The sequence below is a fragment of the Arthrobacter pascens genome, from assembly GCF_017052465.1.
Taxonomy (GTDB): domain Bacteria; phylum Actinomycetota; class Actinomycetes; order Actinomycetales; family Micrococcaceae; genus Arthrobacter; species Arthrobacter pascens.
This window is the reverse complement of sequence record NZ_JAFHKT010000152.1, coordinates 230687-287561: the sequence shown is the minus strand read 5'-3', so window position 1 is coordinate 287561 and position 56875 is coordinate 230687. Positions and strand designations below refer to the sequence as shown.

The 56875-nt window shown below is 67.2% G+C and carries 53 protein-coding genes and 1 tRNA gene (2 of these 54 cut by a window edge); 38 read left to right on the top strand and 16 right to left on the bottom strand.

Features of this window, described 5'->3' with window-relative positions; genetic code table 11:
* Positions 1 to 200, top strand: partial view of a VOC family protein gene (locus JYA52_RS22120; protein ID WP_205655521.1) — the 3' end only. Its footprint begins 481 nt before the window's first position; only the last 200 of its 681 coding nucleotides appear in the window; its start codon lies beyond the left edge, outside the window; the stop codon is at positions 198 to 200.
* A 41-nt stretch (positions 201 to 241) separates the two neighbouring features.
* On the opposite strand, the gene JYA52_RS22115 is transcribed toward JYA52_RS22120, so the two are convergent.
* Positions 242 to 1393, bottom strand: a complete 1152-nt coding sequence (locus JYA52_RS22115) for a glutamate--cysteine ligase (RefSeq protein WP_205655520.1) — start codon at positions 1391 to 1393, stop codon at positions 242 to 244.
* A gap of 190 nt (positions 1394 to 1583) precedes the next feature.
* Between JYA52_RS22115 and JYA52_RS22110 the strand changes: the two genes are divergently transcribed.
* Together JYA52_RS22110 and JYA52_RS22105 are read left to right on the top strand one after the other, a co-directional pair.
* On the top strand, positions 1584 to 3269 hold the full coding sequence (locus JYA52_RS22110; protein ID WP_240460660.1) for a glycoside hydrolase family 3 N-terminal domain-containing protein: 1686 nt from the start codon (positions 1584 to 1586) through the stop codon (positions 3267 to 3269).
* A gap of 76 nt (positions 3270 to 3345) precedes the next feature.
* Positions 3346 to 4164, top strand: a complete 819-nt coding sequence (locus JYA52_RS22105; protein ID WP_307869509.1) for a shikimate 5-dehydrogenase — start codon at positions 3346 to 3348, stop codon at positions 4162 to 4164.
* Positions 4165 to 4186: 22 nt separating this feature from the next.
* Here JYA52_RS22105 and JYA52_RS22100 read toward each other — a convergent pair whose 3' ends face one another.
* Complete coding sequence (locus tag JYA52_RS22100) at positions 4187 to 5416, bottom strand: THUMP-like domain-containing protein (RefSeq protein WP_205655518.1); 1230 nt, start codon at positions 5414 to 5416, stop codon at positions 4187 to 4189.
* A 53-nt stretch (positions 5417 to 5469) separates the two neighbouring features.
* On the opposite strand from JYA52_RS22100, the gene JYA52_RS22095 reads away from it, so the two are divergent.
* From JYA52_RS22095 to JYA52_RS22025, 15 genes are all read left to right on the top strand, one after another.
* Positions 5470 to 5871 carry a hypothetical protein gene (locus JYA52_RS22095; RefSeq protein ID WP_240460659.1) on the top strand — a complete coding sequence of 134 codons (402 nt, stop codon included), beginning with the start codon at positions 5470 to 5472 and terminating at the stop codon, positions 5869 to 5871.
* Positions 5872 to 6102: 231 nt separating this feature from the next.
* Positions 6103 to 6399 carry a co-chaperone GroES gene (gene groES / locus JYA52_RS22090; RefSeq protein WP_205655517.1) on the top strand — a complete coding sequence of 99 codons (297 nt, stop codon included), beginning with the start codon at positions 6103 to 6105 and terminating at the stop codon, positions 6397 to 6399.
* 88 nt (positions 6400 to 6487) lie between these two features.
* Positions 6488 to 8098, top strand: a complete 1611-nt coding sequence (gene groL, locus JYA52_RS22085) for a chaperonin GroEL (RefSeq protein WP_205655516.1) — start codon at positions 6488 to 6490, stop codon at positions 8096 to 8098.
* A gap of 168 nt (positions 8099 to 8266) precedes the next feature.
* The gene (locus tag JYA52_RS22080; RefSeq protein ID WP_205655553.1) at positions 8267 to 10342 is read left to right on the top strand and encodes an acyltransferase family protein; all 2076 of its coding nucleotides are present in this window, start codon (positions 8267 to 8269) and stop codon (positions 10340 to 10342) included.
* Positions 10343 to 10571: 229 nt separating this feature from the next.
* Positions 10572 to 12083, top strand: coding sequence for an IMP dehydrogenase (gene guaB / locus JYA52_RS22075; RefSeq protein WP_205655515.1), 1512 nt, complete (start codon positions 10572 to 10574; stop codon positions 12081 to 12083).
* A gap of 11 nt (positions 12084 to 12094) precedes the next feature.
* Complete coding sequence (locus JYA52_RS22070) at positions 12095 to 12415, top strand: hypothetical protein (RefSeq protein WP_205655514.1); 321 nt, start codon at positions 12095 to 12097, stop codon at positions 12413 to 12415.
* A gap of 506 nt (positions 12416 to 12921) precedes the next feature.
* Positions 12922 to 14796, top strand: a complete 1875-nt coding sequence (locus tag JYA52_RS22065; protein WP_205655513.1) for an ABC transporter ATP-binding protein — start codon at positions 12922 to 12924, stop codon at positions 14794 to 14796.
* Positions 14793 to 15929 carry a GuaB3 family IMP dehydrogenase-related protein gene (locus JYA52_RS22060; RefSeq protein ID WP_205655512.1) on the top strand — a complete coding sequence of 379 codons (1137 nt, stop codon included), beginning with the start codon at positions 14793 to 14795 and terminating at the stop codon, positions 15927 to 15929. The genes JYA52_RS22065 and JYA52_RS22060 overlap by 4 nt, the downstream gene beginning before the upstream one ends.
* Positions 15930 to 16019: 90 nt before the next feature.
* Entirely contained in the window at positions 16020 to 17771 is a 1752-nt protein-coding gene (locus tag JYA52_RS22055) for a glycerol-3-phosphate dehydrogenase/oxidase (RefSeq protein ID WP_205655511.1), read from the top strand.
* A 50-nt stretch (positions 17772 to 17821) separates the two neighbouring features.
* Positions 17822 to 18310, top strand: a complete 489-nt coding sequence (locus tag JYA52_RS22050) for a PTS sugar transporter subunit IIA (RefSeq protein ID WP_205655510.1) — start codon at positions 17822 to 17824, stop codon at positions 18308 to 18310.
* A 116-nt stretch (positions 18311 to 18426) separates the two neighbouring features.
* Positions 18427 to 19269: an SURF1 family protein gene (locus JYA52_RS22045; protein ID WP_205655509.1), complete on the top strand. Its 843-nt coding sequence runs from the start codon at positions 18427 to 18429 to the stop codon at positions 19267 to 19269.
* On the top strand, positions 19266 to 19769 hold the full coding sequence (locus JYA52_RS22040) for a DUF3817 domain-containing protein (protein WP_205655508.1): 504 nt from the start codon (positions 19266 to 19268) through the stop codon (positions 19767 to 19769). The genes JYA52_RS22045 and JYA52_RS22040 overlap by 4 nt, the downstream gene beginning before the upstream one ends.
* Positions 19770 to 19844: 75 nt before the next feature.
* The gene (gene guaA / locus JYA52_RS22035; RefSeq protein ID WP_205655507.1) at positions 19845 to 21434 is read left to right on the top strand and encodes a glutamine-hydrolyzing GMP synthase; all 1590 of its coding nucleotides are present in this window, start codon (positions 19845 to 19847) and stop codon (positions 21432 to 21434) included.
* A 158-nt stretch (positions 21435 to 21592) separates the two neighbouring features.
* Positions 21593 to 25666 (top strand): AAA family ATPase, encoded by a 4074-nt coding sequence (locus tag JYA52_RS22030; RefSeq protein WP_240460658.1) that lies wholly within the window; start codon positions 21593 to 21595, stop codon positions 25664 to 25666.
* Positions 25663 to 25884, top strand: a complete 222-nt coding sequence (locus tag JYA52_RS22025; protein WP_205655506.1) for a hypothetical protein — start codon at positions 25663 to 25665, stop codon at positions 25882 to 25884. The genes JYA52_RS22030 and JYA52_RS22025 overlap by 4 nt, the downstream gene beginning before the upstream one ends.
* A 35-nt stretch (positions 25885 to 25919) precedes the next feature.
* On the opposite strand, the gene cpaB is transcribed toward JYA52_RS22025, so the two are convergent.
* From cpaB to JYA52_RS22010, 3 genes are all read right to left on the bottom strand, one after another.
* Positions 25920 to 26660, bottom strand: coding sequence for a Flp pilus assembly protein CpaB (gene cpaB, locus JYA52_RS22020; RefSeq protein ID WP_205655505.1), 741 nt, complete (start codon positions 26658 to 26660; stop codon positions 25920 to 25922).
* Positions 26661 to 26790: 130 nt separating this feature from the next.
* Entirely contained in the window at positions 26791 to 27057 is a 267-nt protein-coding gene (locus tag JYA52_RS22015) for an FmdB family zinc ribbon protein (protein WP_205655504.1), read from the bottom strand.
* 148 nt (positions 27058 to 27205) lie between these two features.
* Entirely contained in the window at positions 27206 to 27817 is a 612-nt protein-coding gene (locus JYA52_RS22010; RefSeq protein ID WP_205655503.1) for a 5-formyltetrahydrofolate cyclo-ligase, read from the bottom strand.
* A gap of 89 nt (positions 27818 to 27906) precedes the next feature.
* Between JYA52_RS22010 and galU the strand changes: the two genes are divergently transcribed.
* The 5 genes from galU (at position 27907) to JYA52_RS21985 (ending at position 31494) form a co-directional block, all read left to right on the top strand.
* Positions 27907 to 28812 carry a UTP--glucose-1-phosphate uridylyltransferase GalU gene (gene galU, locus JYA52_RS22005; RefSeq protein WP_205655502.1) on the top strand — a complete coding sequence of 302 codons (906 nt, stop codon included), beginning with the start codon at positions 27907 to 27909 and terminating at the stop codon, positions 28810 to 28812.
* 6 nt (positions 28813 to 28818) lie between these two features.
* Positions 28819 to 29439 (top strand): GNAT family N-acetyltransferase, encoded by a 621-nt coding sequence (locus JYA52_RS22000; RefSeq protein WP_205655501.1) that lies wholly within the window; start codon positions 28819 to 28821, stop codon positions 29437 to 29439.
* Positions 29440 to 29551: 112 nt separating this feature from the next.
* Positions 29552 to 30547, top strand: coding sequence for a hypothetical protein (locus tag JYA52_RS21995; RefSeq protein WP_205655500.1), 996 nt, complete (start codon positions 29552 to 29554; stop codon positions 30545 to 30547).
* A 30-nt stretch (positions 30548 to 30577) separates the two neighbouring features.
* Positions 30578 to 31375 (top strand): SDR family oxidoreductase, encoded by a 798-nt coding sequence (locus tag JYA52_RS21990; RefSeq protein WP_205655499.1) that lies wholly within the window; start codon positions 30578 to 30580, stop codon positions 31373 to 31375.
* 46 nt (positions 31376 to 31421) lie between these two features.
* Positions 31422 to 31494 (top strand) — tRNA-Ala (locus tag JYA52_RS21985).
* A gap of 203 nt (positions 31495 to 31697) precedes the next feature.
* Here the strand turns inward: JYA52_RS21985 and JYA52_RS21980 are convergent.
* Positions 31698 to 31907 (bottom strand): hypothetical protein, encoded by a 210-nt coding sequence (locus JYA52_RS21980; protein ID WP_205655498.1) that lies wholly within the window; start codon positions 31905 to 31907, stop codon positions 31698 to 31700.
* A gap of 195 nt (positions 31908 to 32102) precedes the next feature.
* Positions 32103 to 33176, bottom strand: coding sequence for a LacI family DNA-binding transcriptional regulator (locus JYA52_RS21975; protein ID WP_307869507.1), 1074 nt, complete (start codon positions 33174 to 33176; stop codon positions 32103 to 32105).
* 229 nt (positions 33177 to 33405) lie between these two features.
* On the opposite strand from JYA52_RS21975, the gene JYA52_RS21970 reads away from it, so the two are divergent.
* Complete coding sequence (locus JYA52_RS21970) at positions 33406 to 35406, top strand: glycogen debranching N-terminal domain-containing protein (RefSeq protein WP_205655496.1); 2001 nt, start codon at positions 33406 to 33408, stop codon at positions 35404 to 35406.
* Between the two features lie 22 nt (positions 35407 to 35428).
* Here the strand turns inward: JYA52_RS21970 and zapE are convergent, their stop codons facing one another.
* From zapE to JYA52_RS21950, 4 genes are read right to left on the bottom strand one after another with little or no spacing between them, the layout of a single operon-like run.
* The gene (gene zapE, locus JYA52_RS21965) at positions 35429 to 35935 is read right to left on the bottom strand and encodes an AFG1/ZapE family ATPase (RefSeq protein WP_205655495.1); all 507 of its coding nucleotides are present in this window, start codon (positions 35933 to 35935) and stop codon (positions 35429 to 35431) included.
* A gap of 4 nt (positions 35936 to 35939) precedes the next feature.
* Positions 35940 to 36935: a magnesium/cobalt transporter CorA gene (gene corA / locus JYA52_RS21960; protein WP_205655494.1), complete on the bottom strand. Its 996-nt coding sequence runs from the start codon at positions 36933 to 36935 to the stop codon at positions 35940 to 35942.
* Positions 36936 to 36961: 26 nt separating this feature from the next.
* On the bottom strand, positions 36962 to 37387 hold the full coding sequence (locus JYA52_RS21955) for a DUF1761 domain-containing protein (protein WP_205655493.1): 426 nt from the start codon (positions 37385 to 37387) through the stop codon (positions 36962 to 36964).
* A 9-nt stretch (positions 37388 to 37396) separates the two neighbouring features.
* Positions 37397 to 37897, bottom strand: a complete 501-nt coding sequence (locus JYA52_RS21950) for an Lrp/AsnC family transcriptional regulator (RefSeq protein ID WP_205655492.1) — start codon at positions 37895 to 37897, stop codon at positions 37397 to 37399.
* Between the two features lie 170 nt (positions 37898 to 38067).
* Here JYA52_RS21950 and JYA52_RS21945 point away from each other — a divergent pair, with 170 nt between their 5' ends.
* Entirely contained in the window at positions 38068 to 39306 is a 1239-nt protein-coding gene (locus JYA52_RS21945; protein ID WP_205655491.1) for an MFS transporter, read from the top strand.
* 31 nt (positions 39307 to 39337) lie between these two features.
* Here JYA52_RS21945 and JYA52_RS21940 read toward each other — a convergent pair whose 3' ends face one another.
* Complete coding sequence (locus JYA52_RS21940) at positions 39338 to 39850, bottom strand: Lrp/AsnC family transcriptional regulator (protein WP_205655490.1); 513 nt, start codon at positions 39848 to 39850, stop codon at positions 39338 to 39340.
* Between the two features lie 133 nt (positions 39851 to 39983).
* Between JYA52_RS21940 and JYA52_RS21935 the strand changes: the two genes are divergently transcribed.
* Positions 39984 to 41147 (top strand): trans-sulfuration enzyme family protein, encoded by a 1164-nt coding sequence (locus JYA52_RS21935; protein WP_205655489.1) that lies wholly within the window; start codon positions 39984 to 39986, stop codon positions 41145 to 41147.
* On the opposite strand, the gene JYA52_RS21930 is transcribed toward JYA52_RS21935, so the two are convergent.
* A complete protein-coding gene (locus JYA52_RS21930) occupies positions 41144 to 42475 on the bottom strand; it encodes an MFS transporter (RefSeq protein WP_205655488.1) in 1332 nt (443 codons plus the stop codon). The genes JYA52_RS21935 and JYA52_RS21930 overlap by 4 nt on opposite strands.
* A gap of 103 nt (positions 42476 to 42578) precedes the next feature.
* Here JYA52_RS21930 and JYA52_RS21925 point away from each other — a divergent pair, with 103 nt between their 5' ends.
* Positions 42579 to 43553, top strand: a complete 975-nt coding sequence (locus tag JYA52_RS21925; RefSeq protein ID WP_205655487.1) for a LysR family transcriptional regulator — start codon at positions 42579 to 42581, stop codon at positions 43551 to 43553.
* 74 nt (positions 43554 to 43627) lie between these two features.
* On the opposite strand, the gene JYA52_RS21920 is transcribed toward JYA52_RS21925, so the two are convergent.
* Positions 43628 to 44674, bottom strand: coding sequence for a nitronate monooxygenase (locus tag JYA52_RS21920; protein WP_205655486.1), 1047 nt, complete (start codon positions 44672 to 44674; stop codon positions 43628 to 43630).
* A 36-nt stretch (positions 44675 to 44710) separates the two neighbouring features.
* Between JYA52_RS21920 and JYA52_RS21915 the strand changes: the two genes are divergently transcribed.
* The 9 genes from JYA52_RS21915 to JYA52_RS21875 all read left to right on the top strand — a co-directional run bounded on the left by JYA52_RS21915 (position 44711) and on the right by JYA52_RS21875 (position 53526).
* A complete protein-coding gene (locus tag JYA52_RS21915; protein ID WP_205655485.1) occupies positions 44711 to 45673 on the top strand; it encodes an N-acetylglucosamine kinase in 963 nt (320 codons plus the stop codon).
* Between the two features lie 40 nt (positions 45674 to 45713).
* Positions 45714 to 46166 carry an NUDIX hydrolase gene (locus JYA52_RS21910; RefSeq protein WP_205655484.1) on the top strand — a complete coding sequence of 151 codons (453 nt, stop codon included), beginning with the start codon at positions 45714 to 45716 and terminating at the stop codon, positions 46164 to 46166.
* 341 nt (positions 46167 to 46507) lie between these two features.
* The gene (rsgA, locus tag JYA52_RS21905) at positions 46508 to 47572 is read left to right on the top strand and encodes a ribosome small subunit-dependent GTPase A (protein WP_240460704.1); all 1065 of its coding nucleotides are present in this window, start codon (positions 46508 to 46510) and stop codon (positions 47570 to 47572) included.
* Between the two features lie 192 nt (positions 47573 to 47764).
* Complete coding sequence (locus JYA52_RS21900; protein ID WP_276208613.1) at positions 47765 to 48877, top strand: ABC transporter ATP-binding protein; 1113 nt, start codon at positions 47765 to 47767, stop codon at positions 48875 to 48877.
* Entirely contained in the window at positions 48877 to 49590 is a 714-nt protein-coding gene (locus JYA52_RS21895) for an ABC transporter permease (protein WP_205655482.1), read from the top strand. The genes JYA52_RS21900 and JYA52_RS21895 overlap by 1 nt, the downstream gene beginning before the upstream one ends.
* Positions 49587 to 50330: an ABC transporter permease gene (locus tag JYA52_RS21890; RefSeq protein WP_205655481.1), complete on the top strand. Its 744-nt coding sequence runs from the start codon at positions 49587 to 49589 to the stop codon at positions 50328 to 50330. Before JYA52_RS21895 ends, JYA52_RS21890 begins: the two co-directional genes overlap by 4 nt.
* Positions 50327 to 51283, top strand: coding sequence for an ABC transporter substrate-binding protein (locus JYA52_RS21885; protein ID WP_205655480.1), 957 nt, complete (start codon positions 50327 to 50329; stop codon positions 51281 to 51283). Before JYA52_RS21890 ends, JYA52_RS21885 begins: the two co-directional genes overlap by 4 nt.
* 132 nt (positions 51284 to 51415) lie before the next feature.
* Positions 51416 to 52636, top strand: a complete 1221-nt coding sequence (locus JYA52_RS21880) for a pyridoxal phosphate-dependent aminotransferase (RefSeq protein WP_205655479.1) — start codon at positions 51416 to 51418, stop codon at positions 52634 to 52636.
* A 35-nt stretch (positions 52637 to 52671) separates the two neighbouring features.
* The gene (locus JYA52_RS21875; protein ID WP_205655478.1) at positions 52672 to 53526 is read left to right on the top strand and encodes a PPK2 family polyphosphate kinase; all 855 of its coding nucleotides are present in this window, start codon (positions 52672 to 52674) and stop codon (positions 53524 to 53526) included.
* 42 nt (positions 53527 to 53568) lie between these two features.
* Here JYA52_RS21875 and JYA52_RS21870 read toward each other — a convergent pair whose 3' ends face one another.
* Both JYA52_RS21870 and xseA read right to left on the bottom strand, forming a co-directional pair.
* A complete protein-coding gene (locus JYA52_RS21870) occupies positions 53569 to 53820 on the bottom strand; it encodes an exodeoxyribonuclease VII small subunit (protein WP_205655477.1) in 252 nt (83 codons plus the stop codon).
* Between the two features lie 54 nt (positions 53821 to 53874).
* Positions 53875 to 55167 carry an exodeoxyribonuclease VII large subunit gene (xseA, locus tag JYA52_RS21865; protein ID WP_205655476.1) on the bottom strand — a complete coding sequence of 431 codons (1293 nt, stop codon included), beginning with the start codon at positions 55165 to 55167 and terminating at the stop codon, positions 53875 to 53877.
* A 184-nt stretch (positions 55168 to 55351) separates the two neighbouring features.
* Here xseA and JYA52_RS21860 point away from each other — a divergent pair, with 184 nt between their 5' ends.
* Both JYA52_RS21860 and JYA52_RS21855 read left to right on the top strand, forming a co-directional pair.
* Positions 55352 to 56200, top strand: coding sequence for a hypothetical protein (locus tag JYA52_RS21860; protein WP_205655475.1), 849 nt, complete (start codon positions 55352 to 55354; stop codon positions 56198 to 56200).
* Between the two features lie 24 nt (positions 56201 to 56224).
* Positions 56225 to 56875, top strand: partial view of a 4-hydroxy-3-methylbut-2-enyl diphosphate reductase gene (locus JYA52_RS21855; protein ID WP_205655474.1) — the 5' portion only. 426 nt of this gene lie beyond the right edge of the window; the window shows 651 of its 1077 coding nt (coding positions 1-651); the start codon lies at positions 56225 to 56227; its stop codon lies off the right edge, out of view.

The window sequence follows — 56875 nt, the reverse complement described above, 5'->3', positions numbered from 1 at the left end:
CCTGTGCCCACATGCCCTTCACCGATGTGGCGCTGCAGGGCCTGGTGCTGCGCGGCGTTCCGACCGAGGCGGTCGACGTGCTGAAGCTTCCGGCCGTGCACACGAGCCCGATCGCGGCTGTGCAGAACGCACCGCTCACCGCGACACTGAAATCGCCGCGTGGCCGTGTTGTGCTCGATGCGTGGCACTTCGGAAGCTGAACAGTGCTGAAGCCGGCAGAGGGCGGGCGGGGAGACACGGCCTAAGCCGTGGGACCGTTCCGCATCTGCTTCACCAGGTCCAGCACCACGGCCTGGAGGTTTCCGCCGTTCTCGGCGGCCACACGGCGCTGGCGCTGGTACCCCGCCCCGCGGCTGATGATTTTCTCGACGTCGGCCAGCTCATCCGGGCAGCCGAGCTTCGCGGCGATGGGCTCGAGCCGGTTCAGCGTTTCGAGCACGTGGTCGGTGACCAGCTGCTCGTTGCCTTGCGCGTCCAGGATGATGATGGCCTCCATCCCGTACCGGGCGGCGCGCCACTTGTTTTCCTGGACGTGCCACGGCGGCATCGTGGGAATGCTGCCGCCGTTGTCCAGCGTGGTGGAGAACTCGTGGACCAGGCACTGGGTGAGCGCGGCCACGGCGCCCACCTCCTCCAGCGTCGCCAGCCCGTCGCAGATCCGCATCTCGATGGTGCCCAGGTTCGGCACCGGCCGGATGTCCCAGCGGATCTCGGACAGCGTGTCGATCACACCCGTGGTGAACATGTCCTGGACGTAGGACTCGTATTCTTCCCAGGTGGGGAACTGGAAGGGCAACCCGGCCGTGGGCAGCTGCTGGAACATGAGGGCGCGCTGGGAGGCGTAACCGGTGTCTTCGCCGCCCCAGAACGGGCTCGAGGCGGACAGCGCCTGGAAGTGCGGGAAATAGTTGACCAGGCCGTCCAGCACCGGGAGCACCTTGTCCCGCCGGTCGAGCCCCACATGGACGTGGACGCCGTAGATCACCATCTGGCGGCCCCACCACTGCGTGCGGTCGATCAGCTTGGCGTACCGTTCCTTGTCCGTGACGGTCTGCAGCTGCGGAGGGCTGAAGGGGTGGCTGCCTGCGGAGAAGACCTCAACGCCCATCGGGTCCGTGACTTCGCGGACGGCGGCAAGGGACCTGTTCAGGTCCTCCTTCGCTTCGGCAGCGGTTTCGCAGATCCCGGTGACAAGCTCCACCGTGTTCAGCAGCAGTTCCTGCTTGATGTGCGGGTGTTCGTCGTCCTCGTTCAGCTCCGGGTGCTTCGCGGCCACGCCACGCAGGACCTGGTTCGCCACGGAGGCAAGTTCACCGGTCTGCGCATCAACCAGTGCGAGCTCCCATTCCACACCAAGAGTTGATTGCCGGGATGAAGCGAAATCAATCTTCATGCGTTCCTCTCGCTGTTCTGCTGTCCGGGTGCTGGCCGTTTCTGGCAGAACGGCTGGCAGGTGAACGGTCTTTCAAGTCTAGTGCAGGGGTACCATCGGGATGATGGCCTGGCTACAGAGAGCGCGTGACAGTTTTCACAACACGGCTTCCGCCAACCCCGCCAATAACCGACGCAACAACAGGCAAGCCATGGCTGCGGCAGCCCTGGCGGTGCTGCTCGCGTCGGCATCCTGCACGCCCCCGCCGCCTGCTGCACCGGAGACGTCCAGTTCCGCCGCGACGCCCAGTCCAACCCCCAGCACCAGGCAACAGCGGTCGACGACGGCGCCCCCGCTGCCGGCAACCCCGCCGAAGACGGCGGCCGGGAAGGGCGCTGCGCCCCTGGGGTGGGGGCCGCAGCAGCGCGACCAGGATGCGGCGGCCGCAGCCGTGAAGCGCATGACGCTGAGCGAGAAGGCCGGGCAGGTGCTGCTGCCGTTCTACACAGGCCTGCGCCACGAAACCCAGGCGGCCACCGTGGAGCGGCTGCATCTTGCGGGCTCCATCATCATGGGCGACAACGTGCCCCGTAATTCTGCCGGCCTCGTGGACGTCCGCGGCATGGCCGCCGCCACCAGGAGACTGGGGGAGGCATCCCGGTCCGGCGGCAGGACATGGACCGGCCTGATTGCCGTGGACCAGGAAGGGGGAATGGTGTCCAGGCTGGGCGCCCCGCTCACCCGATGGCCGGCGCCCATGAGCTACGGGGCAGCCCGGAGCGTGCCGCTGGCAACCGAGGCGGGCAAGGCCCTGGCCGGGGAACTCGCCGCCCTCGGGTTTACCGTGGACTTCGCTCCGACCGCCGACACCACCGTTGGCCCGGCCGACCCCACCATCGGCGCCCGTTCCATGTCTTCCGACCCTGCGGCGGCTGGAAACCTGAGTGTCGGCTTCTCCCGCGGCATGCTGGCGGCCGGTGTGCTGTCCTCCGTCAAGCATTTCCCCGGGCACGGTTCCGTGACCGTCGACTCCCACAAGGACCTGCCGGTCCAGAAGGCCACGGCGGCGCAGCTGAAGGCCCGGGACTGGAAGCCATTCCAGGCTGCCATCGCCGCAGGTTCCCCGATGATCATGACCGGACACATCGCTGTCCCCGCCCTTGAACCGGGCGTCCCCGCGTCCCTGTCCAAGGCAAGCTACGCAGCGCTGCGGGGGATGGGGTTCAAAGGAGTAGCCGTCACGGACGCCCTGAACATGAAGGCCGTGAGCGCCCGGTATCCCCGGGGCTCCGAGGCCCCGGCGGCACTTGCCGCCGGCGCGGACCTGCTGCTGATGCCGGCCGACGTAAACGCGGCCCACGCCGCCATCGTCAACGCCGTTGCTGCCGGAAAGCTGCCGCTGCCCCGGCTGGAGGAAGCTGCCCGCCGCGTGGTGACGATGATGATCTGGCGCGCCCGGACTGACGCCCGGCAGCACCGGCCAGCCCCGGGCAGTGCGGAGACCCTTTCGGCGAAGGTATCGGCCGCGGCGGTGACCGTTCTTTCCGGCCCGTGCCGGGGGCCGCTGGTGCCCGGCCGCCTCCGCCTGTCGGGCGGGACGGCGCTGGACCGGGCGTACTTTGCCGCCGCCGCGAGGGACGCGGGCATCACGCTCGGCGCGGGCCCGCTGGTGAGCCTCATCGGCTACGGGGGCGCTCCGGCGGGCGGAGACATCGCCGTGGCCCTTGATGCGCCCTGGCCGCTGGCCCGCTCATCCGCGCCCACGAAGGTGGCACTTTTCGGACGGACGCCGGGGGCCTTCAAGGCGCTGCTGGCCGTGCTGGCGGGCAAGGCGACGGCCCCCGGCAAGCTGCCGGCCGCCGTCGGGCCTTACCGCCAGGGTTCCGGCTGCCCCTGAGGCCCGCTGAGGGCCAACATTCGGCTGATTCCTTCACAGTCCCGCCCGCCGGGCCGAATGCCCCTTTAATGGAGGGGTGCCGATTCTGAATAAAGACATGACCCTGTGCATCTCGCTCTCGGCCCGGCCGAGCAACAACGGGACCCGCTTCCACAACTACCTGTATGACCAGCTCGGACTGAACTGGATCTACAAAGCCTTCGCGCCAACCGACCTCGCCCAGGCAATCGCCGGCGTCCGCGGCCTCGGCATCAGGGGCTGCGCCGTGTCCATGCCCTACAAGGAAGACGTGATCGCCCTCGTCGACGCCATGGACCCGTCAGCGAAGGCCATCGACTCGGTGAACACCATCGTGAACGACGGCGGCCGCCTCACCGCCTACAACACCGACTACACGGCGATCGAGCAGCTGCTGGAACGCAACGCCGTTTCCAGCGGGTCCTCCGTGCTGCTCCAGGGCGCGGGCGGCATGGCCAAGGCCACCGCGGCAGCCCTGCGGGACGCCGGCTTCCGGAATGTCACGATTGTCGCCCGGAACGAGGCCTCCGGCCGTTCGCTCGCGGACCTCTACGGATTTGAGTGGCGCGCCGAGCTGGGCGACGCCACGGCCGACATGATCATCAACGTCACGCCGATCGGGATGGCCGGGGGCGCCGAAGCCGACTCGCTGTCCTTCCCCCCGGCAGCTGTCGACGCCGCGAAGGTCGTGTTCGACGTCGTGGCCCTGCCGCCGGAGACGCCGCTGATCAAGGCCGGCCGGGCAGCCGGCAAGCAGGTCATCACGGGCGCGGAAGTGGCCACCATCCAGGCGCTGGAGCAGTTCGTGCTGTACACCGGCATCCGCCCCACCGACCAGCAGGTGCGGGACGCCGAGGCGTTCGTTCGCGCCCAGTAGCCGCGCAGGTCCAGCGAGTCGGCTAGACCGGCTCCACGGAGACGGCCACCCGATCGTCACCGATTCTGGTGAGGACCAGGGTGGCTGTCTTCTTGCCGGCCTTCTTCGCGCTGCCCTTACCGGCGGGAAGGAGCTGTTTCCGCAGCTCCTCGGGAGTGACGGACGTGCCGCGCTTCTTGATGTCCAGCACCCCGATGCCGTTCTCCTTCACCCAGGCCTTGAGCCCCTTCACGCTGTACGGCATGACCTCAAGGACCTTGTAGGCCCGGGCGAAGGGCGTGTCCACGGCGTCCGGGGCGCAGATGTAGGCGATGTGTTCGTCCACCAGGTGTCCGCCGAGCTGCACGGCAAGGTCGGCCACGAGACCCGCGCGGATCACGGCGCCGTCGGGCTCGTAGATGTAGCCCTCGACCGGCCCCACGGGCGCCACCGGGCCACCGTCGAAATCCTCCGCGCTGGTGAGCTCCGCAGCCCCCTGGGGACCGAGCAGCAGGGCGGCCCTCCGGATCCCCGGCCGGGCAACCGCGTTGAACCAGAGCGTTACCTCGGTGACGTCGCCGCCCACCGAAACCCACTGGGCCTCGCAGCCGGCGGGGATGGAATCATGCGGCATGCCCGGTCCCATCTTGACGCCCACCGCGAGCCCGGAGGCCGCGAGTGATTCCACGAAGGACAGCGGCGGCGAGAAGGCCTCCGGATCCCAGATCCTCTTGGTCCCGGACGTGGAGGTGGTGCGCCGGGCCGGATCCAGCCATACGCCGTCGGCATCACCGAGGGCAACAGAAGTCGCGTCCGAATGCACCACCGTGGCGTGCGGAAACGGAATGAGGTTGATGGTGGCGCACGCGGCCGTGGTTTCGTCGACCTCCACGGCCGTCACGGCGATATCCAGAGAAGCCAGGGCCATGGAATCCGCGCCCAGGCCGCAGCCGAGGTCGGCCACGTGGCGGATGCCGGCCTGAGCGAAGCGCTGGGCATGCCTGGCCGCCACATTAAGCCGGGTTGCCTGCTCGAGACCGGCCTGGGTGAACAGCATCTGGCGGGCGAATTCGCCGAACTTGGCTTCGGCCTTGGTCCGCAGCCTGGACTGGGTGAGGACTGCAGACACCAGGGCGGGGGAGTGACCCTGCTTCCGAAGGCTTGCATTGAGCGTGAAGGACTGGTCCTCGCGATACGGGCCCAGCGAGGCCAGCAACTGCCATCCTTCTTCGCTGAGGAGCTGTGCGATCTGGTCCTGCGGTGCGTCAGACATGCCCTCAAGCCTAGTGGAGGGCCAGCCGGGGGCTTGCCGATAGGGTGGACTGAATGGACGCCAGTGCAACTCCCAGCCCAGACCAGCCTGCCCGCAACCCTGGCGGCGCGGCCCGGTACGCACACCTGGCCCGGTACGCGCGTCCGGCGCTGATTGCCGGGGTGGCTGTCGCCGTCGTCTGCCTCGTGCTGCTCGTGATCATCTTCCTTCTGGACTCCTTCAACTCAACCGTCTACTCGGTGGGCGGCGAGGACATCAACGACGCAACCGATGAAGCCCGGCAGATCCGGGAGCTGTATTCCGGCGCACGCATCGGAGGCGTGGTCTTCCTGGTCGCGTCGGCGCTGACGGCCGCCGGGGCCGCCGTCGTGCTCGTCCGCCAGCGTAAGAATTCGCCCAAAAGCGACGACGACGGCGGTGAGGACGTCGGGTTCGATGCCCTCACCGGGCGGTGAAACCCGTCCTTTCCAGTGATTCGGCATGTTCACCGCCGATGAACTTCTGGCACTCACCTTGACCGAGTGCTAATCCCTTACATAGAGTCATCGTTAGCACTCTCCCTAGGTGGGTGCTAACACATGAAGAACTGCCAGCCTGGCTGCTGCCGGCACCGCGACGACGGTTTGCACGCATAGGCGCAACAGTTTTCCAGTCCACAAATTTGCTGACGAAAAGGAGAGGTCCGAGTGTCGGTCTCTATTAAGCCTCTTGAGGATCGTATTGTTGTCCGCCCGCTCGAAGCCGAGCAGACCACGGCTTCCGGCCTGGTTATCCCGGACTCCGCGCAGGAGAAGCCCCAGGAAGGCGAAGTTGTTGCAGTTGGCCCCGGCCGCTTCGATGACAACGGCAACCGCGTTCCGGTCGACGTAACCATCGGCGACGTCGTCATCTACTCCAAGTACGGCGGAACTGAAGTCAAGACCGGCGGCGAAGAGTACCTCGTGCTGTCTGCCCGCGACGTTCTGGCGATCGTCGTAAAGTAACTCTTTGGATCCCCGTGCCGCCGATCCTGTCTGATTTATCGTCAGACCGGTCGGCAGCGCGGGGTTTCTGTCTTGAAAGGACAAAACCATGGCAAAGCAGCTTGCGTTCAACGACGCTGCCCGCCGGTCTCTTGAAGCCGGCATCGACAAGCTCGCCAACACGGTCAAGGTGACGCTTGGTCCCCGCGGCCGCAACGTCGTGCTGGACAAAAAGTGGGGCGCCCCCACCATCACCAACGACGGCGTCACCATCGCCCGTGAAGTGGAACTGGACGACCCCTACGAAAACCTTGGCGCCCAGCTGGCCAAGGAAGTAGCCACCAAGACCAACGACGTCGCCGGCGACGGCACCACCACCGCCACCGTGCTCGCACAGGCCCTGGTCAAGGAAGGCCTGCGCAACGTTGCTGCAGGAGCCGCTCCGGGCCAGATCAAGCGCGGCATCGAGGTTTCCGTTGAAGCCGTTGCAGCCCGCCTGCTCGAGAACGCCCGTCCCGTCGAGGGCACCCAGGTGGCCAACGTGGCAGCCATCTCCGCGCAGAGCGACGAGGTCGGCGAGCTGCTGGCCGAAGCGTTCGGCAAGGTCGGCAAGGATGGTGTGATCACCATCGAGGAGTCCTCCACGACGCAGACCGAGCTGGTCCTCACCGAGGGCATGCAGTTCGACAAGGGCTACCTGTCCCCGTACTTCGTCACCGACGCGGAGCGCCAGGAGGCCGTCCTCGAGGACGCCCTGATCCTGATCAACCAGGGCAAGATCTCGGCTGTCCAGGAATTCCTGCCGCTGCTGGAAAAGGCGCTGCAGAGCTCCAAGCCGCTGTTCATCATTGCCGAGGACATCGACGGCGAGGCACTGTCCACGCTGATCGTCAACCGCATCCGCGGCACCCTGAACGTCGTTGCCGTCAAGGCTCCGGGCTTCGGTGACCGCCGCAAGGCCATGCTCCAGGACATCGCCACCCTCACCGGTGCACAGGTTGTCTCCCCGGAGCTGGGCCTGAGCCTGGACACCGTCGGCCTGGAGGTGCTGGGCACCGCCCGCCGCATCACGGTCACCAAGGACAACACCACCATCGTTGACGGCGCCGGTTCGGCCGAGGACGTCGCGGCACGGGTTGCCCAGCTGCGTGCCGAGCTGACCCGCACCGACTCCGACTGGGACAAGGAAAAGCTGCAGGAACGCCTGGCCAAGCTGGCCGGCGGCATCGGCGTGATCAAGGTCGGCGCTGCCACCGAGGTTGAGCTGAAGGAAAAGAAGCACCGCATCGAAGATGCCGTGTCCTCCACCCGCGCCGCCCTCGAAGAAGGCATCGTGGCCGGCGGCGGTTCCGCGCTGATCCACGCCCTGAAGGCACTCGACGAGGACCCCGCTGTCACCGCCCTCGAGGGTGATGCAGCAGCTGCCGTAGGCATCGTCCGCCGCGCGCTGGTCCAGCCGCTGCGCTGGATTGCCCAGAACGCCGGATTCGACGGCTACGTGGTCACGGCCAAGGTTGCCGAGCTCGCAACCAACAACGGCTTCAACGCCAAGTCCGGCGAGTACGAGGACCTGATCGCAGCGGGCGTCATCGACCCCGTCAAGGTCACCCGTGCGGCCCTGCGCAACGCGGCCTCCATCGCCGCGCTGGTTCTCACCACCGAGACCCTCGTTGTCGAAAAGCCGGCCGACGAGGACGAGCACGCAGGCCACAGCCACTAGGCTCCAGCCTTCCTGAACGTCCTAAAGGGGCGGTCCAGCGCTAGCTGGGCCGCTCCTTTTTTCCTGTCCAGCCAGGCGTGCCGGTTTGGCCCTGAAGATCACGAAACGGTAACATGGATGTTTTGTGCCGCCGGTTTTGAGGGGTTTTTTGTGCCAGTAGCGAGAACGATGGGCCCGCGGGGCAACGGGTCACGCCATCATGCCGGTGAGGTTACGCGGTCCGCCCAGGTCAAGGCCAAGCAGGGCTACCGCCCCGAGGTCCAGGGCCTCCGGGCCCTCGCCGTGCTCATGGTGGTCACCTACCATGTCTGGCTGGGACGAGTCTCCGGCGGCGTGGACATCTTCCTGCTGATCTCCGCGTTCCTGCTCACGCTGTCCTTTGTGCGCAAGGTGGAAAACGGCCGGCCGCTGCGCCTGGTGAGCCACTGGCTGCACCTCTTCAAACGGCTGATTCCGGCCGCCGTCGTCATCATCCTCGGAGTCCTGGCGGGCACCTGGCTGGTCATTCCGCAGAGCCGCTGGCCGGACGTCCTCAATGAGGCCTGGGCATCACTGCTTTACCGGCAGAACTGGCTGCTCGCGGACACCGCGGTGGATTACTACGCCCAGGACCACGCGGGCGCCAGTCCGCTGCAGCATTTTTGGTCCCTGTCCATCCAGGGCCAGGTGTTCATTCTGTGGCCGCTCATCTTCGCCGCGGCCGCCCTCGTGTGGCGGCTGCTCCGGCGCCGGCGGGACGTCAGTTACCGGCTGGTGCTCCTGGTGGCCTTCACCGGCCTGTTCATCGCCTCCCTCGTCTTCTCCATCGAGCAGACGGCCACGAACCAGGCCTACGCCTACTTCGATACCCGGACCAGGCTCTGGGAATTCGCGCTGGGATCTCTGCTGGCGCTGTCCCTGCCGTACCTGAAGCCCGGCAAGACGGTGCGCGTGATCCTGGGCTGGGCCGGGCTGGCGGCCATGATCTCCTGCGGCCTGGTCCTGACGGTGGACCGGTCCTTCCCAGGCTTCATCGCACTGTGGCCCACGCTTGCTGCCGCGGCAATCATCATCGCGGGGCAAAGCGGCAGCCGGTGCGGCGTGGACCGGGTCCTGAGCTCCAGGCCACTGGTTGCCCTCGGCGACAACTCCTACGCGCTCTACCTCTGGCACTGGCCCATCCTGGTCCTGGCCCTTGCAGGCACCGGAATCGAGAAGCCCAACCTGGTGCAGGGCCTGGCCATCGTGGCTGCGTCCGTGGTCCTTGCCGTGCTCACCACCCGCTTCGTGGAAAAGCCGCTGCGGGAATGGCACTGGCCGCAGTTGCGGGCCTGGCGGACCGCCGTCGTCATCGTTGCCTGCGGCGCGCTGCTGGCCGGGCCGGTTGCCGTCTGGCAGACCAGGCTGACGGCGGACGAAGCGGCTGCCGCGGCGCAGCCGCGCGAACTGACGCCGGGTGCAGCCGCCTTGGCGCCTGAAAATGCCGGCAAGCCCACACCGGAAGCCACGGTGATTCCGGCCCCCGCGGCCATGAAAAACGAATGGGCCGACATCGACGGCCTGTGCACGGACGGCAATGTCCCCACCGACCCGCTTCTCTCGGGATGCCTTCAGAACAGCAGGCCGGAGCATGTGAAGAAGCGGATCGTGGTGCTGGGGGACTCCCACGCCCAGCAGTACATGGCCGCGCTGGGGCCGATCGCGCGGGACCACGGCTGGGAAGTGGTCACCCTGCTGAAGGGGAACTGCCGGTTCGGCGCGGAATCGCCGGAGCGCGATGCCGAGTGCAACGCGTTCAACCGTGCCAGTGCCGCCTATGTGATGGAGCACAGGCCCGACGCCGTGTTCACGGTGGCGTCGCTGACCCACAAGGAGGCGCCTTTCGAAACCGAAGTGCCCGGCTACGTGGACGGCATCAAGCCCTTCACGGACGCCGGGATGGACGTGGTGGGCATCCGGGACAACCCCCGCTTCGCCGTCAACATGCCGGAATGCGTCCAGAAGTTCGGCGCCGAAGCACCGGAGTGCAACGCCCCGCTCGCCGAGTCCCTCGCGGCGTCGTCACCGCTGGACGCCTACCGGGGCAAGGTGGACGGGCTTCACCTGATGGACATGAGCGACTTCATCTGCGCCGGCGGGACATGCCCTGCGGTGGTGGGCAACGTCTACGTCTACAAGGATGACAACCACCTCACCAAGACGTACGTGCAGTCCATGATCCCGATGTTCGAGAAGCGGCTGCTCGCCGCAACCGGCTGGAAATAGCCGGTTCTGTGCCACGGCGTGTGCCGCGGGTGTGTGCCACGGTTCTGTGCCACGGGCGGATGCCGCCGCCGCGTGCCATTGCTCACAAAGCCGTTCCGGAATATGGGGATCGCCGCGGAGGTTCTAGAATTTATTCAATACTTCTGCACAGGCCAGTCCCGTAATGACGGGCTGGTCATCGGTTGCAACCCCTACCCGTGACCCCACAACCAAGGTAAGAGGCGCACTCATGACCCAGCCCGAACACGATCCGTTCGGTTTCATCGGCCTGACCTACGACGACGTCCTGCTGCTTCCCGGCCACACCGACGTCATCCCGTCCGACGCCGACACGTCATCCCGGATCTCCAAGCGGATCACGGTGCAGACGCCGCTGCTGTCAGCCGCGATGGACACCGTCACGGAGTCCCGCATGGCCATCGCCATGGCCCGCCAGGGCGGCCTGGGCGTGGTGCACCGCAACCTGTCCATCGACGACCAGGCCGACCAGGTGGACCGCGTCAAGCGCAGCGAGTCGGGCATGATCACCAACCCGCTGACCATCCGCCCCGAGGCCACGCTGCAGGAGCTCGACGAGCTCTGCTCCCAGTACCGCGTTTCCGGCCTGCCGGTGGTCGACGACGGCAACCGCCTTCTCGGCATTGTCACCAACCGCGACACCCGCTTCGTGCCCGAATCGGACTTCCCGATCCGCCTGGTCAGCGACGTCATGACGAAGATGCCGCTGGTCACCGGCCACGTGGGCATCAGCCGCGATGAGGCCTCGCACAAACTGGCCACCAACAAGATCGAGAAGCTGCCGCTCGTTGACGAGCAGGGCCGCCTCAAGGGCCTCATCACCACCAAGGACTTCACCAAGGCCGAGCAGTACCCGCTGGCCACGAAGGATGACGAAGGCCGGCTGCGCGTCGGTGCGGCCATCGGCTTCTTCGGTGACGGCTGGGAACGCGCCATGAAGCTCGTTGACGCCGGGGTGGACGCCCTCTTCGTCGACACCGCCAACGGCCACTCCCAGGGCGTGCTGGACATGATCCGCCGCCTCAAGTCGGACCCGGTCGCGGCGCACGTGGATATCATCGGCGGCCAGGCCGCCACCCGCGAAGGCGCACAGGCGCTCATCGACGCCGGAGCCGACGGCATCAAGGTGGGCGTTGGCCCGGGCTCCATCTGCACCACCCGTGTGGTGGCCGGCGTGGGCGTGCCCCAGATCACCGCGATCTACGAGTCCGCCAAGGCGGCCATCCCGGCCGGCGTTCCGCTGATCGCCGACGGCGGCCTGCAGTACTCGGGCGACATCGGCAAGGCGCTGGTCGCCGGTGCCGACACCGTGATGCTCGGCTCCCTGCTGGCCGGCTGCGACGAGTCCCCGGGCGAGCTGATCTTCGTCAACGGCAAGCAGTTCAAGAGCTACCGCGGCATGGGCTCGCTGGGCGCGATGCAGTCCCGCGGCAAGAACACCTCGTACTCCAAGGACCGCTACTTCCAGGCTGACGTCTCCGGTGACGACAAGCTCATCCCCGAGGGCATCGAAGGCCGCGTGGCCTACCGCGGGCCCCTGGCCTCCGTCGCCTACCAGCTCGTGGGGGGACTCCGCCAGACCATGTTCTACGTGGGCTCCCCGTCCATCCCCGAGCTGAAGGCGCGCGGCAAGTTCGTCCGGATCACCCCGGCCGGCCTGAAGGAATCCCACCCGCACGACATCCAGATGACCGTCGAGGCACCGAACTACGGCTCGCGCTGACCCAACGACCGGTGGTTGAGCCTGTCGAAACCTGGATGTCGACGAGCTCAATCACCGGCGGGCTGCCGCTGGTTGAGCTTGTCGAAACCAACCGCTGGTTGAGCTTGTCGAAACCTGGATTGTCAGTACTTTGTCCGGAGTTGCTTGCACCAGATTCACTGGTTATCCGTCCGCCTGATCTCTACTGCTGGGACGGGGTTGCGATGGTGGCGTCGGGGAAGGTGTTGATCGCTGGACGAAAATTAGGACAGGTTCACCGGACTTCAGATCAACGCTTCTTCCATATTGCGGAATGGTATATAGGATCTTCCATCCTTGAACGCCTGCACTGACGTCCAGTTCTTTTCCGTTGCCATAGCCACTGCCTGGACCCTGATATTCCAGCACGCGGTATTTGAGTCCCCGTTCCTCCAGAAGCCTGACTCCGCCTTCGCCATCCAAGTCCCCCCACATGCCAGGGACGTATCCTGGGTCGATGGTAAAGGGTGTCGGAGCGGCCGTCTGAATGGATGATGGTGTTTCGGTCCGTGACGTCAACTGCGGGTCAGGATCTGCATAAGTGCAGCTGCTCAGGCTAACGGCCAAGACGAGCGAAGCTATGCAAGGCGTCGGCGTCCGCACTTTTCAACCTCTAACCGTGATCGTGCCTTCGATTGAACATGAGTTATGAAAACCTACGCCTTTCACAACAATGAGTACATATGTACGTGTGGGGGTCAGGTATTCGGGCCGGACAAGCCGGTGCAGACGGCTTCGGAAACTGACATGGATTTCGACGGGCTCAAACACCGGTTCGGCAGGCTCAATCACCGGCGGGGTGCCGGACTAGGCTGATGCCATGTCCGCACCACGCCATCCGGCAGAACTGAACCCCAAACGGGACGCACATCGCAAGCTTGCGGTGAGGCCGTACGCCCGCGCGGTGGCGCAGGTACTGCGCGTCAGTTTCCGGGCCTCCCCGGCGGCGGTGATCATGAAGGTCGCCGGCTCACTGATTTCGGCGGTGCTGCCCCTCGTCACGACGTACTTCGCAGCCCTGACCACCACGGCCCTGGCGGCGGCATACGCCGGCGACGCCGCTGCAGGCCAGCAGGCCGTCGTGTATGTGATTATCACGGCGGCCCTGGGCCTGTTCTGGGGCGGCTTCAGCAGCGTGGACCGCTACATCCAGCAGCTCATGAGTTTCAAGGTGGGCGCGATCGTGGGCGACCTCATGTATGAGCGCTTCCTCGCCCTGGAATTCTGGCGCTACGACGACAAAGAAACCGTGGACCTCTACGACCGCGCCAAGAGGTTCTCAGATTCGTACGCCCGCGTCCTGGACCGGATTGCCGCGATTTTCACGCAGCTGGTCTCTGTGATCCTGGCCGTGGGCGCCCTCCTGCTGGTCAGCTGGTGGATCGCCGTGATCGTCCTGGTCGCCATCGTGCCCAGCGTCTACCTGCAGTTCAAACTCTCCCGCGAGCAGATTGCGCACTGGAACACGCAGGTGGACTCCCGCCGCCAGCGCAGGATGATCGAAACCAACCTGCTGCGCCCGCAGCACATCGCCGAAATGCGGCTGTACGGGATTGTTGGCTACCTCATGGAGCTGCGCTCCCGGCTCCGGGATGCCGACGAGAAGAGGCGGCTGGACTTCCAGAAGCGCTACATCCCGAAGCAGCTGGCGGCGGACGCCCTGCAGTACGGCGCGGAGGTGGTGTCCCTGATCTGGGTGGTCGGCCAGATCATCGCGCGGGCCCAGCCGGTGGGGCAGTTTCTGTACGTGCAGCAGATCGTCAGCCGTGCGCTGTCCACCGCCAACAGCCTCGTCTCCTCGCTGAGCTCCATCGACGAGGACCTCGCCAACCTCAAGGACTATGAGCTGTTCATGGCGCTGCCGGTGCACTCCGACCACTCGCCGCCGCTCCTCGCCGCGCCGGGAACCGTTGAACTGCGCGATATCCGGTTCACCTACACGGGCAGTGAACTGGAGGTCATCAAGGGGATCTCCCTGACGATCAAGGAGGGGCAGCACATCGCGATCGTCGGGGAAAACGGTGCCGGCAAGTCCACCCTGATCAGGATCCTGGCCGGGCTCTACCGGCCCGACTCGGGGCAGGTGCTGCTCGACGGCGTTGACCTCGCCGCCGTCGACGTCACCTCATGGCACCGCCACCTGGCGGTGCTCAGCCAGGAGTTCCTGAAGTACGAATTTGCCACCGCAGCGGAGAACATCTTCTTCGGCGACGTTGACTCTCCCCGCGACGATGCCCGGATCGGCCGGGCCGCGGCGGACGCCGAAGCGCTCGACTTCATCAACAAGCTTCCCAACGGCCTGGACAACCACGTCAGCAACTGGATGGAGGATCCGCGGGGCCGGAAGGGCAGCGGCCTCTCCGGCGGGCAGTGGCAACGGCTGGCCATGGCACGCAACTTCTACCGGAACGCCTCGTTCATGGTGATGGACGAGCCGACCTCCGCGATTGACGCCCTGGCCGAGCACCGCATCTTCACCCGGCTATTCGCGGACCGGAGCAGCACCATCATCGCCATCAGCCACCGCCTTGCCACCATCGAGAAAGCGGACATCGTCTACATGCTGGAGGACGGCCGGCTCGTGGAGCAGGGCACGCACAAGGAACTCGTGGCGCTGCGTGGCCGCTACTTCAGGATGTTCGAATCGCAGCTGGAGCCAGGGAGCCCGCAGCGGTCAAGTAAAGTGGTCACGTGACTTACGAGATTGAGATTGGCCGTGGCAAGCGTGGGCGTCGTGCCTACTCCCTGGATGACATCGCGATCGTCCCCAACCGTCGCACGCGTGACCCCAAGGACGTTTCCGTCTCGTGGCAGATCGATGCCTACCAGTTCGACATGCCGGTCATCGCCGCGCCGATGGACTCCGCCATGTCGCCCGCGACGGCAATCGCTTTGGGCCGGCTCGGCGGGCTGGGAGTCCTGGACCTCGAAGGGCTCTGGACGCGGTACGAAGACCCGCAAGCGGTGCTGGACCAGATCGCCGCGCTCGACGACGAAACGAACAGCCCGGCCGTCACCCGCAAGATGCAGGAGCTCTACCAGGCACCCATCCAGCCGGACCTGATCACGTCCAGGCTCGCTGAAATCCGGGCGGCCGGGGTCACGGTCGCCGGATCCCTGACGCCGCAGCGCACCCAGGAACACTACAAAACCGTGGTGGCGGCCGGCGTCGACATCTTTGTCATCCGCGGCACCACGGTCTCCGCCGAGCATGTGTCAAAGGACCACGAACCGCTGAACCTCAAGCAGTTCATCTACGAACTCGACGTGCCCGTCATCGTCGGCGGTGCCGCCGGCTACACCCCCGCGCTGCACCTCATGCGCACGGGCGCCGCCGGCGTCCTGGTCGGTTTCGGCGGCGGCGCCACCTCCACCACGCGCCGAGCCCTCGGGATCCACTCGCCGATGGCGTCTGCCATTTCCGACGTCACCGCCGCGCGCCGCGACTACATGGACGAATCCGGCGGACGGTACGTGCACGTCATCGCCGACGGCGGCATGGGCGCCTCGGGCGACATCGTCAAGGCGATTGCAATGGGCGCCGACGCCGTCATGCTCGGCACCGCCCTGGCCCGCGCCGACGAGGCACCGGGCAGGGGATGGCACTGGGGCCAGGAGGCCCACCACCTCGAATCGCCCCGCGGCGACCGCGTCAACGTCGGCACGGTAGGGCCCCTGGAGGAAGTCCTTTTCGGCCCCGGCCACCACACCAACGGCACATCGAACCTGATCGGAGCGCTGCGCCGCTCGATGGCGACCACCGGCTACTCGGACCTCAAGGAGTTCCAGCGGGTCGACGTCGTCGTCTCGCCCTACGCGGGAAACTGACCCTGCCGCACTCCTCCCGTGCCCTGCCCATCGGCAGAGGTAGCAAGTAGTCTGGTGAACTACGACGTTCGATGAGGTTGGAGGCGCATCATGACCAGTTTCGCCGGCGGTTCGCCCGCGTCCAGGGGAGCCCTGGGGCCGGAGGCACGGGAAGCTTCGCTCGAGGCCCTCAAGGCCACCACCCAGCCTGGCAAGGAACTCGACATCCTCATCGTCGGCGGCGGAATCGTCGGCTGCGGCGCGGCGCTCGACGCTGTCACGCGGGGGCTCAGCGTCGGCATCGTGGAGGCCAACGACTGGGCGGCGGGCACCTCGTCCCGCTCCTCCAAGCTCATTCACGGCGGGCTCCGGTACCTGGAGATGCTGGACTTTGGGCTGGTCAAAGAGGCGCTGCAGGAACGCGGGCTGCTCCTGTCGGAGCTGGCACCGCACCTCGCCCGCCCGGTGCCGTTCCTCTATCCGCTGACCAGGCCGTTCTTCGAGCGGCCATACATCGGCGCGGGCATTGCCCTCTACGACGCCATGTCCATCTCCGGCGGCCACAAGCGCGGAGTCCCGTTCCACAAGCACCTGACGCGGCGCGGCACCCTGCGGGCGGCGCCCAGCCTCAAGGACGACGCCTTCGTGGGCTCCATCCGGTACTACGACGGGCAGGTGGACGACGCCAGGTATGTGGCCAACCTCGTCCGCACCGCCGCCCACTACGGCGCCCACGCCGTCAACCAGATGGCCGTCGTCGACTTCCTCCGCGAAGGCGAACGCGTCGTCGGCGCCAAGGTGGTCAACCATGAAGACGGCTCCAGCTTCAAGGTCCGGGCCAAGCAGGTCATTAACGCCACCGGCGTCTGGACGGACGAAACCCAGGCCATGGTCACCGAGCGCGGCCAGCTCAAGGTCCGCGCGTCCAAGGGCATCCACCTGGTGGTTCCGCGGGACCGCTTCCAGTCAACCGTCGGCCTCATCCTGCGCACGGAGAAGTCCGTGCTGTTCGTCATCCCGTGGGGGCGGCACTGGATCATCGGCACCACGGATACCGACTGGCACCTGGACAAGGCCCACCCTGCGGCGTCCAGCAAGGACATCGACTACCTGCTCGAGCACGTCAATTCCGTCCTCAAGCGCCCCCTGACCCGCGAGGACGTGGAGGGCGTCTACGCGGGCCTCAGGCCGCTGCTGGCAGGGGAGAACGACTCCACAGCCAAGCTGTCCCGCGAACACGTGGTGGCCCATCCGGTGCCCGGTCTCGTCGTGGTGGCCGGCGGCAAGTGGACCACCTACCGGGTCATGGCCAAGGACGCCGTGGACGAGGCCACGCGGAGCATGGACGAACGCGTGCCGCCGAGCTGCACGGAAACCATCCCGCTCCTGGGCGCCAGCGGATTCAAGGCGGCGTGGAACCGCCGCAACAGGACCGCCGAGGAGACCGGCGTGCATGTGGCGCGGGTGGAGCACCTGCTCAACCGGTACGGGGCCATGACGCCGGAAGTGCTGGCAATCATTCACGACAACCCGGAACTCGCGGAGCCCTTGCCCGGAGCCGACGACTACCTGCAGGCCGAGGCGGTCTACGCGGCAAGCCACGAAGGTGCCCGGCATGTGCAGGACGTGCTGACCCGACGGACCCGCATTTCCATCGAGTCCTGGGACCGTGGTGTTTCCGCCGCGCCGGTAGTCGCTAAACTTATGGGAGAAATTCTTGGCTGGAGCGATGCGCAGCGGGAAAGCGAAATCAAGCACTACCTTGCGCGGGTGGAAGCCGAAAGACTCAGCCAGCAGCAGCCGGACGATGAATCGGCCGACGCCGCACGCCTGGGCGTCGAGGACATCGTGCCGCTGCGCTGAGATCGCCATCCGCCGCGCAAGTGGCCCAAGCCACACTGAAGGGACACCACTTGGCGGAAGCACTGGACCGTTACGACGCTGAGCTCACCACACCGGACATGGTGATTCTGGAGATGGACGCCACGGACAAGCTGGATGCGTCAAAGCAGCTTGCCCGCAAACTTTACGACGCCGGCCGGATCTCCGACCTTGACGGGTTCCTGGAGCACGTCAACGCCCGTGAGCACCAGCTCGCCACCGGGCTGCCCGGGGGAGTAGGCCTGCCCCACGCCCGCAGCGAGTTCGTGTCGCGGACGTCCATCGCCGTCGGCATTGCCAAGTACGGAAAGGCCCTCGACTTCGGCGCCGCCGACGGCCCGGCCAACGTGGTGCTGCTCATTGCCACGCCCGCGAGCTCGTTCTCCGACCACCTGGAAGTGCTGGCCACCCTCGCGAGGTCCCTCTCCAAGGAATCGTTCCGCGACTCGCTGCGCAGGGCCTACGACGCCGAAGTGATCGCAGAGCTGATCAACTCGAGCCTGGTGTTCTTCGACCACTAAGATTGGGGCAGGCCCTTCGTGTCGACTCCGTCGCCACGTAGGGACCCTGCTGCCCCACTCTAGGGCCGCCATCAGCCGTTTCGTTGTTCTACACGGAGACGAAGTACGGTTAAGGGGTGTGGAAAACAGCCCTTCAGCCCCGGTGGATCGCAGGCCTGGTCTTTGCGATCGTCGTCTCCGGTGTCTTTGTGCTGCTCAGCCAGTGGCAGTTCGGCCGATCCACGCAGCCCGAGGTGCCGGTCAGTCCGACCACTGAGGAAGTCAAGGACCTCACGGGGCTGCTGCAGCCCGGTGAATTCTTCCGCGGCTCCGTCGCCGACCAGATGGTCACCGCCACGGGCAGCTACGACGCCGCCAAACAGGTGATCATTCCGGGCCGGCTCAACAGCGGGAAGACGGGCTACTGGGTGGTGTCGGCCTTCGCCGTCGACGGCGCCCCCGCGCTCAAGGGCGCGGCAGTTTCCCCGAAAACCTGGATCCCGGTGGCGCGCGGGTGGGTTGCCGACCCCGCTGACGCCGAGGATCCGCCGTCGGGCACCATCCGCCTGACCGGACGGCTCCTGCCGTCCGAGGCGCCCGTGCCGGGCACGGCGCCCGCTCCGGGACAGGCCTCCGCCGTCTCGGTGGCCGAGCTCATCAACGTCTGGAACGTCAGCAGCTACCCTGCCTTTGTTTCCGCCACAACCGAGATTTCCGGAACGTCCGACGTCGGTGCTGCCGCCGCTGTTGGGGGCCTGGAACCGCTCAACATCGGCGCCCAGCCTCCGCCGGCCAAGGTCAACTGGCTCAACCTTTTCTATTCCGTGGAATGGATTGTCTTCGCGGGTTTCGCCCTCTTCGTCTGGTGGCGGCTGGTCAAGGACGATTACCAGCGGAGCCTCGAGGAGCATGAGGACAGCGGCCATGCCGGACCGGAACCCACCCAACCAAACGAGATCCAACAAAAGGTACAGCCATGATTGAACCCAAGCCTGCCGTCCAGCCGCAGCCGTCGAACTCAGCGGGAGCGAAGAAGCGGCGCTTCGGCGGCACGCAGGCGCAGATCCGCTCTGCCCTGAAGTTTTACAAGGTCATGGCCTACCTCACCGGCGCCATGCTGCTGCTGCTCTGCGCGGAGCTGGTGGCACGCTACGGCTTTGGCCAGTACCTGTTCGCCGGCGGAACCAACGCCGTGACCGGCCAGCCGTTCGGATTCGGGTTCGCCGACGCCGAACCCAAAGGCGTGCTCGGCGGCGTGAACCTGTCCGTGGCAGTGCTGATCGTCCACGGCTGGATGTACGTCGTATACCTCATCTCCAACTTCCGGCTGTGGACGCTGATGCGCTGGCCGTTCGTCAAGATGATCCTGCTGGCGCTCGGCGGCGTGGTGCCCTTCCTGTCCTTCATCGTGGAGAAGAAGTTCCACGCCGAGGTGGAAGCCGAACTCGCAGCAAACCCGGAAGCGGCGAGCCGCTACTAGGCACTTGACGTTTAGTGCGTCACAGCAGGGCCCCTCAAGGTGCGTCGGGGCAACGGCGCAAAGTAGTCTAGGACGGTGACTACTCCCACTGCATCCCAGACTTCCCAGAAGCCGGTGCTGGTTGTTGACTACGGTGCCCAGTACGCGCAGCTGATTGCCCGCCGCGTCCGGGAAGCGAATGTGTATTCGGAAGTGGTTCCGCATACCTACACCACCGAGCAGCTCCTGGCCAAGAACCCCGCCGCCATCATCCTTTCCGGCGGACCCTCCAGCGTCTACGCGGACGGCGCTCCGAGCGTCGGCGCCGACCTCTTTGAGGCAGGTGTCCCGGTCTTCGGCATCTGCTATGGCTTCCAGGCGATGGCTAACGCGCTGGGCGGAAAGGTGGCCCAGACCGGGCTGCGCGAGTACGGCTCCACCGAGGCCACCGCCGTGGGTGGTGCCCGCTCCATCCTGTCCGGTGTTCCCGAACTGCAGAACACCTGGATGAGCCACGGTGACTCCGTCCAGGAGGCGCCGGACGGCTTCGATGTCCTCGCCACGACGGCGGGTGCCCCGGTGGCTGCCTTCGCCAACGAGGAAAAGTGCCTGTACGGCGTGCAGTGGCACCCGGAGGTCAAGCACTCCGCCTACGGCCAGCAGGTCCTGGAGAACTTCCTGTTCAAGGGCGCCAAGCTGGAACCGAACTGGACCACGGGCAACATCCTCGAGGAGCAGGTCGACCGGATCCGCAAGCAGATCGGCAGCGACCGGGTCATCTGCGGCCTGTCCGGCGGCGTGGACTCCGCCGTCGCCGCCGCGCTGGTCCAGCGCGCCGTCGGGGACCAGCTGACCTGTGTCTTCGTGGACCACGGACTGCTGCGCGAAGGCGAGGCCGAACAGGTCGAGCGCGACTTCGTCGCCGCCACCGGCGTCAAGCTCTACGTGGCCAACGAGCAGGAGCGCTTCCAGGCCGCCCTTGCCGGAGTCAGCGACCCCGAGACCAAGCGCAAGATCATCGGCCGCGAATTCATCCGCGCGTTCGAAGAGGCCGAGCTGGCCATCATCGCCGAGGCCGCGGCCCACGGCGAGAAGATCAAGTTCCTGGTCCAGGGCACCCTGTACCCGGACGTCGTCGAATCAGGCGGCGGCGAGGGTGCTGCGAACATCAAGAGCCACCACAACGTGGGCGGCCTGCCGGAGGACCTGCAGTTTGAGCTGGTCGAGCCGCTGCGTGCCCTGTTCAAGGACGAGGTGCGCGCCGTCGGCGCCCAGCTCGGACTGCCGCACGAGATCGTGGGCCGCCAGCCGTTCCCCGGCCCCGGCCTCGGAATCCGGATCGTCGGCGAGGTCACCAAGGAGCGCCTGGACCTGCTGCGCAAGGCAGACGCCATCGCCCGCGCCGAGCTGACCGCCGCCGGCCTCGACAACGACGTCTGGCAGATGCCCGTCGTACTGCTCGCGGACGTCCGCAGCGTGGGCGTCCAGGGTGACGGCCGGACCTACGGCCACCCGATCGTGCTGCGCCCCGTCTCCTCCGAGGACGCGATGACGGCAGACTGGTCCCGCCTCCCGTACGACCTGCTGGCGCGGATCTCGAACCGCATCACGAACGAAGTCGACGGCGTCAACCGGGTGGTGCTGGACGTCACCAGCAAGCCGCCGGGAACCATCGAGTGGGAATAGCAGTATGAGTGGCCGGTCTCCGACAGGAGGCCGGCCACTCCGCTTTAAAGCCGCGGCGGCATCTCCCGGGCCTGGCGTCGGGTGAAATGCGCCGCAACTTAGCCCGTTCCAGTGTTGCGGTCTCTCACGGGCGGCCGTTTCCGGCTACGCTCGAAAGTATGCCCGTATGGTCCATGGCGTCACGTGCAAGCGCAGAAAAGAAGGCAGCAGTGTCAGTTGGTCAGGTCGACCCCGATGGTTCGGAGGAGCTCAAAAAGTGGCTGTCCGCGCTTAAGCCCGTCACCGGGGCGGACACAATGCTGCGCTTCACGAAAACGCCTGAAGGTTCCATCGACCTGACGCACGCGCACCCCTCCGGCCTTGCCCAGCTCATGGCAGGACGCCGCACACGGCTGTCCACGCTCATCCGGGACCACCAGCAGTACGTCGTGGCCGCCCGCGCGTCGCGGAACCTTCGCTCCAAGATTTTCGAACTGGCCAACGACCGCGGCATCGAAGCCGGGTACCTGTCTGCGGGCACCGTGGTGTGGACATCCGCCGTCGGCGGTAAGCCGCAGCGCGTCTCCGCGCCGGTCATGCTGACCGCCATCTCCCTGACCATCAGGCCCGGGGAAGATGACTACGAACTTCAGCTCACGGAGCAGGCCCACATCAACCCTGCGCTCATCCGCCACCTGAAGACCGTGCACGGCATCGTGTTCGACGTCAACGCGGTCACCAGGATGGCCTACAGCACGGCACGCTTCGATCCGCAGCCGGTGCTGGACAGGCTTAGCACCCTCGTCAAGCCCATCCACGGCGCGGAGGTGGAGTACAACCTGCTGGTGTCCACGTTTGCGGACCTCGCGGGCAACCTGGACGACCCCTGGATCAACGAGCAGAATGCCGTCGTGGCCTCGCTGGCCCGGGCCGCAGCCGGCGAGGTGAAGGACGTCCCTGCCCTGGAGCCCGGGCGTTTCCCGAGCGTGGACGAGCGGAGTCCCGCCGACGAGCTGCTGCTGCTCGACGCCGACGCGGACCAGCAGTACGTGATCGACGCTGTGCGGGCAGGGGAGTCGCTGCTGGTCAGCAGCCCGCCCGGCACCGGCCAGACCCAGACCGCCATTAATACCATCGGCGCGCTGGTGGATGAAGGCAAAACCGTCCTCGTGGTGGGGGACCGGCGCGCCAGCCTCAACGAAGTGGCGGCGAAGTTCGAAGGCCTCGGCCTGGAGTCCATCCTGTTCCAGCTCTCAGGCAGCGCAACGCCCCAGCAGCTCAAGGGGCAGCTGGTCCGGGCCATCGTGAGGAACGAGAAGTCGGCCGAGCCGCGCCTGGGCACCCTGCACCGGACCCTCACGGAGCACCGCCACGCCCTGATGGACCACGTGGCGTCACTGCACAACGTCCGTGAGCGGTGGGGCTGCTCGCCCTACCAGGCGATGCAGTCCCTCGCGGAGCTGACGTCCATCCAGCCCGCCCCCGCCACCACCGTGAGGCTGAAACGCAGCGTGCTGGACAACATCCGGGACCGCGAGGAACTCGCCGGCAGGCTGAAGCGCGCCGCGGAACTCGGCAGCTTCAGCAAGGCCTCGACGTCGAGCCCCTGGCACGGCGCCCGCCTCGTGACGCGCAAGGAGACCGAGGAGGCGCAGGACCTCGCGCGCTCGGTGGAGAAAAAACTGCCGGTGCTGCATGGCCGCATGAAGGACGTCGCGGACCACGCCGAGATCCGGCTCGGCATGAACTTTGCCGAGTGGGGCTCCCAGCTCAGGCTGCTCGTGGCCGTCCGGGAAAGCCTGGACAAGTTCACCCCGGACATCTTCGACCGGCCTGTCCACGACCTCATCTCGGCCACCGCGTCCTCGGCCTGGCGTCGGGAACGTGGCGTGGACATGCCCTCCATGCAGCGGTCGCGCCTGCGGCGGGTGGCCAAGGAATACGTCCGCCCGGGCGTGCACATCTCCGACCTTCACAGCTCGCTGGTGCTGGTCCAGGAGCAGCGTGCGCTGTGGTCGGACTATGCCACGACGCAGCGGCATCCGGCGGTGCCGTCCGGCCTGGCCGAGATCAGCATCATGTACCGCGGGCTCACCCGGGAACTCAAGCAGCTCGGGGACGCGCTGCGGCACACGGCGGCCGGCGGCGCACTCGAAAAGACCGCCTATCCGGAACTGATGGAGCGGCTGGAGCGGCTCGTGGCCGACTCCCAGACGCTCAAGACGCTTCCGGAGCGCACGCTCCTCATCGAGAACATGCGCGAGCATGGCCTGGGCGAACTGCTCGCTGACCTGTCCGAGCGGGAGGTTCCGGCCGAGTCCGTCGCCGCCGAGCTTGACCTGGCCTGGTGGCAGTCCGCGCTCGAAGCGATGATCAGCGGAGACGACTACCTCGCGATGTCCGACGGCGACGCCCTGCGCCAGCTCGAAGCCGAGTACCGGCTCGCAGACAACGCACACATCGCCAGCGGCGCGGGCCGTCTGCGGTGGCAGCTGGCCGAGCGCTGGCGCGCCGGGATCGCGGCGAACCCGCGCCAGGCGGACCTCCTCCGGAGCCTGCTCAAGGACGGGCGGGTCACCCTTGCGGCGCTGACAGCCCAGGCTCCTGCGCTGGTCCCGATGCTGGTGCCGGTCTGGTCCGTGAGCCCCTACCTCATGACCGGGCTCCTCCCGGCCGAGCAGAAGTTCGACGCCGTGGTGATTCTCGACGCCGAGGCGACGTCGCTCCAGGCTGTCCTGCCCGCCGTGGCCCGCGCCAAACAGGTCATTGCCTTCGGTGATGACAAAATCGCCAGCCCCCGCACCTTCACGGTGGCGGTGGAACGGCTTGCCGCCGGCGAACCGACGCACCAGAGCGTGGAGAGCGCCTACAGCGCCCTGGCGGCGGTCCTTCCGACGTGGCGGCTGCATTCCGTCTACCGCGCCGTGGACGAAGACCTGGTGCTGCAGCTGAGCAAGGGCTTTTACGACGGCGGCCTCCGCCGCCTGCCCGAGGGCCAGTCCGCGACGGGCCTGGACCGTGCCCTGCTGGTGGAGTACCTGCCTGACGGCACCGGACTGCCAAGCGCCGGCGACGAAGGGGTGGAGTCGGTGGTGGCCGAGGTCAACCGGGTCGTGGAGCTGGTGTTCGAGCACGCCCGCCATCGTCCGCGCACCTCCCTGGCTGTCGTCACCGCCAGCCTGCGGCATGCCGCGAGGATCGGCGAGGCCATCCGCCTCCAGCTCCCCAACTATCCGATGCTTTCCGGATTCTTCAGTGCCGGCGAGGAATCGTTCCGCGTGGTGGATCTGGAACGTGCCCAGGGGCTGGTCCGCGACCACGTCATTTTCTCTCCCGGCTATGGCAGGACGCCCCATGGACGGGCACTGCATAACTTTGGTCCGCTCTCCGTCGAGGGAGGCCGCGCCAAGTTCGCCCTGGCCATGACGCGTGCCCGGGAGTCCCTGCATGTGCTGACGTGCTTCAAGCCGGAGGACTTGGACAGGACCCGGCTGGCCCACGGTGCCGTGGACCTGTACGAGCTGCTGGACCGCGAGATTTCCGGCAACACCGACCTCGGCACGCCGGCTTCCCGGGCCGCGGCAAGCGAGCAGGCGCTGGGTGCGGATCCCCTCGTGGCCGACCTGGGAGAACGGCTTCGGGCCCGCGGGGCACGCGTCTGGCACCAGTACGACGGCGTCATTGACGTCGTGGCCGCGGCCGACCCCTTGAGCACGATGGGCCAGGACGAGGCCGAGATCCCGCGGCCGGTGGCCATTGAGTCGGACGGAACCGAACAGTACCGCCAGATGACCGTCCGCGAACGCAGCAGGCTCCGCCCGCAGCTGCTCGAGCGTCTGGGCTGGCGCTATATGCCGCTGTGGACGATCGAGGTGTTCACGGATCCTTCGGCCTGCGCCGACCGGATCGGCGGCTACCTCGGACTCGAGAAGCCGGTGCGCCCGGCCCGGGCTGTGGCCTCACCGGGCTTCTTCGACGAGGATGTCACGGCCCTGGACGACGACTCCTACGCGCCGGCGGCGGACGAGGAAGACCAGGTACAGGAGTTCCAGGGCCAGGAGTTCCAGGGGCAAGAGTTCCAAGGGCGCGAGGATGAGGTGCAGGAGTTCCAGGACGAGGTGCTGGAGGACCAGGTCTTGTTGGAAGACCAGGACGACCGGCAGCGTCGTGACGAGTCCGACGGGAACCTCGACAACGGCGGCGGGAACGATTACGACGGCGGTGTACCGGACAGGAAGGAAAACGCGCAGTGAGCCCCGAATCAACAGACCATGATTCCCGCACAGGCCCGGCGGCTTCTGCCCCACGGGCCAAGTCTCCGGACCCGGCCAAGACCCCAGGTCCGCTGAAATCTGGCGGTGTGGTGCCCAACAAGGCCTCCGAGGACGACCCCCGGGCCTGGGGCGACGCAGAATCCGATAACGACCACGACGCCTGGCTCAAGGAGCAGAAGCCCCCGCACTGGGGTTAGCCCGCACTGGGATTAGCCGCCGCAGCCCGGCGGGATCACCGGCGCGTGGAGCCCACGAGGACGAAGAAGAGTTTCCCCTGGGTTGAAGCTCCCGCCAGTGCGCTTGCCTGCGCCGGAGTGGCAGCCACCACCATCAGGCCGTCGGAATCCCCGGTGGTAAGCCATTGGCCGCCCTGCCCCTCCCGGGCAGAGGTCCAGAGCACCGGCACCGCCTTGGCCAGGACCTTGGACGGGGACTGCTGTTCGAAGCCCGCCCCGCCGGTCAGGACGATGTCTACGAGTTGGCCGGGGGAGACGAGCTGGATGGAGGAGGGGTCCGCCATGCGCAGCGGGACGGCGGCTGAGCCCGGCGGCGATCCGGTGAGCAGGCCGGGCCCCACGAGCTGGGCCTCGGATAACAGCTGGCCCTTCCGCAGCGGTGCGGCCAGCTGCTGTCCGTTGAGTTGTGCAGTGTCGGTGAACGTGCCGGCGGCGAGCAGGAAGGGCGGAACGTTGACGGCAGCCAGGTCGCTGCTGCCCAGTGTGGCCCCGGCCGGTAAATCACGTGCTGCGGCCAGGGCCGGGAGTGTGGGCGCGGGGGCCGGCGTCAGCTGATGGACCGTGATACCGGCAGCGGCGCACAGCAGCAGCGCCACGGCGAGGCGCCGGTTGCGGTTCAGCCAGCCCTGGAGGCGGCTGGGGCGGCGGCGTTCCGAAGATCCGGGCGCCCTGGTGCTGCGGCGTGTGCGGGCAGCGGGGCGGGAGGTCCTGGCGGGAGGCAGTCCGAGAGCTGGCATGCAGCAACGCTATGGAACCTCGGCTCCGGGTGGCAGTGCACGCCCGCCCTATGTGGAAAGCGTCCCGGGCGAGCACCCGTATGTGGACAACCGCCGTGTGGCGGAGAGCTGTGAGAGGGGACGGGACCGGTCAGCTGGCGGCAGCGGCAGGTGCGGCGGCAGGCGCAGCCGGTGCGGGTGACGACGCGGCAGGCGTCGGCGAGACTGAGCTGCCCTTGGTGTCCCGTGAATCGGTCCGGTAGAAACCAGAGCCCTTGAACACCACGCCCACGCTGTTGAACTTCTTGCGCAGGGTTCCCTCGCATTCGGGGCAGGACGTCAGAGTGCTGTCAGTGAATGACTGCACGATGTCAAAGGCATGGCTGCAATCCTTGCAGGCATAGGCATACGTGGGCACTGAAGATCCTCCTCTTGGACAAACGACAGGTCCCGTGCTGCCAGGGTGCCGTGACGCGGATTTCCTTGCGGGATCTCCGTGCCGGAAACAGCTCCATTAGCAGTCGCAGGGCCTGAGTGCCAATTCTAGCATCTTGCCGCGCGTTGCATCATGTCAGGCGGACCAGGCCTGAGGGTGTGAGCACGGCGTCGACGGGACGGTCAAACCCCTCAACAGGAATGCTCGAAGCAGGCAGGAGTTCGGAGTCGTAAATGACCGCGGCCCTGGGCGCCTGCAGGCCCGCGGCTTCGGCGTCCGCCAGGAACTTGTCGTAATACCCGCCGCCCTGTCCGATCCTGTTTCCGCTCAGGTCTACGGCGGTCGCCGGCAGGAACAGCCCTGCCACCTCCCGGATGGCCTCCAGGCCGTGGCGTTCTCCGGCCGGCTCCTTGATGGGCGCGTACCGGCTGCGGACAAACTCGCAGTCCGGATCCCAGTACACCCAGCTCAGCGCGCGGTCCGGCTCGCAGACCGGGAGCAGCACTTTATGGCCTGCACCGTGAAGCGCCGTTATCAGCGGGAGGGTGGGCGGTTCGTGGGCCACACCCAGGTATGCGGTAAACGTTGCCGTGGCGCCGTCCGCGATGGCGGCGGCCCAGGACAATCCGTGACGGGCGATCCCGGAGGCGGCTGCTGAGAGGGCGTCGGGCTGCATGCCCGTGCGGATTTTCCGGTGCCGGGCGCGGATCTCATCCTTTGACTGCAGGGTCTGTGGTGACATGGTGCGCCGTCCTTTGTCGCGCGGAATCCCGGCCTGGCCACTGCCGGAAGCATTTACGGTATGAATGTTCCCTCCGTTACATTAGTCGAGTGACTTCCACTAATCCTTCAGTCCGCAAGGCCGTCATCCCCGCAGCGGGACTCGGCACCAGGTTCCTGCCTGCCACCAAGGCCATGCCCAAGGAAATGTTGCCGGTGGTGGACAAACCGGCCATCCAGTACGTCGTCGAAGAAGCCGTACAGGTGGGCCTGAGCGACGTGCTGATGATTACAGGGCGAAACAAGCGTGCACTCGAGGACCACTTCGACCGGGTTCCTGCGCTGGAAGCAACGCTGGAGGCCAAGGGTGACACCGCCAAGCTCGAGTCCATCCAGGCCGCCAGCAACCTGGGCGACATCCATTACGTCCGCCAGGGCGACCCCAAGGGTCTGGGCCACGCAGTGCTGCGTGCGCGCCAGCACGTCGGCCACGAACCTTTCGCCGTGCTGCTGGGCGATGACCTGATCGACGCCCGCGACGAACTCCTGAGCATCATGATCGAGGTCCAGGCGAAGACCGGTGGCTCCGTCGTGGCCCTCATCGAGGTGGAACCCTCCGAGATCAGTGCCTATGGCTGCGCGGACATTTCCGAGATCGAAGGCGAAGGCTTCGTCAAGATCAACAAGCTCGTGGAAAAGCCGGATGTCGGGGAGGCTCCCTCCAATCTGGCCGTCATCGGGCGCTATGTCCTCCACCCCGCCGTCTTCGATGTGCTGGAACGGACCGAACCGGGCCGCGGCGGCGAGATTCAGCTGACGGACGCGCTGCAGGAACTCGCCAGCAGGGACGGCGAAGGCGGCGGCGTGTTCGGCGTGGTCTTCCGCGGCCGGCGCTACGACACGGGCGACAAGCTCAGCTACCTCAAGGCGTGCGTCCAGCTGGCCGTCGACAGCGACGACCTGGGACCCGGCCTGCGCGAGTGGCTGCCGAAGTTCGCTGCCGGCCTGACCCACTAGTTCCCCATGAGGGTCAGCCACATCTGGCCGGTCACGCTGGAGTGCGGCGACATCGTGCTGCGTCCCATCAGGTACCGGGACCGCAAGGAATGGACTGCGGTCCGTTCACGCAACAGCGAGTGGCTGGCCCCTTGGGAAGCGTCCAATCCCGCCCCGGGCGGCGCACTTCCCGACTACCGGCAAATGGTGCGGTCGCTGAACGCCCAGGCAGCCCAGGGCACGGCGCTGCCATTCCTCATCACCGCATGGACCCCGGGATTCCGGGATCCCCTCATCGTGGGCCAGTTGACGGTGTCCTCCATCATTTGGGGCTCGGCCATGATGGCGACTCTGGGCTACTGGGTGGATGAAGCGCGGGCAGGGCAGGGGATCGCACCGACCGCAGTCGCCATGGCCACCGACCATTGTTTCCGGACCCTGGGCCTGCACCGCATGGAAATCAACATCCGGCCGGAAAACCGCCCCAGCCTGCGCGTCGTGGAGAAGCTCGGTTTCCGCGATGAGGGATATCGGCCGCGGTTCCTGCACATCAACGGGGAGTGGGCGGACCACAGGACTTTTGCCCTGACCTCTGAGGAGGTTCCGGAGGGACTGCTCAACAGGTGGCTGCGTTCGAGGCCTGCCTGACAGGGGCCCGCCGTGGACTTATCGGCCTTAAGTCCAATGATTTGAGAGGCAGGGGGCGACACACCGAGACGAATGCCACAACAGGTCGCCGATTGCTCATACGGTTTTGTGTGTGGACTTCCCTCTTAGCAGCTCAGTCATCCTTGTGGTCGCTGTTGCGCTCTGGATTGTTTGGGTGGCCCCCTACGTCCTCCGAAACGGCCGCCACCAGTTTCAGGCGGCCGGCGAACTGATGGTGGAGAACGTTGACCACGAAACTGCAAACCCGCAAGCCGGAACGGTCCTTCACATGACCGCCCAGCAGGAGAATCCCATGGACACCAGGAAGAGCAGCGAATCCGCAGCACGCTTCACGCCGGCCAAGCCCGGCGGCAAGCCTGCCGCTAATAACGGAGGCACCTTCCGCATCCGCTATGGGCGTGCTGCCATCGCACTGGCCGGGCTCCTGCTTTTCGGCACTGCCCTCATATCCGGTGCGTTGGCGATCTTTGGACTGGCAAGCGGCTGGCTTCCGCCCGTGTCATTTCTGGCGGGCGTCGCCGCCGTCGTTCTTCTCCGCAGGCTCGCCGTGCGCGACCGCCGCAGGAAAGTAAACGCTGCCTTCTCTGCTGCCATGGGTGCACCAGCGAAGCGCCCGGACCGCGCCGTACAGCCGGCCGTTCCACAGGCAGGGCAGGCAGCGGAGGAAACGGCCGCACGTCGCGAAAGCACGCTCTTCGATGCCGAAGCTGCAGCCCCCGAGCCCAAACGGCTGACCGCCGTCGAACTGCGTGAGGCCGCCCTGGCGGTTGCCCTCGCAGCGGGCGACAACAGCGGCCAGGCTTCCACGGCGCAGGATGCTGCCGCTCCGGCGGACGAGTCCGCCCCTTGGGAGCCCGTCGAAGTACCAAAGCCTACGTATGTCGAGGCCGCGAAGGCGGAACGGCCTGCACCCCAGCCCCTCGACCTTCCGGAGGCCCCGAAGGCCGCCGGCAAGCCCTCGCTCAAACAGGGCAACGCCGCAGCGCCCGCAGTCGCCTCGCCGAACGCCGGGCAGGCCCGGCCGCAGGGCAAGGCGCAGAGCGCGCTGAGCAACCTCGACGACGTCCTGCAGCGCCGCCGCGCATAGACCTTTCACGGCCGACTGCAGCCGCTAAGCATGAGCCGCATCTGCGTTGCCGGGGGTACCGGCCAGGTAGGCCGGGAAGTTGTGCGCCAGGCACTGCGCCAGGGGCACGCCGTCGCAGTCCTCAGCCGGAACGCTCCGGAGGGTGCTGACGGGCAGCACGATGGCGCCACCTACTTCCGCGGGGACGTCACCACCGGCGAAGGCCTGCCGGAAGCGCTGGCGGGGGCCGACGTCGTCATTGACTGCCTCGAGGGGCAAACCGGCAAGGCGCTCCGGCAGTTTGTTGCCGGCGGCGCGATTCTGCTCGGTGCGGCGCTGGAGGCCGGTGTCCCGAAGGCGGTCCTGCTGTCCATCGTGAACTGCGACCAAAGCACTTACGGCTACTACCGGTCGAAGGCGGAGAAGGAACGCGTGTATTTGCGCGCGGAGCTGGAGACCGTGGCGGTGCGGGCCACGCAGTTCCACAGCCTGCTGGCCCGGATCTTCGCTGCGGGATCCCGTGTGGGCCTGGTTCCGGTGATCCGCGGCGCACGGTTCCAGACGATCGCACCTGGCGACGTCGCCGCTGCTCTGCTGGAAGCGGCACTCGAGCCGCCCTCCGGAGAGAGCCACCGGCTGGTGACGATCGGTGGCCCCGATGTCACGGACATGGCGGCGATGGCGCGCACGTGGAAGCGGGCCACGGGCTCACAGGGACTGGTGGTCGCGCTCCCGCTGCCTGGCGCGATGGGACAGTTCCTGCGCGCGGGCAGCAATCTGGCCCCCGGGGAGCCCTACGGCAGGGAGACATTCGAGGCCTGGTTGGCAAACCGGCCGGAAAATTTGTAGCCTAGGGAAACCGGCGTTGCGGTTCCTCCCCAGAGGCAGCGTCCCCGGGGTTATAGCTCAGTTGGTAGAGCGCTTCGTTCGCATCGAAGAGGTCAGGGGTTCGAATCCCCTTAGCTCCACAGATTCCACGGGCTTGAAGGCCTTGAAGTCCTCCGAAATACCAGAAGCTCGGGGCATCCAGGCGTGGCGGGCCGGAAACGGCAGAGAACAACCTGAAGCAGTGCGCTGGCCGTGTTGGGCGCATGGCTCTCCGGGGCAATACCAATGGTTCAGGTGGCCCGCCCACTTGCCTGCAGTCTCCAAAGGGTGGCGGGCCAATCCATCAGATGAGGGTCCTGACGATCAGGGCCGCGCCGGTAAGACTGAAGGCCGTCCCGGCAAGCATCGCGAACCGAAGGTGGCCGGCGGCCGTCCCTTGACCATTGCCGATCGGCAGTTGACGTGGTTGCCGGGAGATCACCGCACCGACGGTGAAGCACGTCACCGCGAGAACCACGCAGGTGACTGCGGCGAAGTGAATGCCAGGCTCCATGTAAGTCTCCCTTCGCGTCCCGCGTTGCCCAGGGGGCGGTGGCCCGCCCATTCCCCGTGAACCAGGGCGGGCCACCTTCCGGAGCCGTAGATCCTCGAGACCCGTTACGGCAACGGTAGACGGATGATACAGCCGCTTGCTTGGGATTGGGGAACACCTGGCGGCCCTTATCCGGTCCGGATGCCGGCGCGGACGTCAGCGCGGAGGCGCCAGCGGCAGGGGGACCCGTTCCACCACGTGCGGCGCCAGCAGCAGGTGTTGCTCGGGTGCGCTGCTCCCGCCGGCACGGTCCGCCAGCTCGAACGTCAGCAGGCGCACTATGTGCCGGGCAGCGTCCTCCACGGGCTGGGCCACGCTGGAGAGCCCCAGGGCCGCTGCCACCGGGGTGTCGTCAAACCCCACCACGGCAGCCCGTACTCCGGGTCCGGCCGGCTGCCCGGGGGAGAACAGCTCAGGACGGAGCTCGCGGAGGCTTTCCGCGGCCCCGATGGCCAGCGAGTCGCTCGCGCAGACAATCGCCGTTGCCCCCCTCGCGATGAGTTCCCGGCCGCCGGAGATGCCTCCGGAGATGGTGTCAGGCGCCGAGGCGCGGAGCCGGGAAATATCCTGGCCGGCGCCCAGGGCGCGCATGGCACGTTCCCAGCCGGCCTGCCGGTCCTCGCCCACCGGGCCACCATCCTGCCAGCCCAGGAAGGCGATGTGGGTGTGGCCCTGAGCGGTGAGCATGGTGACGGCTTCGGCCGTGCCGGCTGCGCCGTCAATGTCCACCCAGGGATGCCGCGCCGCATCGTCCCCCGGCGCCGTCTCCCAGGGCCGCCCAAAGACAGCGAACGGTGTGCCGTTGTCCTGCAGCCACTTCGTCCGGACGTCGTTGCGGCTGCTGGAGGTGAGGATGAAGGCGTCGATGCCTGCGACATTGAGCAGCTCCCCGTACTGGAGGACTTCGTCCTCGTGCGAATCGGCGCAGAAGAGAGTCAGCCGGTATCCGGCGTCCTGGGCGGATTCGGTCAGGGCATGCAGGAAGCGGTCGAGGATGGAGCCGTTGATGCCGTCCGTGGCCGGCATCAGCCTCATGCCGAGATTCATGGACCGCCGGGTGCGCAGCTGGCGTGCCGCTGCGCTGGGCCGGTAGCCTGCGGCTTCGATCGCCGCCCGGACCCGCTCCAGTGTTGCCGGTTTCACCCGGTCCGGCGAGTTAATCACGTTGGAGATGGTCTGCCGTGACACACCGAGTTCGGCGGCAAGGCTTGCGAGGGTTGGCCGGGCCACGAATGCTCCTCGGGGTTGCTGGTCGGCCGGCGGCGTCCAGTCGGACGCTGCCCGCGCTGGCAGGACGGATCTGCGGGGACTTTTCCTTCTGCCGCTTGCTGTGAGAAGATCGTAACGCGCAAAATTTGATCGATCAAATTCTTGTCCCGGTCCTGCTCCGCTCATTCGGCAGCAGGCGTTCCGCAGCACTCTTCCGGTCTCCGCCCAACTTAAATTCGAGGAGTTTTCCGTGGCCACTGAGCAGCCGTACCTGCACAACCTCTCCGGCGTCTTCAGCGCCCCGATCCAGGCATGGGCAGACGCCCATGGACAGATCCGCGGGGCAGGTGCCCAGGGGATCTACTGCGGTGACGACCGCGTGCTGAACGGGGCTGTGCTGACCGTGGACGGCAGGGAGCCCGAGTGGGTATCAACCCAGCTGCGTTCGTCGAAGCAGACCGACTACATCTACTTCGTCCGCGCCGACGCTGACGTGGCCGACCCGCTGCTCTCACTCGTGCGGGCCCGCACTGCTGAATCGGGCAGGATCCGGCCGGGGGAGGACACCGAATCCCTGACCGGCTGCACGGGCCGGGTGGCGGAGACCCTGACGCTGGAGTCGGCGTTCCGCGAGCCCGTCACGCTCAACGTGCGCCTGGCCCTTGCTGCTGACAGCACCACCATGGAGCAGATCAAACAGGGCGAACGCTCCCTCCGGCCGGTTGAGCCGGCTGCCAGCACGTGGTCCTGGCGCGATGCCGACACCGAGCTGCGCCTCACCACGGGATCCGGCGGCGAAACGGTGCCCGGCACCGTGGGCTTCAATGGCACCACCGTCACCATTGACTGGGCAGTGGAAGTGCGGCCGGGAGCCGCCGCCGTCCTCGAGTGGGCGGTGGACCTGACGGACGCCGATTCGCCGATGCTCGCCGGCGACGGCCCGCCCATCGAGGCCCCGGTGTCCGCGGATCCGCGCCTGAGGAACCTCCTGCAGCGGTCAATCAGCGACCTCAACAGCCTGCGGCTTGCCCATTCCTCGCACCCCCATGACACGTTCCTCGCCGCCGGTGCACCGTGGTTCTTCACCATGTTCGGCCGGGATTCCATCATCGCCGCCCGCATGCTGCTTCCCATCACCACGGCCATCGCCCGCGGCACCCTGCGGGCGCTGGCGGGACGGCAGGGAACCGAGACGGACCACACCACCGCGGTGCAGCCCGGGAAGATCCTGCACGAAGTCCGGCGGACAGTCCTGACCATGGCGGAGAGTGGCCAGGCCCTGCGGCTGCCGCCCGTCTACTACGGCACCATCGACGCCACGCCGCTGTGGATCTGCCTCCTCCACGACACCTGGAAGGCGGGAATGCCCGACGCCGAGGTGGAGGAGCTGCTGCCCAACCTCCAGGACGCCCTGGAATGGCTGCGGGACCATGGCGACCTGGATGGCGACGGCTTCCTGGAATACCTCGACACCTCCGGGCACGGGCTGGTCAACCAGGGCTGGAAGGATTCCGGTGACGCGATCCGGTGGCACGACGGCTCACTGGCAACGGGTCCCATCGCCCTGGCCGAAGTCCAGGCCTATGCCTACGAGGCAGCAACCGTTGGGGCCGAGCTCCTGGATGCCTTTGGCCGCCCAGGCGCCCAGGAATGGCGGGACTACGCGGCAGGCATGGCGGAGCGGTTCCGTGCCCGGTTCTGGTGTGAGGACGAGCTGGGTCCCTATCCCGCGCTGGCGCTCGACGCGGACAAGAAGGCGGTCGACGGCGTGACGTCCAATATGGGGCACCTGCTCGGCACAGGCATCCTGAACCAGGAGGAGCAGGAGCTGGTGGTCAGGCGCATCCTGGATCCAACCATGTTCTCGGGTTACGGCGTGCGCACCCTGTCCACCACCAACGGCGGGTACTGGCCAACCCGCTACCACGCCGGAGCGGTCTGGAGCCACGACACCGCCCTGATCATCAGCGGCATGCTGGCCGACGGCTTCCGAAATGAGGCCGCGCAGCTGGCGTCGGGGCTGCTGAAGGTGGCGGAGGCCAATGAGTGGCGGCTGCCCGAGCTGTTCGGCGGCCACGGCTCGGACACCATGCGTGCTCCCGTACCGTTCCCCGCCAGCTGCCGCCCGCAGGCGTGGGCCTCGGCAAGCTCGGTGGTGATCGCCGCGGCCCTGGGTCCAGGGCCCGCCGCTGCAGGACCAGAGGGCGGGACAGCAGGCGGCCACGAGGGGCTGCTGGCTTCGGCGCGCTGACGTCGTCCGGCCCCATCTTCCCCTAGCAGCCGCTGGTTTGTTCGTCCTGAAGCTGCTCGTCGGATTCGACCCGACGCAGTGCGGCGAGCCGGTCCGCAATCCCGGAGAGTGCGGCGTGGTCCGACGGCGCGCCGGCGGGTTGCGATGCTGCCTCCCAGTCGAGGGGGCCCGGGCTGATGAGAATCAGCATGATGCCCCGGTCGCGGAGGGTGTCCAGCACGTCGAGGAAACGGTGCCATGCCGCGGCGGCGCCCGCGGCGGCCTTTCCAGCCGGGGACGGGACGCCGTCGACTACCCACGCCGGGAACGTGCCCGCCAGTGTCCCGTAGTCGGCGTTCCCCAGCGCGCCGCCGCACAGCGCGGCAAAGCCCACCCAGAGGAGGTCGGGGTCGGCGCTCCTGACAGTGAGGTCGTGTGACGGGAGTTCCAGGACCTGCTGCTGGGAGGGGGCCGGCCGAAAGAGGCCATAGGTGCCCAGCTGCCGGTCGGTCCCCGGCGTGATGATGAGGCCCCGCTCGAACCCGGACATGCCCCTACAGCCAGCCCTTCCGCTTGAAGATGGCGTACATCAGGCCCGCGGTGCCGGCCATCAGCCCGATCGACAGGGGGTAGCCGAAGGCCCAGTGCAGTTCGGGCATGTGGTCGAAGTTCATCCCGTAGACACCCGCCACGAAGGACGGGGCGAAGAAGATGGCGGCCCAGGATGAGATCTTCTTGACCTGCTCGTTCTGTTGGGCGCTCGCCTCGTTCTGCCGGTTGGCCGTCAGTGTACCGTCGAGCGTCAGCGCGTTCTGCAGGAGGTCGCGGAAGGAATTGGCTCGCGATATCACCCGCTCCACGTGGTCCTCGACGTCACGCAGGCTGTGCTGCAGGTCGGTGTCCACCACGTACTTTTCGAATCCCCGCCTCAGCTGCTGCATCATCCCCGGCAGGGGGTGGATGGCGCGCTGGAACTGGATGACTCCCCGGGCCAGTTCATAGATGCGCCGGGACACTGTCGTGTCGCCGGAGAACAGCTGGTCTTCGATCTCGTCGATGTCGTTTTCAAGCCCCGCCACCACGGGGGCGTAATCGTCCACCACCTGGTCCAGCAGGGCGTAGAGCACGGCTTCGGGGCCGTGGCGCAGGAGGTCGGGCCGCGACTCCAGGCGGCGCCGGACCTTTCCCACGCCGGACATCTCGGCGTGCCGGACGGTGACCACGAAGTTCTTGCCGGTAAAGATGTGCAGCTCACCGAACTCCACGGTCTCGGTTTCGTCGAGGTAGCGGGCAGGCCTGAGCACGGTAAACAGGTGGTCCCCGTAGCGTTCCAGCTTGGGCCGCTGGTGGGCCGAAATGGCGTCCTCAACAGCAAGCTCGTGAAGGCCGAACTCCGCGGCGACGGCGGCCATTTCCGGTTCGGTCGGCCGGTAGAGCCCGATCCAGGCCATGCCGCCGTGCTCCGATAACGTTTCGAAGGTCTGCTCGAGGTTTTCGGGTTCGGCGCTGCGGATTCCGTCGACATAGACGGCGTTATCGATAATGGTCACGGTGCGCGGTTCCTTGGGGTGGCCGTTCAGGACATCGCGCCGATGATGACGCCGGTAGCAGTCATGGCGAGCACATCATGGCCGGAATCAATCAGGGTCACGGCTGGCGGGCGCCCGGCAAAGCCGTTGTGGATGACATGGCCTCCGGCGCGGAAGACCACGGCCAGCACCAGGGCAAACAGCCCGCCGGCCAGTGCGGTGTCCAGGCCCAGCTTGGTAATCAGGACTGCGAGCAGCACGGCCGTCAGCGCGGCGTAGACCATCATGGGCAACCAGATCCCCGCACCGCCCTCTCCGTTCTTCAGGTCCTCTTCCGTCTTGCCGATGGCCTCCATCCAGCGCGTGCCCAGCACAGCGGGAAGGTACCAGACGAAGCCGATGGCCATGCTGGCGATGAAGGCAAGCAGCACGGCGAGCCAGTTGATCTGGGAAATGTACGAGAGCCAATCCATCCTTGAATCCTATTCCCCAGGGGCTGTTGCCTGGACGGACGCGCCCTGCACGAGGCGGCTGATGAGCGGCTCTGTCCGGTACGGAATGTGGGTGTGGAGCGCAAGGACGGTTTCCGTCCGGATGACTCCCTTGATCCGGAGGATCGAGCGGAGGGCGGACTGCAGGTTGTGCGTATCGGTGGCCACGACACGGCACCAGACGTCGCCCCGGCCGGAAATCTCGTGTACCTCCAGGACCTGGGGGAGCAGGCGCAAGGCGCCCACGACGCCGTCGAGTTCGCGGTGGGTCACTTCGATCGTCACGAAAGCGACGACGTCGTACCCCACGGACTCCAGGTCGATTTCCCGGCCGCCGTCGCGGAGGACGCCGGAACGCAGCATCCGCCGCATGCGCGATTGCGCGGTGTTCCGGGCGATGCCGAGTTTGTCACTCAGCTCGCCGATCTGGATCCGCGGGTCGCGGACGAGCTCCAGCAGGATGCGGAGGTCGGTGGGGTCCAGGCTGTTCAATTGATCACTCCGGTTCACTTCTGCGGTCGAAGATTGATGATTTTGATCAATTTTCCCATGAAGTAGGGACTGTTTACTCACAACGGGCCCATTCTGGAGGTATCAGTTTCATCTGCAGCGGAAGCTCCCACAAGGAGCCGGCGCTGCCGGACAAAGGCAAGGGCACGGGCATGACCGTCTTTAGCGAACTTCGGATGCGGCCGGCGGCCGCCGGCGCGCGGGGCTGGGACGCATCCAACACCGCGCGGCTGGCCATGGCAGGCGTGGTGATCTTCACCCTCCTGGTGGGGGCCAACCTCGCGACGCCCCTGTACCCGCTGCTGCAGGCGAGGCTCGGCCTGACCTCCCTCGACGTGTCGCTGGCCTTCTCGGCCTACGTCCTGGCACTCGTGTCCACCCTTATGCTGGCAGGTCACTGGTCGGACCACATTGGCCGCCGTGCGGCACTGCTCCTGGCCGTGCTGGCAGGCCTGGCCGGCGGCCTCGTCTTCGCCGGTGCTGACAGCCTTGCCGAGCTTTCGGCCGGGCGCGCGCTTCAGGGGATCGCCGTGGCGCTGGCCACCGGCGCCAGCTCGGCCGCCCTCCGGGAACTGCTTCCGCAGCGGCCCGAATGGGCGTCGCGTTTCACCCTGCTGGCCTCCGCCGGCGGCGTGGCGGCCGGCCCGGCCATCGGGGGAGTGCTCTCCCTGCTGCCCGGCCCCACCTCCACGCCCTACGTCATCCACTCTGTGGTCCTGGCGGTGCTCCTGGTGCCGCTGTACCTGCTCCGCGCCCGTCCGGCCATCAAGCCGGTGGATGGTCCGCGGCCGCTGAGGGCACTGGCGCCCCGCCGGCCCTCGGTCTCGCACGAGGCGCGGGACGCGTTCTGGCTGGCGGCCGCCGTCGGGTTCCTGAGCTTCGCGGTCTTTGGTTTCTGCCTGTCCCTGGCACCTGCCTACTTCGCCCCGATCCTTGGCGTCGATTCCAGGCCGCTCATCGGTCTCCTCGCCGGCCTTGCCCTCGGCGCCTCCGCCCTGAGCCAGCTGATTGGCGTCCGCGGCCGGTTCGCCGTTCCGGCCGGCCTGGCGCTGCTGGGAGCCTCCGTGACTCTGATCGCCGCCGCGGCGGCCTGGAGCAACCCCTGGCTGTTGGTTGCTGCCAGCCTGGCTGCCGGCGTCGGCCAGGGCATCGCATTCCGCACGGCCTTCAACGACGTGGCGGGCAAGGTGGACGCGTCACGCCACGCCCAGATCATCAGCACCGTCTACGTGATCACGTACCTGGGGAGCGCGGTCCCGGTGATCGGGCTGGGCCTGGCAGCGGCCGCGTACGGACTTGAGGGGGCCGCCAGCGGTTTCGTCGTGCTCTGTGGCATCGCCGCCGGAGCGCTGGCCGCGGTGGCGCTGCGCCGGTCCCTGCGGTCCGCCTGACGGAACCAGGCGCCTTCAGCGTCGGCTGCGCTCAGTCCTGCTCGTGCAACGGACCGTGGTTGCCCGGCATGTGCTCGAACACCAGCGTGGTTTCGGTGTGGCCCACCACCGGGTCCGTGGCCAGGTTGTCGAGCACCCAGTCGCGGAGGTCTTCGGTGGTGGCTACCGCGATGTGCAGCAGGTAGTCCACCGAGCCGGAGGTATGGAAGGTGGACAGCACGGCGGGCAGTTTGGGAACGCGGGAGGTGAAGCGGTCGATCTGCTCGCGGTCGTGGGCGCGGAGCCGCACGGCAATCAGCGCCTGCACGGAACGTCCGATGGCCGAGAGGCTCAGTTTGGCTTCGAAACCCTGAATGATGCCGCGCTCAGAAAGGGCGCGGGTGCGCATCAGGGCGGTGGAGGGGGCGATTCCTACGAGTTCGGCGAGCTGCTTGTTGGAGATACGTGCGTCGTCCACGAGTGCCGCCAGCAGCCGCTCGTCGATGGCATCCAGCGGCTCGGCATGCGCCGACCCAGGCCGAATATTCTTCGCATTGCTGCTCACTGGTCCTCCTCAGGGTGTTCTCAGTTCATCTTAGTCGCGACTTTCCGACCATTCCATTCATGCGACCTGTCAATCTCCGAATATTTGCCAGATACTTGCGGCGTTCAATGGCGAATAATTCACAAGGAGCAACATGCTTTCTCACGACTCGATGGCGGTGCATGCCGGCCGCGAAGGGCTCACCGGCCAGGGCGTCCACGCACTGCCCATCGACCTTTCAACAACGGCACCGTTGCCCTCGGTGGAGGACGGCGGCCTCGCCTACGAGCAGATGGCCACCGGCGGCCCCCGCCTGGAGGGGCAAAGCACCGTCTACCAGCGGCTGTGGAATCCCACCGTGGCGCGGTTTGAAGCCGGCGTGGCGGTGCTGGAAGGGGCGCCCGAAGCGGTGGCCTTCGCTACAGGCATGGCGGCCCTGAGCGCGGTGCTGCTTGCGGCAGTGGCAGGCGGCAAGAAGCACGTCGTGGCGGTCCGGCCGCTCTACGGCGGAAGCGACCACGTGCTCGCCTCGGGCGTGCTGGGAACAGAGGTGACCTTCACCTTGCCGGAGGGCGTCCACGCCGCGCTCCGGCCGGACACGGGACTGGTTGTTGTGGAAACTCCCGCCAACCCCAGCCTGGATCTCGTGGACATCGCCCGCCTCGTGGCGGCGGCGGACGGCGTTCCCGTCCTCGTGGACAACACCTTTGCCACCCCCGTGCTGCAGAGGCCCCTGGACCACGGCGCCGCCCTCGTGCTGCACAGCGCCACCAAGTTCATGGGAGGCCACGGCGACGCGATGGGCGGTGTTGTGGCGGCATCGCCGGAGTGGGCCGTCCGCCTGCGGCAGGTTCGGGCCATCACCGGCGGCATTCTCACGCCGTGGCCGGCCTACCTCCTCCACCGCGGACTCGCCACCCTTCCCGTCCGGGTCCGGGCCCAGCAGTCCACCGCCCACAAGGTGGCCGCCGGGCTGGCCGGACATGAACTGGTGCGCACGGTCCGCTATCCGGGCCTTCCTGAATGCGATCCGCACGGGCTGGTGGGCACCCAGATGGCCGGGCCGGGTTCCCTGATCGCCTTTGAACTCCGCAGCGCAGAACACGCGGAGCGCGTCCCGGCGGCCGTCCGGATGATCACGCACGCCGTATCCCTGGGCGGAGTCGACACCCTGATCCAGCACCCTGCCGGCCTTACCCACCGCCCGGTGGCGGCTGAGGCCAAGCCGCATGCCAGGCTCCTCCGGGTTTCGGTGGGACTGGAAGACGCCACGGACATTCTTGGAGACCTCGTCCAGGCCATCGAAGGGACGCGCTAACGTCCGGGAACGTCGGCGCCGGCGGGATGCACGACGGCGGCGATCACCGCCGTCGTGCATCCCAGCACGATCACGGTGACGGCGAGCGCCGTCCAGCCCAGCGACTGGAACACCAGGCCGCCCGCCCAGCCGATCACACTAGAGCCCAGGTAGTAGGCGAGGTTGTACAGCGACGCGGCCTGCGCCCGTCCTGAGGAGGCGATGGTGCCCGTCCAGCCTGCCCCGATGCTGTGGGCGGCGAAGAACCCGCCGGTAAAGACCACCAGCCCGGCCAGGATCAGCGCAAGCATGTGGGTGAGGGTCAGGGACAGGCCGGCTGTCATCAGCAGGATGCCTGCCAGCAGCACGGTCCGCCGGCCAAAGCGCTGGGTCAGCCCACCTGCCCAGCGGGAGGTCACCGTACCGGACAGGTAGGCAAGGAAGATCAGGCTGATCAGCGTTGCCGGCAGGCTGAAAGGCTCGCCGGAGAGCCGGAATCCGAGGTAGTTGTAAACGGCCACGAAGCCGCCCATGAGGAGGAAGGCCTGGATGTAGAGGGCCAGCAGGCGCCCATTGCGGAGATGGCCGCCCAGCGTCCGGACTGCGCCGCGAAGGCCCCTGGCCGGGGCGGGCCTGAATCCCCTGGCCTTGGGAACCAGCACCAGGAACAGCACCGCAGCGATGGTGGCGAGTGCGGACACCGCGAGGGCAGCGGCCCGCCAGCCCCACAGTTCGCCCACCGGGCCGGCCACCAGCCGTCCGGCCAGTCCGCCCAGGGTGGTTCCGGCCACATAGCTGCCGGCCGCCATTGCCGCATGGGCCTTGTTGACCTCCTCGTTCAGGTAGGCAATGGCAATGGCGGGGATGCCGCCCAGGGCCATGCCTTCGAGCATCCGGAGCCCCAGCAGCAGCGGAAACGAGGTGGCGAGCGGAACCAGCAGCCCCAGCACGGTGGCGGCGGAGATGCCCCAGGTCATCGCCCTGACCCGTCCGATCCTGTCGGCCAGGAACGACCACGGGATGACGGTGACGGCCAGCCCCACCGTTGCCAGCGAAATCGTCAGCGCGGCCTCGGCCGCGGTGACGCTGAGTTCCGAGGACATCAGGGGCAGCACCGCCTGGGTTGAATAGAGCTGCGCGAACGTCGCCACGCCCGCAAAAGCCAGGCCCGCGAGGATCTTGCCGTAGGCGGGCGATCCCTTCGCATGGCCCTCCCAGGCCGTCTCATCCGGGGAGGCGGGGCGTCCGGAGCCGGAGCCTCCCGGGCCGGGGCCTGCCGGGCCGGGGCGGCGGGATCCTGATCCCGGGCGTGGCTGGCTGGAGGAGTCGGGAACGGCGGGCCTTCGCATGCTTTCAGCGTAGGACTGCCGTGATCTAGTATCCAATGCATGATTCGGTAGAAAGTCATGCAGAAATGGATGCCTTCCGACAATGTGAGGAGCGGGGAAAGCAATGGACCTTGAACATCGGCAACTCGTTCAGCTGCTGCCCATCCTGCCGCTGCTCGCAGAGCTGGGCCGCACGCAGCACATCACGGAAACGGCCGAGCTGCTGGGTGTTCCGCAGTCGACGGTGAGCCGCGCGCTGGCCCGCGCCAGTGCCGTGGTGGGCACCGAGCTGCTCATCCGGGAAGGCAGGGGTGTCCGCCTCTCGCCGGCGGCCAGGACACTGCTGCCCTACATCGAGTCCGCGCTCGCGGAGTTCCGCGCCGGCCTTGACCTGGTGCGGCATGAATCCGAGGTGGTCCGTGGCCGGATCGCTGTCGCGTTCCAGCACACGTTCGGTGAGGCCACGCTGCCGCTACTGATCAGCACGTTCCGCAACCGCCATCCGCAGACCGAGTTCCAACTCAGCCAGGGAGCCAGGGACACCTGCCTCGCGGAACTCGCCTCCGGCGCGGCGGACCTCGCCCTGACGGCACCCGTAGCTGCGGCCAGCCGTACCATCGGCTCGGCCGCCCTCTACCGGGAGCCGCTGCGGCTCGTGGTGCACCACGCACACCGGATTGCCGGCCGCCGGTCCGCCGCCCTGGCTGACATCAAAGGGGAGCCGTTCGTTGCGCTGGGCCCGGGGTACGGCATGCGGTCCCTCACCGACGCCCTGTTCCGGGAAGCCGGGTTCCGGCCCCGGATAGCCTTTGAAAGCCAGGACTCCCACACCGTCCGTGGCTTGGTGTCGGCGGGCCTGGGAGTGAGCATCCTGCCTCCCGGCGGCAGCCCACGGCCGGATCGTGCCGGCCGCAGCGGAGATCTGGGGTGGGTGGAGATACCGCTGGACTCGGAGCTGGCGTACCGCGAGATCGGCCTGGCGTGGCGTGAACGCCGCAGCGGCCCGGAACCCGAGCCGGTGCGGCACTTCCGGGAACTCGTGCTGGGGCAAGGACCTGCGCTGCTGGCCGGGCTGGTCCGTGCCCGCTCCGGGACCTGACCGGAGGTGGGCCGTGGCCGTCCGGTCATTCACGCCCTGACGCCGGAGCCGGCAAAGAGGGCAGGCGCCCAGGCTCAGTCCGCGGCGAGGAGAGTGTCCATTACGTCGGAGAGGGGTCCGGTACGGGCCGACCGCCAGCCCGTACCCGCCCAGAGATTGAGGCGGTCGGCGTCCCCTGCGGCGGCCGCCGCGGCGCGGATGGGTGCCGTGAGGTGGTGGATGGCCGGGTAGCCTTCCGGCGCGTCCTCATGGTCCCGCACGAACCCGTTGACCAAAGCACGGGCGTAGCGGCCGGTGAAGGCCCTGGTCGGCCGTGTTTCCGTGAACCGGTCAGAGCCCAACGCGTCCTTGTGCAGCTGCCGGGCGCCGCTTTCGTCCGTGCGCAGGAGGGCGGTCCCCACCTGTGCCGCTTCGGCCCCGGCCGCGAGTACCGACGTCACCGCCGCTGCGTCGGACAAGGCCCCGGCCGCTATCAGCGGAAGGCCGACGGCGGCGCGCACCTCCCGGACCAGCTCCGCCGTCGTGGACGGTGCGGCGGACCGGGCAACGGCCGGCGCGCCAGCGGCCAGGAAGGCGCCGCTGTGCGCACCCGCGCTGCCGTGCTGCACGACGAGGGCGTCCACGCCGAGGTCCGCGGCGAACTCTGCTTCAGCCCTGCTCGTGACCGTGGCCAGCACCATGGAGCCGGCCTGGCGGAGCTTGCCCACCACGTCCGCCCCGGGCAGGCCGAACGTGAAACTGACCAGCTCCACCGGGTCGAGCAGGAGTTCGTCAATCTTGCCCTGCCAGGCATCATCGTCATCCAGGGTCAGCGGGGGAACATCCACGCCATAGCGGGACGCGTCACTGCGCAGACTCTCGCGGTACTGTTCCAGGCGGGCCAGGGCTTCGGCGGACGGCTGCAGGTGCCGCCTATCCGGCATGAAGACATTCACGCCGAACCTGATGCCGGCCGATTTGGCAGCCTGCACCTCGTCCCTCATCGCGGCGACCGTCTTGTAGCCGGCGGCGAGGAAGCCGAGGCCGCCCGAGCGATGGACAGCTTCAACGAAGCGGGTGGTGGACGTTCCTCCAGCCATGGGTGCTGCGATGATCCGGGTGCCAAACAGACTGGTGGACATTGCTCCGCTCCTGGTGCGCTTCAGTAGGCTGGTGGGGTGACTGACTCTGACAACCTACCCGATGCCCTGTCTGTTCCGTCCACGGGCGCTGTTCCTGCCACGGGCGCTGTTCCGTCCAGGGGCACCGTGATCGGCCTGGACATCGGCGGCACCAAGACGCGGGGCGTCCGTTTTGAGGACGGCCAGCCCGTGGCCGACGAAATCGTCGGCAGTTCCAACGTCCAGAACGTCACCCGCGACGAAGCGGCGGCGCATCTGGCGGAGCTGTTCGCAAGAATCGGCCAGGGTCCCGTGGCCCACGTCTACGCAGGTGCCGGCGGCATCGACACGGAAGAGGACGCCGCCGCGCTGGCGGCGCTCATCAGCCCCCATGTTCCGGGCGCAACGGTCACCGTGGTCCATGATTCGCGCTTGCTGCTGGCGGCCGGCGGAGCGGACAGCGGCGTGGCTGTCATCGCGGGCACCGGATCGGCCGCCTGGGGCAGGAACGGGCGGGGGGAAGAGGCCCGGGCCGGCGGCTGGGGCTACCTTCTGGGCGACGAAGGCAGCGGCTACTGGCTGGGGAGGGAAGCCGTGCGCCACAGCCTCCGCCGCATGAACCAGGGGCAGGAGCCCGACGAACTCACCCGTGCCTTGCTGGTGTCCTGCGCCATTGACGATCCCAACAAGCTGATCGCCCTGTTCCATTCGCCCAGCACGGGACGGCGCTACTGGGCCCAGCAGGCCCGGCTCGTGGTGGAGGCCGCGGACGCCGGCCACCGGGTCAGCCAGGAGCTCGTCGACCAGGCCGGCAAGGACCTGGCCGACATGGCCGCGCAGGTTCTCCGGCAACTCCGGCTGGAGGGCCCCGTCATCCTGGGAAGCGGCTTGGGCATGAACGTTGTCCGGCTGCAGGATTCCTTCCGGAGCCACCTCGCCGCGGCCGGCGTCACCGACGTGCGGGTCCTTGACCGCGAGCCCGTCTTCGGCGTCCTGCAGCTCGTCGGCGAAGGGCTCTAGCGGAGAACCGCGGGCAGAGGCGCCGGGCTAGGCTGGATTCATGAGCGTTCTCTTCGATACCCGCCCGGCCGCCTACGCCGTGATCCTCCGCGACGACGCCATCCTGCTGGCCTACTGGAAGCAGGACGGCAAGGAAGGCTGGACGCTTCCCGGGGGCGGCCTGGACCTCGCCGAACATCCGGTGGACGGATGCGTTCGGGAGATCTTCGAAGAAACTGGCTACCACGCCGAGATCGGCCCCATGCTGGGGATCGACGTCGGCCACTGGCCCGCGGGATCGCGCCTGGACGGCATCGAACGGGACTTCCAGGCGCTCCGGCTCGTTTACGAGGCGCGGATCACCGGCGGAGAACTCAGCCACGAGGTGGACGGCACCACCACCCACGCCGCCTGGATCCCGCTGGATGAAGTTGGCTCCCTGAACCGCGTCTCGCTGGTGGATGCGGGGCTGCGTCTGTTCAGGGAGCGGCCGGTCAACGGCAAGCTGGAGTGAGATTGAGCCCGGGATTTTCCTAGCCAAGCCGTGACCCGGCTGGCTATCCTGTTGGGAGCGACCGGATACGGCATCCGGCATGAACCGCGACGGGGAGGTGGACTTGATGATTGCAGCATTCCTGCGCCCAGAGCGCACAAGCAAAGACTCCTTCATTAATCCTGCCCCGCTATTCGGCACCGCCTAGACATCAGCCGTCAACCGCAGCCGCCCGCCTAGGGACTATTTCAGACGCGCTGCGTGGTGCAAGGGGCCGCACCCAGAGGTCCACAGTGAACATTCCTTCCGGCCCTTCAACGGCCGCAAACAACCCGTCCAGCCTCAACCCCGGCACCGCGCAGCTGCGGGGACCTGCCGATTATGGTTTCACGGCCTCCACGGCCGCACATTTCACAGCCCACCCGGAAACCGCCGGGCAGGTGCCTGCCCGGATCGTCCGGGTTGACCGGAACCGCATCCTCGCCGCCACGGCGGATGGCCTGGTCCATGTTCCGTATCCGGCGGCACCGCCCGTTCCTGCCAGCGGCGACTGGGCCTGGCTCGGGCGCAACACCGCCGGCGAGCCGGCCATCGTCGCCGTGCTTCCGCGCACGTCCGAGCTGAGCCGCAAGCGGGCGTTCGAGGCGTCCTCCGAGGCGCAGGTCCTGGGCGCCAATATCGACGTCGTGGGCGTGGTGGTTCCGGTCGACCGGCCCCTGACCCACAACAGGCTGGAACGGACACTCGTGGCGGCCTGGGATTCCGGAGCCACACCGCTGGTGATCATCACGAAGGCCGACCTCGCCAACCTCGCGGACGACGTCGTCGGGAAAGTGATCCTGCAGGCGGCCGGAGTGGAGGTGGTGACAACGTCAGCAGAGCAGGGCGACGGCCTGGACGAGTTGCTCGCCCACGTCCCGAACGGCGGGACCCTCGTGCTGTTGGGGCCTTCCGGCGCCGGCAAGTCCACGCTGATCAACGCGCTCGTCGGCAGGGAGGTGCAATCCACCGGAGAGGTGCGGGCCGCGGACGGCAGGGGACGGCACACCACCACGTCGCGGGAGCTGGTGCCCCTGCCGGGCGGCGCGGTGCTCATGGACACGCCCGGAGTGCGTGGCTTTGGGCTTTTCGACGCCGACGAGGGCATGGGCGAGATGTTCGGCGATCTTGACGAGCTGTTCGGGCAGTGCCGGTTCTCCGACTGCGCCCACGACCGTGAACCGGGCTGTGCCGTCCAGGCCGCGCTCGCCGAGGGGACCCTGGACGCCAGGCGATGGGCGAGCTATCTCAAGCTGCAGCGCGAGCTTGCTGCCCTGAACCGTCGGCACGACGCCGCGGCCCGGCGTGCCTACCAGCGCGAATGGCACCAGAAGGTGGTGGTAGCGGGCAGGAGCCAGCGCGCGGCGGAACGGTACAGAAACGGCTAGGCCGGCGGCTGTGGCCGGGCGACCCATCCGGCCGGGTGTTGTCTCCGAATGATTACGGTATGGGCGTCTGCCGTTACTTTCCCGCAGGCACTGGTTACGCTGTGTCAAGACGCGCTTTACACCCAAAAATCAGCGTGCTTATGATCAGCTCGCTCTACCGTCCGATGCCGCCGACAGTTAGGTAAGCCGGGAATGGCCGAAGCCATGATTGAGTTCCAGAGCGTCACCAAGCAGTACCAGGGTGGACAGGCGGCGGTGGACGACCTGAGCATGTCTATCGACAAGGGCTCCATCACGGTGTTCGTCGGACCTTCAGGCTGCGGCAAGACCACCTCGCTCCGCATGATCAACAGGATGGTTGAGCCCACCAAGGGGACCATCACCGTGGACGGCAAGGATGTCACGTCGGTGCCGGCCGCAGAGCTTCGCCGCTCCATGGGGTACGTCATGCAGTCCTCCGGCCTCATGCCGCACCGCTCGGTCCTGGACAACATCGCCACAGTGCCGCGCCTGAACGGCGTGTCAAAAGCGGACGCACGCAAGCGTGCGGAGGAACTGCTTGACGTCGTCGGGCTGGCCTCGGGGCTGGGGAAGCGGTATCCGTCCCAGCTCTCCGGCGGCCAGCAGCAGCGGGTTGGCGTGGCCCGCGCACTGGCTGCCGATCCGCCGGTGCTGCTCATGGATGAGCCCTTCAGCGCCGTGGACCCCGTGGTCCGGGACGAACTCCAGCGCGAACTTCTGAGGCTGCAGCGCGACCTGGCCAAGACGATTGTCTTTGTCACCCATGACATCGACGAGGCCACCGTGCTGGGGGACAAGGTGGCGGTCTTCGCCGTCGGCGGCAAGCTCGCCCAGTACGCGACTCCCGAGGAAATCCTGCGCGCGCCGGCCAACGAGTTCGTGGCATCGTTCGTGGGCCGGGACCGCGGGTTCCGGCACCTGGGGTTTTCGGCGGCCGACGGCGTGACCATCCGCCCGGTGCCGACGGTCACCCGCGGCGGGAACGCCGACGGCGGCACCGACGTCGACGCGCGGGGAAACGCCGGCGGCTGGCGCCTCGTCGTGGACGCCGAGTCCCGGCCCCTGGGCTGGGAAGGCCCCGGCTCGGGTTCCGACCTCATCCCGGGAGGGTCGCTGTTCCGGCCCGGGGATACCCTGCGCCGGGCGCTGGATTCCGCCCTGTCCTCGCCGTCCGGGCTGGGGGTGGCCGTGGACGGTGACGGCAGGGTCGCCGGCGTGATCGAGGCTGCGGAAGTGCTCGCCGTCATCGAATCCGCCCGCCGGGTCCGGCAGGATGCACTCTGATGGACTGGTTCCTGGCGAACAGCGGCATGGTCTTCGAGCGGGCGGGCCAGCACCTGGTCCTTGCCCTGGTGCCGATGGTCCTGGGGCTGTTGATTTCCATTCCGCTGGCCCAGGTCTCCCGCCGCCATCCTGCGCTCAGGTCGGTCGTGACCACGTTGACGTCGTTGCTCTACACCATCCCGTCACTGGCACTCTTCATCATCCTGCCGCCCCTGCTGGGAACGCGGATCCTGGACCCCCTGAATGTCATCGTTGCCCTGACCATCTACGCGGTGGCGCTGCTGGTGCGGGCTGCCATGGACGCCTTCGATTCAGTCGATGACGATCTTCGGCAGGCGGCGGTGGCCATGGGCTACAAGCCCGCGGCACGCTTCCTGTCCATTGATCTGCCCCTCTCCCTTCCCGTCCTGTTTGCCGGCCTGCGGGTGGTGTCCGTCAGCAACATCTCGCTGGTGAGCGTTGCCGCGCTGCTGGGCGTGGGGAACCTGGGCATCCTCTTCACGGACGGGCTGCAGCGGACCTTCGTCACGGAGGTGGTGGTGGGTATCGTCGCCATTCTGCTGCTCGCGCTCCTGATGGACGCCGTCCTGGTCCTCCTGGAGCGGCTGCTCACGCCGTGGACCCGGGCATCGGCAGCGGCCTCCCGCGCCGAGCCGGTGACAGGCGCGGAGTTCATCGCCGATGCGCAGGTCCATGCGGGGGCGCGGCCATGAGTATTTTCACCGAAACCTTTGAGTGGCTCGCCGACCCAAGCCACTGGGCGGGGAGTTCGGGCATTGCCACGCGGCTGCTCGAGCACCTGCAGTACAGCGGCCTCGTGCTGGTCATCGCCGCGGCGATCGCCGTGCCTGTCGGGCTCTACATCGGCCACACCGGGCGGGGGAGGGTCGCGGCCGTAGCCGTGGCCGGTGCACTCCGTGCCCTGCCCACGCTGGGCCTGTTGGTGCTCTTCGCGCTCATCGCCGGGAGCGGCCTCATGCCGCCGGTGTGGGCACTGGTGATCCTCACGGTCCCGCCGCTGCTGGCAGGCACCTACGCCGGAATCTCGAGCGTCGACGAAACAGTCGTGGACGCCGCGCGCGCCATGGGCATGAAGGAACTGCAGATCCTCTTCAGGGTGGAGCTGCCCAACGGTCTCCAGGTGATGTTCGGGGGCATCCGCACCGCCGTGCTGCAGGTGATCGCGACGGTGTCGGTGGTGGCGTACCTCCCGCTCGGGGGCCTCGGACGGTACCTCTTCGACGGCCTGGTCCTTCAGGACTTCCCTCGGATGCTGGCCGGTTCGCTGCTCATTGCCGGCCTGGCGATCGCCGTCGACCTCGTCCTCGCAACAGCCCAGAGGCTGCTGGTTTCCCCCGGACTGAGCACGGGTCCCAAGGGCGGCCGCAAGGCCGCCACCACTCTCACGGCTGCCGCACCCGCGACGGCCGCTGTTCAAGGAGGTTCCCCATGAAGCACCCCATCAACACGACCGTCACCCGCCGTGGCCTGGGCGGCCTCGCCGCAGGGGTTGGCGTGGCCCTGGCGCTCACGGCCTGCGGCGGCGGTGATCCGCTGACGTCACCGACCACAACCGCCGGCGGCGCGACGGGCGGCGGCTCGCTGGTTGTCGGCTCCGCTGACTTCCCCGAGAGCCAGGTCATCGCCGAAATCTACGCCGGGGCACTGAACGCGGCCGGCATCAAGGCCACCACCAAGCCCAACATCGGCTCGCGCGAGATCTACTTCAAGGCTGTGCAGGACGGTTCCGTGGACATCGTGCCGGACTACTCGGGGAATCTGCTGTCGCACGTGGACGCCGAGGCCCCGGAGGTTGCGGCGGAGGACGTCTATAAGGCCCTGCCGGAGAAGCTGCCGGAGGGCCTCGGAGTGCTGGAGGCAGCCAAGGCCGAGTCCAAGGACGCGATGGTGGTGACCAAGGCCACGGCCGAGAAGCACCAGCTGAAATCCATTGAGGACCTGGCCAAGGTCTGCAAGGACTTCACCATGGCAGCGCCGGCCACGTTCGAAACGCGCGCCTACGGGTTCCCGGGGCTCAAGAAGAACTACAACTGCGAACTCAAGGCGCTCAAGCCGTTCAGCGACGGCGGCGGCAACCTGACCCTGCAGGCCCTTCTGACGGATGAAGTCCAGGTGGCCGACATCTACACCACAACCCCGTCGATTGCCGACAACGACCTCGTGGTCCTGGAAGACCCCAAGAACAACTTCAAGGCACAGCAGGTGCTGCCCCTGTACAACAGCGCCAAGGTGACCGACCAGGCCAAGGAAGCCCTGAACGGGGTGTCCAGGATCCTCACGACGGAAGACCTCATCAACCTCAACCGTGCTGTCAGCGGCACCCAGAAGCAGAACGCCAAGGATGCAGCCGCAGGCTGGCTCAAGGACAAGGGCATCGTCAAGTAGGGCACCCAACGCCTTTCCTCAAGGACTGAACACCGACGGCGGCTGCCGGACCTCCCAAGGGGCCCGGCAGCCGCCGCCGCATGTGAGGCACATCTCCCCGGAAGCACATCCCGCTTATGGCATATTTGATGGATGGCAGAATTCAAGCAGTCCACCAAGCTTCATAATGTCCTTTACGACATCCGTGGACCGATTCTTCAGGCCGCCCAGCAGATGGAGGCGGAGGGTCACCGGATCCTCAAACTGAACATCGGAAACCCCGCGCCCTTCGGCTTTGAAGCGCCGGACGCGATCCTGGTGGACATGATCCGCCACCTGCCGCATGCCCAGGGCTACAGCGACTCCCGCGGCATCTTTTCCGCACGTACGGCGGTCTCGCAGTACTACCAGACCCGGGGCATCCAGAACATCCACGTGGACGACATCTACCTCGGCAATGGCGTGAGTGAACTCATCACCATGTCGCTCATGGCGCTGCTCGAAGAGGGCGATGAGATTCTGATCCCCACCCCCGACTATCCGCTGTGGACCGCCTCGGTGGCCCTGGCCGGCGGACGTCCCGTCCACTACCTCTGCGACGAGGAATCGGGCTGGCAGCCGGACCTGGAGGACCTGGAAGCCAAGATCTCCCCGCGCACCAAGGGCATCGTGGTCATCAATCCGAACAACCCCACCGGCGCCGTGTATCCGGAGAGCACGCTGCGCAAGATTGTGGCGCTGGCGGAAAAGCACGGCCTGGTCATCTTCGCCGACGAGATCTACGAGAAGATCCTGTACGAGGATGCCGTTCACGTGAACATGGCAGGCCTCACCGGCGACGACGTCCTGTGCCTGACGTTCAGCGGGCTGTCCAAGGCCTACCGCGTCTGCGGCTACCGCGCGGGCTGGATGGGCATTTCCGGGCCGAAGAAGGACGCCTCGGATTACCTCGAAGGCATCAACCTGCTCGCCAACATGCGGTTGTGCGCCAACGTGCCGGCCCAGCACGCCATCCAGACAGCGCTGGGCGGCTACCAGAGCATCAACGACCTTATCCTGCCCGGCGGTCGCCTGCTGGAGCAGCGGAACAAGGCTTACGACATGCTCAACGCAATCCCCGGCGTCAGCACCCAGCAGGCCAGGGGAGCGCTGTACCTGTTCCCGAAGCTCGATCCCGAGGTCTTCCACATCCGGGACGACGAGAAGTTCGTCCTGGACCTGCTCAAGGAACAGAAAATCCTCGTCTCCCACGGAAGGGCGTTCAACTGGGTGCGGCCGGACCACTTCAGGATGGTCACCCTGCCAAACGTGAAGGACATCGAAGAAGCGATTGGCCGTATGGGAGACTTCCTCAGCAGGTATCAGGGGAACTAGCCTTTACCCACATTCAACTGTGGAAAGAGGTCCCCATGGCCGGCTTTGTGGAATTCGCGAAGTTCCCCTCCAAATCCTTGCGGGTCGGCAAGGGCTTCAAGCTGGCGGATGTGGACCCTGACGCCACCACGGGCTATTCGGGGGTTAAGGCCGACGGCGAGGCGCTCCTTGAGGACCTTGATGGAAAACTCGCGGAGCTTCAGGAAAAGCTGTTTGCCGAGTCCAAGTTTGGCGGCACCAAGCGTGTCCTGCTGATCCTGCAGGGAATGGACACCGCCGGCAAGGGCGGCATCGTGAAGCACGTCTTGGGCGCCATGGACCCGCAGGGCGTGCAGTTCAAGTCCTTCAAGGCCCCCACGCCTGAGGAGAGGGCGTACGACTTTCTCTGGCGCATCGAAAAGGAAGTCCCGGCCGCCGGCATGCTGGGGGTCTTTGACCGGTCCCATTATGAGGATGTCCTGATCCACCGGGTTCACCGCTGGGCGGACCCGAAGGAGCTTGAACGCCGCTATGCGGCGATCAACGAGTTCGAGGCGCGGCAGGTTGCCGTGGGCACGAAGGTCATCAAGGTCATGCTGCACATCAGCAATGAGGAGCAGAAAGAGCGGCTGCTGGCCCGGCTGGACAATCCCGCCAAGCACTGGAAATACAACACCGGGGACCTGAAGCAGCGCGCCTTCTGGGACGACTACATGGATGCATACCAGGCAGCATTCGATGCCACCAACTCCGAACATGCCCCCTGGTACGTCGTGCCTGCCAGCAAGAAATGGTATGCGCGGATCGCGGTGCAGCAGTTGCTGCTGGAGGGGCTGGAAGAGCTTGAGCTGGAGTGGCCCAAAGCTGACTTCGACGTCGAGGCCGAACGCCGACTGGTTGAAAGGTCCTGACGGGACTGATCTTCTGTTGTGGCCGCGGTTGTGCCCGCTGCCTCAGTTGACCTTGCGGGCGGCGGCCAGCCTCTTCCGCGCGCCCTCCAGCCATTCTTCACAGCGGCGGGCCAGGGCTTCACCCCGCTCCCAGAGGGCGAGTGAATCTTCAAGGCTGGTCCCGCCCGCCTCGAGCTTGGATACCACGCCCACCAGCTGCTCCCGGGCTTCCTCGTAGCTCAGTGCCTCGATATCCGCCGGCAGGGGAGCCTCCGCCGCGGCGGGGGGTCCGGCGTCGTTGGTGTTGTCCGTCATGTCAGTTTCGCCTGTCGTGTTGATCTGGTTGGTCTGGCTAAGTTGTCGCTGCCGTCACGCACTGGCGGGCTGGCGGGTACCGGTCGATGTGGCACCGAACCGCCCGCCCGCGACCCGGACGGAAAGTTCCGTGGCGGGCGGAGCCTGCGACGGGTGGCGCACCACAGTCCCTGGCGATGCCCCGTTGCCTCCGGCGAGCTGGACCACGGCGTAGCCGCGGTCCAGGGTTTGCTGCGGCGACAGCGCCCTGACCTGGGCCTGGAGGTGTGCGAGCTGGTCGGCTGCCCTCGTGACAGCCGCGCTGATCGCCGCGGTGGAGCGGCGGGAGAGCCGTTCCACATCCTCTTCCCGCGCGGTGACCATGCCTTCCGGTGAGGCGAGGACAGGACGGGAACGCAGGGCGGCGAGGCGGTCGGATTCCCTGGCGACGAGCTGCGCTACGGAGCGGTGCAGCTGCGCTTCCGCCTGGCGGACCCGGGCGAGCTCTTCCGAGACCTCCGGGACGATCCGCTTGGCGGCGTCCGTGGGCGTGGAAGCGCGAAGGTCGGCGACGTCGTCCAGGATGGGCCGGTCCGCCTCGTGCCCGATGGCGCTCACCACCGGGGTTACGGCGCCGGCAACGGCGCGGATGAGTTCCTCGTTGCTGAAGGGCAGGAGGTCCTCCAGCGCTCCTCCGCCTCGTGCAATGACGATCACGTCCACGTCGGCGCGGGTGTCGAGTTCCTTCAGCGCTCCAATAATCTGGGTCACTGCGGTGTTTCCCTGGACGGCCACCTCACGGACCTCGAATTCGACAGCGGGCCACCGCAGCGCTGCGTTGCGGAGCACGTCCTTCTTGGCGTCGGAGTCCCGGCCGGTGATCAGGCCTATCCGGTGGGGCAGCAGAGGCAGACGCTTCTTCCGCGATTCGGCGAAGAGGCCTTCGGCGGCGAGGGCATGCCGCAGCCTCTCGATCCTGGCGAGGAGGTCGCCCAGGCCTACCGGGCGGATGTCCTTGACGGACATGTTCAGCCGTCCTGTCTTCAGCCAGAACTCCGCCTTGAGCAGGGCAACGACCCTGCTGCCGCGTTCGAGCGGCGTCTCCTGGCGGTCCAGGATCTTCGACCAGACGGACGCCGGCAGTGAAATCTCCGCGTCGACGTCCCTGAGCGTCAGGAAGGCACTGGTGCCACGCCGGTTCAGCTCGATGACCTGGCCTTCGACCCACGCCGCCGGGGCCCGCTCGATATGGGCCTTGAGTTTTTGGGACAGCAACTGCAGCGGCCACGGGTTGTCCGGGCTCGTGTCCGCGGCAGTGGGAGGCACCGTTGTGCGTCCGGCGGCCGGCACGGTGGCATTTTCAGCCATGTGCAGCCCGGGTGGAGGCGTTGCCCTGTTGCATGAGTGGCTGTCCTTTGCCGTCGCGGTTGGGTTAATCAACTCTATCCATAGCTTTATCACCGGGCGGCGACATTTTTTGCTCATGCGGCTGCGCACCTAGGATGGCTGTGTCCCATCGACCCGCCAGGAACCCCAACCAGCTAGGAATCCCTTGCGCTCTTTTGTCTCGGCCGTGGCCGTTGCCCTTGGCCTGCTGCTGGCCGCAGTTGCCGTCCCGGCCATCTGGGTGGACCGCAACATCGTGCAGGAGGAGGGCTTCGTTGCGCTGGCCGCTCCGCTGGGCAAGGACCCGACCTTTCAGAAACGGCTTGCCGCGGCCGCGGTGGGCGGAATCGACACCGGCGGGGCGATACCGGGCCCCCTGGCCGAAGCCGTCCGGCCGTTGCTGGAATCGGCTGCAGCGTCGCTCACCGGGCTCCCCGGCTACCCCGCTGCCTGGGAAGAGACGCTGCGGAAGAGCCACCGGCTCAACTTTGCCGCTGCGGGCACCGTACCCTCCGACGCCGACTCCGCGACGTCCATCACCCTGGATGTGGCGCCTCTTGTGGCCCTCGCGGCCGGGCAGATCTCGGAGCGCCTCGGCGTGCCCCTGGAAGCCCCGGAACAGACCCTGCTGACCGTTGGCCAGTCCAGCCAGCGCCAGCTCATCGAGCAGGTCGCCGTCTACGCTCCGCTCGGCTACAGCATGGCCGTCGGGGCGGGCATCGCCTTCCTCCTCGCCCTGGTGGCTGCCCGGCGCCGTTGGAAAGTGCTGGTGGGCACGGGCCTGGGAGCCCTCGGGGTGGCCGGCTTGTGGAGCTTGGGATCACGCTGGGCGTCCGACGCGGTCATGGGCACAGCCAGTGGCAACGAGGTGGCAGATCTCTTCAAGCGGGAATTCGTGGCCGCCTCGGCCAGCGGTTTCGGGTCTTGGATTCTGGCCGGCGCGGTCACCGGGGCCGTACTGCTGGGTGCGGGCCTCGTGTTCGGTCTGCTTGGCGGCGCTGCCCGCAGGCGCTGAAGCCACACCCGGTAGCATGGAGAAATGACCTCCTCAGCTGTCTCCCTTTCGATGCCCACCGTCCCGCGCCGGCGGCGTTCGCCCGAGGAAGTGCTGGCCGCCGCGCCGGTATCCGGCGCCAAGAAGGTACTGCTGGCGGCCCCCCGCGGATACTGCGCAGGTGTGGACCGTGCTGTCATCGCGGTGGAGAAGGCGCTGGAGCACTACGGGCCTCCGGTGTACGTCCGCAAGCAAATTGTCCACAACGTGCACGTCGTGAGTTCCCTCGAAGAGCAGGGCGCCATCTTCGTGGATGAGACTGATGAGGTGCCCGAAGGCGCCCTGGTCATCTTCTCAGCCCACGGCGTGTCACCGGCTGTAGTCCAGTCCGCGGGGGACCGCGGCCTGCGCACCATCGATGCCACCTGCCCGCTGGTCACCAAGGTCCACAAGGAAGCCGTCCGTTTCGCGAAGGACGACTTCGACATCCTCCTGATCGGCCATGACGGCCATGAGGAAGTTGAAGGCACAGCCGGGGAAGCCCCCGAACACATCCAGATCATCAACGGTCCGCATGAGGTGGACAAGGTGACTGTCCGGGATCCGGAAAAGGTCATTTGGCTGTCGCAGACCACGCTGAGCGTTGACGAAACGATGGAGACCGTCCGGCTGCTCAAGGAACGCTTCCCGACGCTT

Excerpts from the sequence above, each read along its gene's own strand:
- JYA52_RS21885 (WP_205655480.1), top strand. The coding sequence starts at position 50,327 with ATGAAGCACCCCATCAACACGACCGTCACCCGCCGTGGCCTGGGCGGC.
- JYA52_RS21935 (WP_205655489.1), top strand. The coding sequence starts at position 39,984 with ATGCTTTCTCACGACTCGATGGCGGTGCATGCCGGCCGCGAAGGGCTC.
- JYA52_RS21880 (WP_205655479.1), top strand. The coding sequence starts at position 51,416 with ATGGCAGAATTCAAGCAGTCCACCAAGCTTCATAATGTCCTTTACGAC.
- JYA52_RS21900 (WP_276208613.1), top strand. The coding sequence starts at position 47,765 with ATGGCCGAAGCCATGATTGAGTTCCAGAGCGTCACCAAGCAGTACCAG.
- JYA52_RS21910 (WP_205655484.1), top strand. The coding sequence starts at position 45,714 with ATGAGCGTTCTCTTCGATACCCGCCCGGCCGCCTACGCCGTGATCCTC.
- JYA52_RS22095 (WP_240460659.1), top strand. The coding sequence starts at position 5,470 with ATGGACGCCAGTGCAACTCCCAGCCCAGACCAGCCTGCCCGCAACCCT.
- JYA52_RS21930 (WP_205655488.1), bottom strand. The coding sequence starts at position 42,475 with ATGCGAAGGCCCGCCGTTCCCGACTCCTCCAGCCAGCCACGCCCGGGA.
- JYA52_RS22080 (WP_205655553.1), top strand. The coding sequence starts at position 8,267 with ATGGGCCCGCGGGGCAACGGGTCACGCCATCATGCCGGTGAGGTTACG.
- JYA52_RS21945 (WP_205655491.1), top strand. The coding sequence starts at position 38,068 with ATGACCGTCTTTAGCGAACTTCGGATGCGGCCGGCGGCCGCCGGCGCG.
- JYA52_RS22040 (WP_205655508.1), top strand. The coding sequence starts at position 19,266 with ATGATTGAACCCAAGCCTGCCGTCCAGCCGCAGCCGTCGAACTCAGCG.
- JYA52_RS21920 (WP_205655486.1), bottom strand. The coding sequence starts at position 44,674 with ATGTCCACCAGTCTGTTTGGCACCCGGATCATCGCAGCACCCATGGCT.
- JYA52_RS22065 (WP_205655513.1), top strand. The coding sequence starts at position 12,922 with ATGTCCGCACCACGCCATCCGGCAGAACTGAACCCCAAACGGGACGCA.
- JYA52_RS22055 (WP_205655511.1), top strand. The coding sequence starts at position 16,020 with ATGACCAGTTTCGCCGGCGGTTCGCCCGCGTCCAGGGGAGCCCTGGGG.
- xseA (WP_205655476.1), bottom strand. The coding sequence starts at position 55,167 with ATGGCTGAAAATGCCACCGTGCCGGCCGCCGGACGCACAACGGTGCCT.
- JYA52_RS21955 (WP_205655493.1), bottom strand. The coding sequence starts at position 37,387 with ATGGATTGGCTCTCGTACATTTCCCAGATCAACTGGCTCGCCGTGCTG.
- JYA52_RS22115 (WP_205655520.1), bottom strand. The coding sequence starts at position 1,393 with ATGAAGATTGATTTCGCTTCATCCCGGCAATCAACTCTTGGTGTGGAA.
- JYA52_RS21925 (WP_205655487.1), top strand. The coding sequence starts at position 42,579 with ATGGACCTTGAACATCGGCAACTCGTTCAGCTGCTGCCCATCCTGCCG.
- zapE (WP_205655495.1), bottom strand. The coding sequence starts at position 35,935 with ATGTCCGGGTTCGAGCGGGGCCTCATCATCACGCCGGGGACCGACCGG.
- JYA52_RS22030 (WP_240460658.1), top strand. The coding sequence starts at position 21,593 with ATGCCCGTATGGTCCATGGCGTCACGTGCAAGCGCAGAAAAGAAGGCA.
- JYA52_RS21980 (WP_205655498.1), bottom strand. The coding sequence starts at position 31,907 with ATGGAGCCTGGCATTCACTTCGCCGCAGTCACCTGCGTGGTTCTCGCG.
- JYA52_RS21990 (WP_205655499.1), top strand. The coding sequence starts at position 30,578 with ATGAGCCGCATCTGCGTTGCCGGGGGTACCGGCCAGGTAGGCCGGGAA.
- JYA52_RS21895 (WP_205655482.1), top strand. The coding sequence starts at position 48,877 with ATGGACTGGTTCCTGGCGAACAGCGGCATGGTCTTCGAGCGGGCGGGC.
- guaB (WP_205655515.1), top strand. The coding sequence starts at position 10,572 with ATGACCCAGCCCGAACACGATCCGTTCGGTTTCATCGGCCTGACCTAC.
- JYA52_RS21890 (WP_205655481.1), top strand. The coding sequence starts at position 49,587 with ATGAGTATTTTCACCGAAACCTTTGAGTGGCTCGCCGACCCAAGCCAC.
- JYA52_RS22110 (WP_240460660.1), top strand. The coding sequence starts at position 1,584 with ATGGCTGCGGCAGCCCTGGCGGTGCTGCTCGCGTCGGCATCCTGCACG.
- JYA52_RS22000 (WP_205655501.1), top strand. The coding sequence starts at position 28,819 with ATGAGGGTCAGCCACATCTGGCCGGTCACGCTGGAGTGCGGCGACATC.
- JYA52_RS21875 (WP_205655478.1), top strand. The coding sequence starts at position 52,672 with ATGGCCGGCTTTGTGGAATTCGCGAAGTTCCCCTCCAAATCCTTGCGG.
- JYA52_RS21870 (WP_205655477.1), bottom strand. The coding sequence starts at position 53,820 with ATGACGGACAACACCAACGACGCCGGACCCCCCGCCGCGGCGGAGGCT.
- groL (WP_205655516.1), top strand. The coding sequence starts at position 6,488 with ATGGCAAAGCAGCTTGCGTTCAACGACGCTGCCCGCCGGTCTCTTGAA.
- JYA52_RS22010 (WP_205655503.1), bottom strand. The coding sequence starts at position 27,817 with ATGTCACCACAGACCCTGCAGTCAAAGGATGAGATCCGCGCCCGGCAC.
- cpaB (WP_205655505.1), bottom strand. The coding sequence starts at position 26,660 with ATGCCAGCTCTCGGACTGCCTCCCGCCAGGACCTCCCGCCCCGCTGCC.
- JYA52_RS22100 (WP_205655518.1), bottom strand. The coding sequence starts at position 5,416 with ATGTCTGACGCACCGCAGGACCAGATCGCACAGCTCCTCAGCGAAGAA.